This window comes from Streptomyces atratus (genome assembly GCF_014648655.1).
Taxonomy (GTDB): domain Bacteria; phylum Actinomycetota; class Actinomycetes; order Streptomycetales; family Streptomycetaceae; genus Streptomyces; species Streptomyces atratus.
In genome coordinates, this window is the sequence record NZ_BMRN01000017.1 from 1 (window position 1) to 57,671 (window position 57,671).

Here is a 57,671-nt window from a genome sequence, read left to right on the forward strand (position 1 = left end):
CAGCGAGGCCGACCACGCCGAACTGCCCCTGCCCGACGATCTGCACCCGGACCCCGCCACCCACCGGCGCATCGGCGAACGCTTCGCCCACCTCGCCTTCGGCGGCGGCCCTTTCACCATGGAGAACCACTGACCGGCTGTCGGACAGGAAGGCCGAGCCAGTGCGCCCCGCAGGCATTCAGAGTGCCGTGTGGATGCCGCAAGCCCCTGGTCCAGTCTGCGATCGGGTGTGGTTGTACAAGCGGGCGACGGCCAGGATGGGGTCAAGGAGGCCGTCGCCGCACTGTGGGCGGTGTCTGAGAGGCGTGCAGCTGGAGTACTGCGCCGCTGCAGGGAGGCCGAGCCGATCCCGAGCGGAAACCCCAACGTGCACCACGCCATGAAAGAACACGGTCTGTCAATCCCCTCGAACTGTGGAGATCTTCTAAGCGGCCGGCCCCAGAGCGGAGTTGGCGCGGTGGTCGTGTTCGCAGGGGAACAGCCTCCACAGGTCCGGCCTGGCACTGATCCGCACGTCGGCGGTGCGCACGTACCTGATCTTGATCCACGCACGGGAGCGGACGCCGCGTGAAGCTCGGCGAGCAGGAGGCGGTGCGGCTGGGCGATGACGTCGCCCTCATACCACCGGCCCAGTCCGCGCCAGCAGGTCCGTCCGGATCGGAACCTCTGCTCCAGCGGCAGCAGTTGCCCGCTGATGTCGTTGGAGAGCACGCACAGGATGCCCTGCGGACGCAGCCGATCGAGCACCGGCTTCGGGCCAGACGCCCTCTCAGGCCAGGCCTGCAGCCGAGGCTCGATCAGCTCCCACAACTCGTCGTCCACGATCCGCGGCCGGTTCCCGACACCCCATGAACGGCGGAATCGTCACACCGGTCACACCTCACCAGCGCACCTCGACATGACCGTGTGACGAGGTCAAGGCGGCGGGACGATCGGCCTTTGCGTGCCCATGGCCAAGGAAGACAGTCCTGGTGCGGTGGCCGTCAAGGGAGCGGAAAGAGCCAGAACGAAGTGGTGGGGTAGCGGGGAACTTGGCTGTACGCCGACAATGCGGTCACCCTTCACCGTCCGGGGGCCACCGGGCTCCCGGGCCGAACCGAGAGGACCGACCATCACCATGCGCAAGCCTCTCCTCGCCACCCTCACCGCCGTGGTGCTCGGCGCCGCCGCCTTGGTAGGCACCACGGGCACGGCAGCCGCAGCACCCGACCGCGCGAACGGGGCGACTCCCACTGCCGCGACGGCCGCCGTGCACCCCGACCGTACGCCCGCCTCGGTGACAGCCACCTCCTTCGCCGGCACCGTGGCGCTCAGCAACTGCTCAGGCTCCCTGGTCCGCATGCCGAACTCGCAGGCGACGGACCCGGGGCTGGTCATGACGAACGGCCACTGCCTCGAAACTGGCTTCCCGAGCGCGGGTCAGGTCATCACCAACCAATCCTCCACCCGCAGCTTCACGCTGCTCAACGCCTCGGCCGGCACCGCCGGAACACTCAGGGCGAACAAAGTCGTCTACGCGACGATGACCGACACGGACGTCACGCTCTACCAACTGACCAAGACCTACGCCCAGATACAGCAGTCCACGGGAATCGCACCGCTGACGCTGTCCGCGGCCCACCCGGTGCAGGGGCACGCGATCGACGTGGTCTCCGGCTACTGGAAGCGGGTCTACTCCTGCTTCGTCGACGGATTCGCGTACCGCCTCAAGGAGGGCCAGTGGACATGGAAGGACGCCGTCCGCTACACCCCGGAGTGCCAGGTCATCGGGGGCACCTCGGGCTCCCCGGTCATCGACACGACGACCGGGCAGGTCACGGCGATCAACAACACCATCAACGAGAGCGGTGAAAGCTGCACCCTCGACAACCCCTGCGAGGTGAGCGAGCAGGGGGCCGTCACCATTCGCAAGGGGATCGGGTACGCCCAGGAGACCTACGGCATTCCCGCCTGCTTCACGACCGGCAACAAGCTCAACCTGTCGGCCACGGGCTGCACGCTTCCGAAGCCGACAGCGGTATCGGCACGCTGAGTTGACGCCTGAGGGGCAAGGGAAGCTCGTCCACACCCCCGCACTCCGGGGCCCCTCGCCTCGAACGGCCCCCACAACTCATCTGGCACCAAACGCTCAACGATCCCCACGACCGACTACCGAACGCCCCAAATGAGATGACGTCTTAATGGCCCTGCGGGTGTTCTCCTCAGAACCATGGCCAACACGATTCCTGCCCCTCAACCCGTGCGGGGAATGTCTCAGGATCGACACGGGCGGCCAAGTGTGTGCAACCCATGCGTACCGCTGAAGTTCGACCACACGCCTGAAGGGCCAGGCCGAAGGGCGCTCCGGTCGCTCATTGAGGTTTTCGGGGTGGGGTCGGTGTTGTGAGCGTCAGTCCGGTCCCAGCCAGGCATCCGTCGACCCGTTTTGCGCTGCCGGGCTCGCGTCAGCGGGAGGGTTCGATTCCCCAGGCGGCGGCTCGGGCGGCGGCGGCCGCGCGGTTGGGGAGGTCGAGCTTGGCGAGGATGTGCTCGACGTGGGTCCCTACGGTGCGCGGCGTGATGTACAGCCGCTCCGCGATCTCCCGGTTGGTGCGGCCGGCGGTCAGTTCGGCCAGCACCTGGAGCTCCCGTGGCGAGAGTCCGCCAGGCCGCCGCGCGTCCGAGTGCCGCGCGTCCGCGGCGGGGTCGGCCGCGGCAATCTCCTCGGGCGGCAGGCCTGCGCGGGGGTCGACGGCCGCGGCGAGGGCCTCGGTGAGCAGGGTGACCGCGGCGCGCGCCGGATCGGGCGTGCGCCGCGGCCGGCGGGTGCTGACGTTCAGCATGCCGACGTACCGGCCGTCGGCGGCGAAAAGGCACTGGGCCACGCCGTCCTCGATGCCGAGGGGACACAGCACCTCCTGGAAGCCCGGGGATGCCGCCAGGAGCTGCCAGGGGACGTCCCTGAGCCAGAGACCGCCTCGGGCCGGGCTGCGGAGCACGGCGAACACCGGGTCGTGGTGGAGGCGGGTCTCGATGTAGGCCGTGGCGTCGTCCGGGTAGCTCCCGGCCAGGGTGGTGTGGCGCCGGCGCAGCGGATCCCACCGGGCCAAGGAGGCGTGGTCGTACTCCAACACCTCCGCCAGCGCCGCCAGGACCGTGTCGACGCCGGTCGCGCCGCTCGTGGCGCTCCTGGCGGCCTCACGGACGCAGACGGCCGCGTCCAGGATGTCCGCCTTGCTCCGCTCCGCTGTCATCCTACAAGGATGATCATGTGCCCGGAATACGTCAATCGCGAAGGGTGTCGTGCACGACCTGCCCGTCCACGACGGTGAGGACGACGGGCATCTCCGGGATGTCGTGGGGGTCGGCGGTGAGCAGGTCCCCGTCGAGCACGCAGAGGTCGGCGACCTTGCCCGGCTCCAGGGAGCCCTTCCAGTCGTCGGCGAAGTCCTGCCAGGCCGCATCGATCGTGTACGTACGGATCGCCTCGGCCAGGCCGATGCACTGCTCGGGGCCACTGACCCGGCCGGCGGCCTTCGACTCGCGCAGCATCATGGTGGCGACGCCCTGGCGCCAGTCCGGGGACGTGACGGGGGCGTCGGACCCGCTCGCGACCCGCACGCCGGCGTCGATGGCATCGCGGTAGGGCCATGCGTACGCGGCCCGCTCGGCGCCGACGAACTCCTCCTCCATGTCGGCGACGGTCCACTTGATGGTGGGGTTCATGTTGACGCCGAAGCCGTGCGCGGCCAGCACCTTCATGCTGTGCGCGGTGAGGAAGTCGCCGTGGATGACGTAGTGGCGGGCGTCGGGCCGCGGATGCTCGGCCATGGCTGCGGCGAAGGCGTCCGCGACGGTGTCGCAGGCCCGGTCGCCGGTGACGTGGACGCCCAACTGGTGCCCGGCGGCGTGGGCGTGCCGGATCATGGCGTCGATCTCGGCGGTCCGCTCGGTGTCGGTCTCGCCGCCGACGCAGAGGGAGCCGCAGCCGCCGCCTATGTACGGCTCGTGCATCCAGGACGTCTTGTTGGGGACGATGCCGTCGGCGAAGATCTTGACCCCGAGGATCGCGAGGCGGCGCGGATCGGCGTCGCCGGGCTTGCCGAGTGCGGTGAGGGTGCGGGCGAACTCCTCGGCGGTGCTGGCCATACCGGTGGGCAGGAGCAGGACGCCGAGGCGGGCGGTCAGTTCGCCGTCGGCCAGCAGCCGGCGGTAGACGTCGAGGGTTTCCGCACCCAGCGCGCCCCGCATGATGCCGTCGCCGCCGGGGCCGAGTCCGGGCTCCGTGTAGCTGGTCACGCCGAGCCGGGCGAGCGTGGCGAGGTTCGACCTGATCGCGTCGGTCCGCTCCTGCCTGCTGAGCGGCGGCAGCGCGTTCTGGACGAGGGCCTGGGCCCCCTCGTGGAGCAGCCCGGTCGGCTCCCCGGCTTCGTCCACGACGATGGCCCCGCCGGGCGGCGCGACGGTGTCCCGGTCTACCCCGATGAGCTCCAGTGCCTTGGAGTTGACCCAGGTGGCGTGCCCGGAGAAGGAGTAAAGGACGACGGGGTGGTCCGGGCTCACGGCGTCGAGGTCACGCCGCGAGGGCAGCCGCGACGGATCGGAGACGCACTCGTCGAGGTAACCGGTGTCCCAGCCGTGCCCCGTGATCCACTGCCCGCCCGGAACCCGCCCGACCGCCTCCCGTACCGCCTCGGCCACATCCGTGAGGGAGGCCACGGCGGGATGGCCGAGGTCGAGGGAGAGCGGCGGCGTCGCCATGCCGAAGGCGCATCCGTGCAGATGGGAATCGTTGATACCGGGAAGCAGCGTCGCCCCCCGCAGGTCGACGACGCGGGTGCCGGGTCCGACGAGCGGCGCGACGTCGTCCCGCCCGCCGACGGCGCTGATGACCCCGCCGGTCACCGCCAGCGCCGAGGCGACGGAGAACTCCGCATCGACCGTGACCACCCGCCCGCCGAGAAACACCAGATCCGCATACGTGTCCACAGAAGTTCCTCTCGAAAACCGGGCGCACCACTGCTACCCGCGAACGATCTCCTGAGGACTATGGCCACGCCCCCACCCCCCGCACATCGGTCATCCCACCGATACACGCTCTCGCGGTGGCAGGCTGACGCCTCGTGCACCGCCTGGCGCCACCCGTGCGCCGACCGTGGGGCACGGGGCCACCGCCCGGCTAGCCCACCCGCCCTTCCGGGGGCATCGGCGCCACCGTCAGCCCCGAAACCCCCGTGGCGCCGCATTGACCCAGGTCGACAACAGCATATTTCCGCAGGTCAGGGCGGTCACCCTAGATCCCGGCACAGAGAAGCCACCTCACAGGGTTGCACGAGGCGCCATTATGGTTCCACAACTCCCGCACTCCCCCTGCCACTTCATCCTTCGAACGGGAGGACTCCATGCCTTCTTCTGTCATGCCCAAGTCCAGGTGAGGTGACGGTCACCCGTCGTCGGCCGCCGTCTCCACCGCCGTTCTGCGCAAGTCCTACGGCCGACCACTAGAACTCAAGCCTCGCCCGGGGTTTCGTGCCGGCGGCTGCAGGTGGCTACCGCTCCCGGCGGACTATGGCGGGGGCGTGTGCGGCGGTCCCGGTGGGGCTGCCACTGTCATGCGGGGTGCCCAGTCCTGCGTTACTCGCTCAGCCCCACGACGCCCCAGCCCCGCCGGGTGGCCTCGGTCAAGACGCACCCCCAGTCCTCCATCAGGTCGGTGAACTCGTCGAAGTGCCCGACCCGTGCACCGGGTACGGCTGCGTGCTCGGTGAAGGCCCCGCGCAGACCGCCGAGCCGGGGCCGTACCTGTTCCCAGGTCGCGGCCAGCTCCCGCACGCTGTCAGGCGACCGCGCGAGCAGCACGCCGTAGAAGAGGGTGGGGTCGTCGGTGAAGAAGCCCGGGTCCGTGTGCGGTGCCTCACCGTCCGGCCCATCCCAGATCAGCCCGCACAGCAAGGTGTCCAGCCCGGTCCGGACCTCCGGGTCGGCATGTTCGCGGACTCGTTCCCAGCGGTGCCCCGCCCAGAAGTGCGCCTTGAACGAGCCGCAGGTGCCACGGAATTCGTAGATGTCGAAGAACGCGCCGTCGGGTCCGCCGGGCTGCTCCCATTCGCCCTCTACGGCGGACTCTTCGCGGCGCCACAGCCCTGTCTCATCGGCGTACCAGGCGTCCCTCAGCCGTTCCAGCCGCTCCCGGGGGTGAACCTCGCCCAGCCATGACCAGTCGGCGATCATCACACTTATGTCCAGTCCCATGGCAGTGAGCGTACTGACGGCCGCCTGCTTTCCACGGGGCCGGCTGTACCCAGCCGTTGCGCCGGAGTGCGGCCGCACAACGTCCCGTCACGCGAGCCGGGTCCTGTCCCGCACACTCTTCAGTGGAACCGGACCAGGACCGGGACACGGATCTCCTCGGCGTCCCGTATGACCATGTACTCGATGATGACCGGCTCGCCCGGGACTTCGAGGGAGTGCCGAACCTCGAAGTCGTCCATCGCATCGCCGGGCGGCTGCCTGCCGAGATCGATCGCGCCACCGACCTCGATGGCCAGGGCGCGCAGGAAGTTCGCGGTCTTCCCGCGGAGACCGACGGGCATGCCGAGTACGGTCCGTGCCGGGATCTCCTCGGTCCAGACGGTCCAGCTCACTGAACTCCGTCCACGAGCAGATCGTCAACGGGTACGAGAGAGCGGCCGGTTGCGGCATTGGCCCGGCTCTGGTCGGCAGCGGGGGCACGGTGGAGCATGGCTACCTTCCACCACTGGTGCATCACAGCCAGTCCCGCACTCTCCTCGGCAGCCAGGACCTCGGTGTAGAAACGGGCACGCTCGGAACCGGTCAACGCGTCACCTGGGCGTTCCACGGCGCGGTGCGCCGCATGTTCCCGGAGTCGGCTCCGTCGGCCTTCCCGTCGGTGCTCGCATCGGCGCTCGGGCAGGGCGCGACAGCCGCGGCGGCCGGCGTGCCGGCCGTCCCGGCGTCGTCGGTCGGCTGCGGGAGCGGCCGGCGGACGCAACGGGCGGTGGTATGAGCGTCTGGGCGGCGCTCGCGGCCCGGCGCGGGGAGCTGACCGTCGGGGACGTTTCGGTGTTCGTCGCTGCCGTAGCAGGGGTGCAGACCGCGCTGTCCGGCCTGGTGAAGTCCCTGACCGACATGCACCACCTGCTCCTGATGATGCGCCAACTTCTCGCGATCGTCGGGGCCGGCGAGGACTCGGACGACTCCCCGGCAGACGCGCTTCCGCTCCCGTCACTGAGCTGCGGCATCGAGTTCCGGCACCTATGGTTCCGCTACGACGAGGAGCACCCCTGGGTGCTGCGCGGTGTGAACCTGTTCCTGCCGCACAGCCAGGCCGTGGCTCTGGTGGGGGCCAACGGGGCGGGCAAGAGCACTCTGGTGAAACTTCTGTTGACTGAGTGTTTGGTTCGCTGGTTCCTGTCTGGTTCCGGTTGGTCAGGTGCCGCGCCAGTTGGGGTGACGTCGCCGGTGAGGCGGCGGGCCATGAGGTCGATCACCGCGAGGTGGATCACGGCCTCGGAGCGGTGCGGGTGTCGTTCGTAGTCAGGTGTCGTGCCAGGTACCCAGGACGTGCTTACCGCGCGTGCCCTACGAGCTGTCACCTGAGACAGCCGAAAGGTCCGCAAGCGCCTACCGCTGGACGACGCCCCCTTCTTGCTGTTTGCGATATCGGAGCGCTCAGGTCAGCGGGCTACCGTTCCCAAGAAGTGATTTGACGGCTGTTGGTGGGACCTTGCACTGGTTAGCGGGTTATGTCGTGAATTTGTAACGGCGTCGGGTGGGGAGCAACGCGCGGGGCAGCCGGCTCATCTGGATGGTCAGCGAGGCGCACCGGGCGCCTTCGCGAAGGGGTGGGTCTCACCAAGTGGGGGATCCGCGGGAGGGAAGTCCATGACCAGGACGAAGAAGACCGGGGTAAAGACGCGGGGCGGCCGCATGGCTGTGATCGGTGCGCTGGGTCTGGCCTCAGTCACCCTGGCCGCCGCGCCGGCGTTCGCCAAAGGTGCTGTGGACATCACGGCGCCGCACACGGCGCATGTCGGCAAGACCATCACGGTCAAGGCGCACGGCGGCGATGACAGCGCCGGCTACCTGCATCAGCTGTGCCTGGAGGTGAACGGCTTCGGCGAAGGGTGGCACCAGGAGAATTGCAGCGCCGCGGTCAAGGGCGACGCGCGGGTCACTGCACACGGCACGTCCGCGCGCCGCGGCAACCTGGAATTCCGTGCGGTGCTGTACGGCCTGACCAGCCCGCACGACCAGAATCCCGTGCGCTTGCACGCCTCTGACGTGGTGACGGTGCACGTCCGCTGAACCAGCAGCGCGGCCGTCAAGGACGCTCCTGCCTCCGCCTGCGCCGGCAGGGGGCAGGTTGTCCCGCGGTTCCTCACACCGGCTGCCGGTCTCGCTGTGTTCGCCACCGCCGGCTTCGTTCATTCGTTGCGTCAGCAGTTGTCGATGAGTTTGGACAGCGCTTGCCGATCTGCGGCGCGTCCGTTGTTCAGCAGTTTTGACGGCAGCCGAGACTGAGTGGGTCGGCCCGCCCTGTAGCCCGGCTCCGGTAGTCACCAGTAGTACTTCGTTACCTCTACCGATCTTGCCCGGTAGGGGCCCCTCCTCGACGATCTGCGACTCGACGTCGTGCTGTACTTCGCCGTGGCGAAGGGGGCGACGACCGAGGTTACGGTGGCACAGGCGGCCGGAAGGCGACGGACGCGGAGGCGACCACTCTCGACGGGGTGATGAGCACCCGGCGCGGAACGTGGCCGGCCTTCCGCTCTCTGCTGCCGACCGGACGTGGGACCTCGCGCTGCCGGACACCGAGACGACCCGGGCCCTCTTCACGGAGGGGAAGATAAAGTCCTTCTGGGCCTCACCTTCTCGGGTCGCCAGCCGGACTGGCCCGCTTCCTGAACTCCCGAGGCGCGCTCAGGCCCTCCGCAGCTCCGCGGCCTCGTCGCGGGCCCGGGTCGCGGCCGGGTGGTCGCCGGCCTGGGTGTGCGCGGTGGCCAGGGTATCGAGGGCAACGGCGAGCCAGGTGTGGGAGCCGATCTGTCGCCAGAGCCTGATCGCGGCTTCGGCGCGTCCGCGGGCGAGCGCCGGGCGGCCGGACGCGAGTTGCGCCTCCGCGAGGGCGTACAGCGTGGCCGCCTCTCCCCAGAGGTTGCCGAACTCCCGGTACGTCCACAGACTCTGCGCGAGCAGACGGCGCCCTTTCCGATGCTCGCCCTGGCGGACCAGGACGTCCCCGAGCCAGCAGGCGGCGTGAGTGGCGGTGAGGCGGTCGCCGAGGTCCGCACTGATCGCGACCGCCTGCCGGTAGGCGTCGGCAGCGGCCGGGTAGGCGCCGAGCGCGCGGTGGCTCTGGCCCAGACAGCGCAGGGCCTGGGCCTCCCCGGGCCGGTAGCCCGCGACCCTGCTGGCCCGCAGGCACTCCGTGAATCGCTCCACGGCGGCCTCGACACGGCCTTGCTCGAGGTCGATGACGCCAAGGCCGTTGGTGGCGTACACGAGACAGTTGACGTTGCCCGCCTGCCTGGCCAACTCGGCGGCCTTCTCAAAGTGGAGCACGGCCGAGGAGTACTGGCCGAGGAGCCGGTGCACGTACGCCAACCCGGCGGTCGCCCCCGCCCGGTAGGTCGGCCCCTGTCCTTCGGCGAGCAGCAGCGCCTGCTCGAAGTGGTTCAGCGCCTCCGGATACCGGTCGAGGATGGTGGTGAGTTCGCCGAGGCAGCGGTGGAGCTTCGCGGCGCTGTGCCGGTCGCCGCTGCTCAACGCCGCCTTGAGCGCCCGGTTCTGCAGCCGCTCCCAGTCGTCGAAGTGGCCGCCGACCTGGAACAGGGTCGTGAGGGCGGTGGCCAGCCCGGCGGCGGGTGCGGCTTCCGTCCTGTCCAGCGCCTGCTCCGCCACGTCGATGAGGAACTGACGCTCGTCGGTGAACCAGGCCAGCGGGTCGGCGAGCAGATGACCGGTGTCCGCCGGGGAGACCCGCCAGGAAACCAGCTCCGTCTGCGAAATGCCCTGGAAGTCGACGCTGAGGGTGTCCGCGGCGAGGTCGGCGAGGTGGAGGCTGGCCGCGAGCAGGCGGGTGAGTGCGGCCGTGCGGTCCCGGTGTCGGACGGCACGATCCGCGCGCTCCCGACCGAACAGCCTTACCAAGTCGTGCAGTTGATAGCGGATTCCAGTGGCGCCGACCGATCCGGCCTGCACCAGGTGCACCTCGACCAGATCATCGAGAACGGCCTCCGCCTCGGACAGGTCCACGTCCAGCAGCGCGGCCAGCGCCCAGGCGGCGAAGTCGGGGCCGGGCAGCAGGGCGAGCATCCGCAGCGCGTGCTGGGTCGGCGCGGCCATCTGCTGGTAGGTGAGTTCGAGGCTGGCCCGTACGGCGATGTGGCCGACGGCCAGCTCGTCGAGCTTGCGCTCCTCGTCGGCGAGGGCGCGGGCCACGTTGGCCAGGGGCCAGTACGGTCGTGCGGCCAGTCGCGCGCCGGCCACCCACACCGCGAGCGGAAGGCCACCGCAGGTCTCCACGATGGAGCGGGCCGAGTCGGGCTCCGCGTCGGTCCGGTCCGGGCCCAGCATCTCGCGCAGCAGGGCGAGCCCGGTCGGGGAGTCCAGCACGTCCAGGGGGAGCCGACGGCAGCCCAGCTCCGCCATCGTCGTGCGGCTGGTGACGACGGCGGCGCACCGCACGCCGCTCGGCAGCAGGTCGCGCACCTGCTGGGACCCGGCCGCGTTGTCCAGGACGACGAGCACCTGCCGTTGGGCCAGCAGGGAGCGGTAGAGATGGATGCGTTCGGTCAGTTCCGCGGGCACCGTCCCGCCGCGGACGCCGAGCGCGCGGAGGAAGGTGCCCAGGACCGTGAACGGATCGGCCGGCTCGTCGCCGAAGCCGCGCAGGTCCGCATGCAGCTGACCGTCCGGGAAGCGGGAGGCGAGCCGGTGGCCCGTGCGTACGGCGAAGGCCGTCTTGCCGACCCCGGCGGGGCCGGTGACCAGCAAGGTGAGCGGCCCCGGGCCGTCCCCGTCGAGGAGCCGGCAGGCCTCGTCCACCTCGGCGTCGCGGCCGACGAACAGGGAGAGGTCCGCCGGCAGGAGCCGGGGGACGAGCTGTCGACCCGTCACGGGGTTCACGGCAGCGCCGCTGTCGTCTTCCGCTTCCTCGTCGGCGGACGGCGCGTCGACGAGGGCGGCGGCCGGATCGGGATCGCCGGACAGATCCGGATCCCCGGCCAGGATCCGCCCGTACAGCCGCCGCAACGCCGCGCCGGGGTCGACCCCCAGCTCGTCGGCGAGTCGCCGCCGGGCGCGCTCGTACTCCTCCAACGCCTCAGCCTGCCGCCCGCACCGGCACAGGGCGAGGACCAGTTGCCCGATCACCCGCTCGTCGAGCGGATGTGCCTCGGCCCGGGCCACCAGTTCGCTCACCATCCGATCATGCTGTGCCCGGCGTAATCGGACGTCGACCAGCTCCAGTTGGGCGGCCAACCGCTCGCCGTCGAGGAGCTGGCGCTGCGCGTTGAACCACGGGGTGTCCACTCCGGCGAAAGCGCTGCCCCGCCACAGCCCCAGCGCCTCCCGCCACAGCGCCTCCGCCTGCTCGTCCCCAGCCGCCCGTCGGGCCCGGTCCGACAGGTCCCGGAAGCGGTGCGCGTCCACCAGCGAGGGATCGGCCGTGAGCCGGTAGCCACCGCCCCGCTCGCGTGCGATGGTCGTGCCGTCACCGGCCAGTACGGTGCGCAGCCGGGAGATGTAGCCGTACAGTCTCCGGCGGCCGTGCGACGGTTCGACGTCCCCCCACACCCGGTCCACCAGCGCATCGAGCGACACGGCGCGGTCCGCGTCGACGAGCAGCGCCGCCAGCACGCGCTGTTGCATCGCGTGCCCGACATCGACCGGGACCCCGTCGCGCCGAACCTCGATGCTCCCCAGGATCTCGAAGCGCGTGTCCATCACACCCCCTCGTCATGCCCGCACCCGCACGTACGCCACACCCTGAGCGCCACCAACCAGTGATTCAAGGCGCATTCAAGCTTTTCCGAAGGCTTCCCGATGCCCGTCCCGGCACGGTGAATGCGCCGGCACAGAGGTGGCCCATTCACCGAGGGAGAAAAGCATGGCAAGACGCATCGTCCAGGCGCTTCCGGTCTCCGCATCGGCCGTCGGAGCGCTGATCACCGCCCCCGCCCAGTCCAACGCGGCGGCCTCCGCCTGTCCGTCTCCGCCCACGTGGACGGGGTCTGCGGATACCAGGGAACCGTGAAGAGCGGCACGCCGCTGCGGACCGGACCCTCGAGCACCTGCAGCGGCCGCTACATCAGTGGGGCCGTGGCGGTGAGCTGCTGGTACGCGAACAGCGCCGGCAACATCTGGTACGCCACCCCGCACTACGGGACGCTCCAGGATGGCTGGACCTATGGCGGCAACTTCACCGAACTGAGCATGACCCTCGACGACGAGAACTACTGAGACGGTTGGTGATTCGCATGATGCGCAACGTTTCCCGGTTCGCGGTGGCCGCCGTCGGCGCGGCCGCGACGGTCCTCTGGTTCGCCACGTCGGCGCAGGCCGATGCGGTGGTGGACAACGGATACGCCAGGGGCGGATTCATCGGCTACGGCGACAAGATCTGGGTCGAGCACTACGAGGGCCGCACCAGTTCCGTCGAGTGGTACACGGACTACGGGCGCTCGGGCTCGTGCAGCGTGACCGTCCCGGATGTCAGCAAGACCTGCAACTACGACATGCGTGAGGACGGCACCATCACCCTCTGGATCTGCACGACGGGCCCGGGGATCGGTTCGGACGAGTGCAGCATCGCTGTGACCGACCGGATCAACAGCTGAGCCCAGCGGTCGGACGCCGGCGAGGGGCCCCGGTGTCACGGGGGGCACCGGGGCTGCCCAATGCGGGGTGCGATCGAAGACGACCCATGTCTGTGGCTGGAAGACGTCTCGGGTCAGGCCGCGCTCGCCCGGGTGGCCGAGCGGAATGCCGAGACAGCGCAAGCCCCGCCCGGTTGGGCCGCTATGGACCTGCGCGCCCGAAACAGCGAGGCCGGCAGGGTCGGGGACTGGCGCGGTGGCTGTCGCTCCGTTTCCAGTCCCCGACGCTATCAGGGCGCTTCTTCTGCATCACCTCGCCGACCAGATGAAGATGCCCACTTACGAGAAGACGTTACGTTTGAGGCCGTTCGGCGGTGCGCCGCACACGAAAGACCCGATGTGTCCCGCCGCCGTGACACTGTCGCGGGACGCACCGGAGCTGTGCGAGGAGGTCAGGCGCCGCGCTCGACCGGACCGATGAGGGTACCTGTGGCCACCTTGAGCTTGCCCTGGGCGAAGGACGTGCCGGGGATCTCCCCGTCCGGAGCCTGGAGCGTGAACGACGCCTCCCCCGCGGAGGTGCTGCGGCCGCTGCTGGGGACCTGGATATCGAAGTGCACCGGGTGACCCGGACCGAAGGTCACCACGGTTGCCTGGTTGCCGTAGTGGCCGGCGGCGACCCCGATATCCGAACCGCGGTCCGAGAAGCGCACGTTGGTGGGCGAACCGGCCAGCTTGCACGGGTCGTACCCGCGCGGCGCGATCAGCGTCACGCGGTAGTGGTGGTGCCCTGCGCTGGCGGGCGCCTCGGTGATCTTCGCGGTGTGGTTGGCCGGCCGGCAGGCCGAAGGGGCGACGCTGCCGGCCGTTGCGGGCGAAGCCTGCGCGACTCCCGCACCAGCAGCACCCGTCAGCACAGTGGCGGCGACGGTGACGGCGAACTTCCAGTTCATACGCATCCTGAACACTCCTTGCCTTGCTCAATGGTCCTGCGGGTGCTCTCCATCAGAACCATGGTCAACACAATTCCTGCCCCTCAACCCTCGCGGAGAATGTCTCAGGATTGACACGGCCGTGCGGCCAGGTGCGTGCAACCCATACATACTGTTGAAGTTCGACTGCGATGGCGAGTTCAACTCGTACTCGCACGTCTTCCCTCACGCGGTCGCGGTGGTTGAAGACGTTGGACACCGTGCCCGCCGAGGCAGCCCTGCGCGGCCAGGCGGCCTCTCCCTGGTCGGCGTGGACTCCCACCACGACCCTCCCCGCGCCAACCTCGCTCATCTGCGCCGCCGCCGCATCGAGGCGGTCATCCCGGAAAAGGAGGACCAGGCAGCGAACCGCAAGAAGACGGGCCGCCGCAGCGGACGGCCCGTCTCCCACGACGCCGAGCTCCACCGCGATCGCAACACTGTGGAGCGCCGCATCAACAAGATCAAGGCGTGGCGCGGGCCGGCCACTCGCTACGACAAGACCCTCGAGAGCTACCTCGCCGGACTCCACCCGCGCGACGCGATCATCTCGCTGCGCAGCCTCCGGCCTCCCACCTGATCAAGACCGGCAACAGGCCCTAACGACCTTTCGAACAGGATGAGTCACCCGTTTCTGCCCAGTAACAGCCACTGGGCAGAAACGAGCAGCGGCACGCCTCACAGGAGCCGGTGCATCCAGCCGTACCGGTCCTCGACCGCCCCCTCGTGCAGTGCGGTGAGCCGCTCTCGGATGCGCTGTGCAACCGGGCCGGACTCGTTCCCGTTGACGAGGAACTCCCCGGCGGCGTGCTTGACCGTCCCGACAGGAGTGATCAGTGCCGCGGTACCGCAGGCGAACACCTCGGTGAGTTCGCCGGATGTCGCCGTCTTCTGCCACTCGTCGATGGAGATGCGCCGCTCATCCACGCCGTAACCGAGGTCACGGGCCAGTGTCAGGATGGAGTCGCGGGTGACTCCGGGCAGCAGCGAACCGCTCAACTGGGGAGTCACAAGCCGCGCATGGGGGCCTGAGCCGAAGACGAAGAAGAGATTCATCGCCCCCATCTCCTCCACCCAGCGACGCTCCACCGCGTCGAGCCAGACGACTTGGTCGCATCCGTGCTCCGCCGCCAGCTGCTGCGGGGCCAGCGTCCCGGCGTAGTTGGCCGCGCACTTCACCGCACCCGTCCCGCTGGGCGCCGCTCTGACGTAGTCCTCGGACAGCCAAACGCTCACCGGTTTGGCGCCACCGGCGAAGTAGGAGCCGGCGGGCATGGCCACGAGCACGTACAGGTACTCCGTCGCCGCGGCAACCGTCAGCTCCGTGGAGGTGGCGATCATGAGCGGCCGCAGGTACAGCGACCGTCCTGCGCCCTCGGGCACCCATCGTTCGTCCTGGGCCACCAGCTCCCGCAGTGAGTCCAGGAACAGCTCCTCGGGCAGTTCCGGCATCGCCAGACGCCGTGCCGACCCACGGAAGCGGCGCGCGTTGACGTCCGGGCGGAAGGATGCCACGGAGCCATCGGGCTGCCGGTATGCCTTGAGGCCCTCGAAGACGGACTGACCGTAGTGCAGGACGGACGCGGTGGGGGCGAGCGCCAGCGGCTCGTACGGGCGAACGACTGCGCTGTGCCAGCCGCGGTCCCGCGTGTGCTCGATGGTCACCATATGGTCGGTGACATACTTGCCGAAGCCCGGGTTGTCGAGCACCTCCGCGACGCGCTGGGGGCTTGTCGGATTCGGGTTCCCTGTCCGGTCAAAGGGCAACGTCGTGAGCATGGGGGAAACCTCCACGGTCATACTCGTGCTCGCCCCTCGGTGCGTCTGGTGGCGACGAGCGGCAGATGCTTCATGCCGGCGATGAAGTTCGAGTGCAGGTGCTGCGGCTCGCCCGTCGGCTCGAAACCGGAGAACTGATCGAGGAGTTCCTGGAACAGCTCGTGAAGCGCGATCCTGGCGACCGCGTGGCCGACGCAGTAGTGCGGTCCGACGCCGAACGCCAGGTGATTGCGGGGATCACGCCGGATATCGAACTCGTAGGGATCGGGAAACACACTGCTGTCACGGTTCGCCGAGCCGATCCAGGCAGCCACGGGCTCACCCTGGCGGATGGTCACACCGCTCAGTTCGACGTCTGTCTTGGCGTAGCGAAGGAAGTGGCTGGCTGGAGAAGACCACCGCAGCGCCTCGTTGATGCCGCTCTCGAAGAGCTCGGGGTGAGCCGCCCAGTCGGCGTACTTGTCGTCCTTCGCCAGCTCCCCCATGGCCGCATTCGGAACGTGCGGTGTCGTGACATTCGCACCGAGGAGCAGGCTGTAGCAATTGGAGACGATCTCACTCGGACGCAGCTTGCGGCCGTCGTCCATCTCCATGGTGCGCAGGACGTCGATCAGATCGCCGTTCCCCTCACCCTTGCGTCGGCTCATTGACTGCTCGAAGGCGGCGAAGAGTTCACGATGTGCACGCTGGAGGGTCGCCTCACCGCCCTCCGGCATGATGAATTCCGGGTCGTCCGGGGCGATTGCCTGGCTCGTCAGATAGGTCAGCTGCGGCCAGTCGTCACGGTCGAGGCCCATCAGAGTTCCGGTGACTGCCATCGGCAGCGCCCCGACGACCTCGGCGAAGTCGAAAGCCTCGCCGTCCGGCACGCCGTCGAGCAGGCGCTTCACCTCATCGTGGATCTGCGGGCGGTGCCTCTCCAGAACCTTGCTGTTGAGCGCACGCTGCACCGGGGAGCGCATCTTCGTGTGCCGAGGCGGGTCCGTCGCCGGGAGCTGTTTGCGACTTGCGGGATCCTTCTTGCCGAGAAGGTTCAGCAGGGTCCCATGCTCGGAAGTGAAGACGCGATGGTCCTTCAGCACCCTCGCCACGTCGTCGTACGTGGTTGCCGACCAGTAGCCGAGACGCTCGTCGACCTGCTGCCAGTGCACCGGCTCCCGTTCGCGCATGGCGTGCCAGATGGCGTGCGGATCGCCCTCGCCGTGCACGGCGGGGTCGACGAGGTCGACCTTCTCCAGGTCGACGGGCTCCTGTTCGGCCGGCCGCGTCAGTTTCATCGGTCATCCCTTTCTGAATCGGGTTCGCGGTGCCATGGCATACGGGAGGCGGGGACGGCGCTCACGTGGCCGCCTGCTCGTTCTCCGCCGCGTTTTCGGCAGGCGCTGCCGCCGTGGTCGTCTCGACGAGCTCTGCGAGCCCGGCCACCGTGGGATTCTCAAAAAACAGCCGGGTCGCCGGCACGTCGACCGCCAGAGCCTTGCGGATCTGGCTGAGCAGGTCGGTGGCGATCAGCGAGTTGCCACCCAGTTCGAAAAAGTCGTCGTGCACGCCGACCTGCTCGACACCGAGCGCGTCGGCGACCAGGTCGGCCAGCAGGCCCTCGACGGGGGTGCGAGGCGCCTCGTACTCGGAGTCCACCTCCCGAGGGACCAGGTCCGGCGCGGGCAGGGCGGCCCGGTCGATCTTGCCGTTGCGGGTGAGGGGGAAGCGACCCATAACCACGATCGCGGCGGGGTTCATGTGCCGCGGGAGCCGCTCTCGCAGGGCGACGCGCAGGTCGGGCACCAGGGTCTCGTCATCCCCTTCCGGTACGACGTACGCGACAAGAGCCTTCTCACCCCCTGGGCCGTCCTGACGGATGATCACCACCGCTTCCTTGACGCCCGGCTGACCGGCCAACGCGGCGACGATCTCACCGAGTTCCACCCGGTAACCGCCCACCTTGACTTGGTCATCGGAGCGCCCGCGGAATTCCAGGGCGCCGTCGGCACCCACGCGCACCACGTCTCCGACGCTGTACATACGCTCCCCGCACCGGCTCAGGTCGGGAAGGAACTGCTGTGCCGTCTTCCGGGCATCTCCCAGATAGCCGCGGGCGAGCCCCTCACCGGCCGTGTACAACTGGCCCCACTCGCCGTCGGGGACGGGCCGCAGCTTCTCGTCGAGGACATAGACGCGTGTGCCTGTGATCGCCCGACCGATCGGGACGGTTTCCCCGACCGGTTCCTGCACGTTGTGGCAGGTCGTGAAGCAGGTGTTCTCCGTGGGCCCGTACCCGTTGACGAGTCGCACGTGCGGGTGGGCCTGCCGGACCCTGTTGATGTGAGCGGGCGACAGAACGTCCCCGCCGGCGAGGAGCTGCCGCAGTCCGACGAGGTCGTCGAGGTGGCCATCGACCATGCGGTGGAAGAGGCCGGTGGTGAGCCAGAGGGTGGTCACCCCCTCACGCTTGATGCACTCCGCGAGGTCGGGCAGGGACAGCGTTCCGGGCTCGTGGATGACCAGGCGGCCGCCGTTGAGCAACGCTCCCCAGATCTCGAAGGTCGCCGGGTCGAAGGTGAGGGCGCACAGCTGCAGGAATGTCTCGTCGGGACCGAAGTCGGCGTAGTCGCCGTCCCGGACGAGTCGGCACACGCCCTGGTGCGTCACACTGACGCCCTTGGGCTGTCCGGTCGAGCCGGAGGTGTAGCACACGTACGCCAGGCTGTCGGCCGCGGCACGCGGTGCGGGCAGGTCGGCGTCGATCGGCGTCGGTTCCGCAGGGTCGTCGACGTTCACCACGGTGGCGTCGACCTCGGGTATCCGGTCGATCAGCGGCCCGTGGGTGAGCAGCACCTGCGCGTCGGCCCGGCCCAGCATGTAGCAGAAACGCTCCTGCGGCTCGGTCGGATGCACCGGCAGATAGGCACCGCCGGCCTTCAGGATGGCGACCAGCGCGATCACCATCTCGAAGGAGCGCTCGAAGCAGACGCCGACGACACTCTCCTCGCCCACGCCGAGGCCACGCAGTCGGCGCGCCAACCGGTCCGCGCGCTCGTCGAGTTCGGCGTACGTCAGGCCTTCGCCGCGGAACCGCAGGGCCGTCGCGTCAGCGCGGCGGCGGACCTGTTCCGCGAACTGTTCGGTGATCGTGTCGTTCAGCCGGGTGGTCGCGTTGTCCTTCGTCGCTCGCCCCCGGTCGGCCTGGTCCAGCTGCGCTGCCAGCGAAGTCGGAGTCATGGTCGACCAGTTGACTTCAACGTAGTCGAGGCACTCGGCCCGTCCTGCGGGGCCGAACGCAGTGTCCCACCCGGCCGGCACGTCGGCGAACTCGGGCCACAGCGCGTGCTGGTTCTCGGCGTTGACGACGACGCGGTACGTGCCGTCCTGATCTTCCAAAAGGTTGCTCATTGTCCGTCCTCTGAAAGTCTCTGCGGGCCACTGCGTGCCCCCTGCCTCAGTTGGGGCCTTGAGGAGAGGTCGTAGGCGCTGACCGGCGGTCCCGCGTCGGGCCTGCGACAGATTTGCCGGCGCTCCAGGTCGCTCTTGGTGAACACCACGAGCCACTGTGCATGGCCAACTGGAATGTCTTGCCCGGTCAGTACGTGAATGAGGTAGAAGTCGTCGTCGTTGCCCCGCGTGTCGAAACGGATCTCCGAACCGGGATTGGCGTCGCCCGGCGCTCAGAGGATGGCGAACAGGCCGGAAAGTGGCGGAGGTACGCGGTCGGGAGTGAGGGCCTCGACGAGGACACGGCCGTAGTGGATCTTGCGTCCCTTCTTCGTGCCGAAAAAGCGCCGCAGCTGCTGCTGTGCGGTGCGGTTCCGCTGTGCGGGCTGGCGCAGGAAGGTCTCCAGCGGGCGCAGGTCGCCCTCCACCCGGATGAGCTCCTTCACCAGATCCACGCCAAGGGCGCGGATGAGCTCGTCCTCCAGGTCCACCGCGCAGACGAAGAAGTCCTGCTGGTCAGCACCGGCCCGCTCCCAGCCGCGGACATAGTAGTCACGCTCCCGCTCATCGCACAGTCCCGTCAGACGCAGGCCCAAGCCGGGTGGTCCGAAGAACTGGGCGAAACGGCCGACGCTCATCGCACCGCCCATGGCCAGGACGCAGACTCCCTCGGCCGCCAGGTCCCGGCCGTGGCTCGCGGCCAGCGCGTTGACCGCGTTCACGTCGCTCGGCCCTTCGAGCAGGACGGCTGTCCGGACGGGCAACTGTTCGGCCAGCTCGGACGCCAACCCGCGCGCCAGATCGCCGCCGGGGCCACCGGCCGCCCACGCCGTGACCGCCTCACGGAACGACGTCATGTCAGCCATGGAACTCCTTCGCTGTGGAAAGCGACGATTCGACGTTCCGAGCGGTCGCCAAGTAGGCAGGCTCACTCAACGAGCCGCGGCTACCCGCCGATCCCGCGTGATCGTACGCCCCGCGGACAGCCGAGGTCGTGAAACGGGAACCTGTCACCACAGCACCCTTTCTTCCGCCTCAGTCGCCTCCGTGCGCACGAATGGTTCCTTCCTGTCCCGGCAACGCCGTGGATTGTTGATCTGCTCGGCACGGGCCGACGCACGACCAAACACTTTCATAGACCGGCCAGTTCGTCCTGGAGATCGTCGAGTCCGAGTGGGCCGAGCGACAACGCGGCCGTGTGCCAGGACTTCATGTCCAGCTCCTCACCGCGAGCCGCGTGCGCCGCCCTGGCCGCGGCCCGGCCGTCCAACCAGGCCCGCTCACCGAGCTTGTAGGAGATCGCCTGCCCGGGCAGTCCGAGGTATCGCCCGATCTCGCTGTCCACGAACTCGGCCGTCTGTCCACTGTGGATGGCAAGGAACTCCTTTGCCAGCTCGGGAGTCCATGCCTGGCCCGCGCCGACGGGGGCGTCCTCCGGGATGTCGAGCGCCAGGTGCATGCCGATGTCGATGAGGACCCGGATGGCGCGCAGCATCTGCCAGTCGAGAAAGCCGAGGCGATCGCCGGGGGTGGGCAGGTAGCCGAGCTCGTCCATCAGCCGCTCCGCGTACATGGCCCAGCCCTCGGTGCAGGCGTCGATGCCGCCGAGGGTGGTCTGGTACGTCGACAACTGGTCGGCGAGGTGCCGCCACTGGGCAAGTTGCAGGTGGTGGCCGGGCACGCCCTCGTGGTACCAGACGCTGCGCAGGCTCCACAGCGGGAACCGCGTGCGTCCCTGGGTCGGCAGCCACGTCCGGCCGGGGCGCGAGAAGTCCACGCTCGGCGGGGTGTAGTACGCCGCTGCGCCACTGCCCGCCGGCGCGATCGCGGCCTCCACCACCCGCACCGGCGGCGCCAGCTCGAAGTACTTCCCGTCGAGGTCGTCGAGCGCTTCGTCCATCCACCCCTGCAGCCGCATCCGGATCTCTTCCACCCCCTCGACCGTCTCGCCGTGTTGGTCGAGGTGGCGCATCGCCTCGCGCACCGTGGCCCCGGGCCGCACGCGCTCCGCCTCGGTACGCATCTCGGTCCGGATCCTGCGGTACTCCCCCCAGCCCCACGCGTAGGTCTCTCGCAGATCGAGTTCGGCGCCCGTCCAGAACCGGGCCCAGGTGCGGTACCGGTCGGCGCCCACGCCGTCGGGCCTGGCCTGGACCTTGGGGAGATAGTCACCGCGCAGCCAGTCCCGCAACTCAGCCACTGCGGCGCCGGCCACGCTCGCCGACTTGTCCAGTTGGGACCGCAGCGGCGGCGGCACGTCGGCGTTCGCGCAGAAGCCTGCGTACCAGCCCCGACCGCCGCTGTCGCGGGCCCATGCGTCGAGCTGGTCGGCGACGACGCGGACCTGTGTCGGCGCCGCGACGAAACAGTCCTTCTCCAGCGCCCTCGTCAGGGCTTCCCGGTGGCCGCCGAGCGTCTCGGGCACGCGGCTCATCCGCTTCGCGACCGAGGCCCAGTCGTCCGCGGTGTCCGTCGACATCATCTGGAAGATGTCCTGGACGCGTTGCTGCAGGCCGTAGACGTTGACGATCTCACGCAGGTACTCGTCGTCGGTGCTGATGGCCAGGTCCGCCTCGAGACGCTCGCGCAGCAGCCTCCCGCATCGACGTTCCACGTTGCTCAAGGGACCTGTGGTCCGCTCGGCTCGGTCGAGGTCGAGGAGGGTCGCGCGGGACAGGTCGTCCAGCGCGGCGCGACCTTCCGGCGACAAGTCGGGCATCTCGTCCTGCCCCACCGGTACACCCAAGTAGGTGGCTGTATCCGGGTCCAGGCGGGCGAGCCCTTCGACGTAGGCGTCAGCCACATCACGCACCACGCGGAATCCGGCTGGTATGTCGTCGCGAATGGTCCCCACCTCACCATGCGTCAATCAGTCACTGGCTCCGTTCGGGCCACGGCGTCACACCCCGGACCTTGCGGCGGGCCCCCTGGCTGCGGCAGATGGAACGCTGTGCACTCAACTGCCGACGAACGGATCATGGCGTAGAGGACATGGCCTCGTCAATCATCACGTGGACGCTGACGTGGCCGCGTCGCCGCGGCCATCGACCATCCGCTTGCCGCTGGCCTCGACCCGCCACACGCCACCTCGACGGGCCGAACTTCCTTGCGTTTCTGCGGAATTAGCCGATTGTTCGGTGCGGAAGAGACGTCCTCACCGGTTTCGGTGCACCGCGATTCACTCGGGCGACAGGGACATCGACGGCGCGAAGTCCACCTCATGTGGCCCACAGTGATGGTGTGTCACATGACGACCGTGGTGCGAGGCGACTGCCGCCGAGCTGCCAACCACTGGTGCCGGCCCACTCGTTCGGGGCGCCCACGGGCACCGTGATCCGCACCCGCCGACAGCGGGCGCGGATCAGTCCGGGCCGGACGCCCTTGCCGTGCGGTGGCGGCAGTGGTCAGCGAGGCAGGAGCACGCCGGTGTCCGCGTCGCGGGCGGTGGCGTAGACGCGGGTTGCGAGCGCCACGTCATGGACGCCCATGCCGAACGGGTTGATGACCGTCCGGTCGGTGGCGGTGATCGTGCGGGAATAGGTGCCGGACAGGAGCGTGGCAAGGTCCGCGTCCACCTGACGGGCGCCCGGGGCCGTGGTGCCCGGGGCCGTGGCGCGGCCTGCTTGGGCCAGGCGGCCCAGGAGTCGGGTGTCGTCCTCGCTGACCAGGTGCCAGTCGTCGACGAACAGGTGCTCGGCGCCCAGGAGTACGTCTTCGGCGGCGTCGTCCAGTGACACGTTGAGGAAGACGGAGCCCCCCGGCAGCCAGGCCAGCGGGACGTAGGAGGTCGTGGTCGTCGTGGTGGCCAGAGTGACCGGGGCCGACCGGACCGCCAGCTCTGGTTCGGCGACGGTCTCGACCTCGATCTCCGGCAGCGATTCACGCAGCTCCTCGGCGAAGGCCGCTGCCCGGGAAGGCGACAGGTCGTAGGCGATCACCGACTTCACCGCACCCCGGGCCGCCAACAGGTCCAGGTGCGTACGCGCCTGACGACCGCACCCCAGCAGGGCCATCCGGTCAACCGTGGACAGCGGGCGGACCGCGCGCAACGCTGCCAAGGAGACCGCCGCGGTGCGCAGGGCGCTGATGTGCGCTCCCTCCATGATGCACACCGGTGCGGCGGTTTCCCGGTCGTACAACAGGATCAGGCCGGCGGCACGGGGCAGGCCGCGGTCCAGGTTGCCGAGGCAGGCGTTGATGATCTTGCATCCGTACGTGCCCTCGTGCCGGGCGGGCAGGATGAGGCTGCGGGCCGCGGTTCCGTCCGGGGCGGTCCAGCGCAACGCCGTCTCGGGCGCCACTGCGGACCGGCCCGCACGAACACCCAGGAACGCCTCGGTGACCACTTCGAGCGGGTCGATCCGCGCACACAACGACGCGACGGTGGCACCGTCGAGGTACCGCAGAGGCGTGGACAAGTCCTGCATGAATACATCCTTTCTCGGTACGGAACAAGGAGATTGCGACCTTGAAGTGCTCAGTCGACTTCGCTTACGGTCGTCCGCATGACCGATCCGCAGCCCCGTCCCAAGCGGCCGCCGCGTTGGCTCCTGCGCCGCCCGGATCCAAACGCACCGGCCCGCCTGTTCCTGTTCCCCTATTCGGGCTGCGGCGCCTCGATGTACCAGGCGTGGCCGCGCCGCATCGGCGCGATCGACGTCTGCCTGATCCAGCCGCCCGCGCGGCAGAACCGGATCGCCGACCCGCACTACGGGACCTACGAGAACATGGCGCAGGGGCTCGTCGAGTACCTGCGGCCGTACTTGGACAGGCCGTTCGCATTCTTCGGGCACTGCGGTGGAGCGCTCCCGGGTGTCGAGGTGACCCGGCAACTCGCTGCGGCCGGACTTCCGTTGCCCTCAAGGGTTTTCGTCTCGGCGCAGGTGGCGCCGCACGACGGACCGTATGGGCGGCTCCTTGAACTGGACAGGTACGGGCTGCGCACCGAGCTGGAACATATCATCACCAATCTTGGTGGCGAGCCGAGCGGGCCGCTCATCGAGACGGGGCTCGAGGTACTCGTCAACGACATCGAGGCCAACAAGCGCTACTCGCCAGGACACATCACCATTCCCGCGGGTGTCACCGCGATCGGATGGAGCGAGGACCCCGAGATCCCCATGAAGCTCATGGGCGGCTGGCAGAACACCTCGGCCGACTGCCGCTTCGTCGAACTGAGCGGCGGACACTTCGAGTTCCTCTCCGCGCCGGAGGCACTGCTCGCCGAGTTCCGCCGGGACTTCGGCGAAGCAGCCGAAGTCCCGGCGGAACAGGGCGAGTCGATCAGCTGAACAGGCACAGCGGCTAGTTGGGATCGACTTCCCGCAAAGTAGTCAGGTGGGGGCGGAGTTCGTGGTCGCAGCCGGTACGGCGTGCCCGTGGTCGGGAGGATGAGGGCAGGCTCGCCCAGCGGGCGTGGCGGTCCGCGTAGTGCGGGCTCAGCGGGTGCCCGGACTGGCCGGCGGGCAGTTCGGCGGTGACGAGGTCACCTGCCGTGACCACGACCCGCCCGGCCGCGCCGAACCCCGGGACGGCGGTGCGGACGCTGTGCAGCATCCCGGCCTGCGGGCGTGGGCGGAGGCCGAGCACGGCGTTCGCCCACGGCGCGAGCGCGGCGAAGGGGTGTCCGAGGCCGACCCGGTTCAAGCGACCCCATTTCGCCGGGCGTTCGCGCACCACCGCCCTGACGCAATCCGCGACGAAGCCGTCGACGTCGGTGGTCCCGGCGGGCAGCAGCGCACAGTCACGGGCGTGCAGGATCGCGAGCAGCGGTCGGTCGAGGTCACGGAACGGGAAGCGGAACGCGGGTTCGTGCTCGCGGCAGACGGCGAGATACGGGGCGAGGACGCGCTGGGCGAGGGCTTCGCGCAGTCGCACGAGGACGCCGAAGGCGCGGGAGTCGGTCGCGGCCGTGCCGTCCCACTCCCTGAGCAGGGATCGGACGGGGTCCGTGGGCCGGAGCGCGGCGATCGCGAGGTCCCGGTAGGGCAGGTACAGCTCGGCGGTGACGTCGTGCTGGAGTGCGTGCATGCCGGCCGCGTCGTGCCGTTCGGCCGCACTGAGGACGGTACGGATACGGCGGGCTCGATGGCCGGGGTCGAGGTCGAGGCCGATTCGGAACTCGTCCTCGGGCAGGGCGGCTTCGTTGGCGGAGACGAGGATCCCGTCGGCGGGGTCCACGACCCGCGGGCGTTCCGGGCCGGTGAGGTGGCCGTCGGCCGGTTCGGTGCGCGAGGTGCCGGCCGGACGACGGGGCAGCAGACCCGTCGCCAGGTGCGCCATCCGCTTCCGGTCCGTGACGAGGACGTTGAGGGCGACGCCGTGTGCGTCGTCGAGGACCGCGACGGCCTCATCGAGGTTCCTGGCGTGGGCGAGGCGGTGGAACCGGAGGTCGGCGGCACGGGGGTCGTGGCCCGTCCAGCGGATGGCGACCTTCTCGCCGCACAGCGGGCTTTCCGACACAGGCATCGTGCCGTCGGTGGTGATGTCCACGGTGACCGGTTGCCCGCCGCGGACGCGGATACGTTCCGTCCTGGTGTGCAGGCCGTCCTGGCCGGCGGGAACGAGGTCGAGCACGTCGGCAGTGAGGTTTGTGACGCCCCAGGCGATCCGCCCGTTGGTGCCGGTGAGCACGACCGGCAGACCGGGGCTGGCGAGACCGCGCAATCGAGTGCCGGGCCAGGCGAGGTCGACCTCGTAGAGGACGTTGGGCAGGCCGAGCGCCAGGTGAAGGTCGCAGGCGAGCAGCGGCTCGTCCCCTTTGGCGATCCAGCAGTTGGAGCCGGCGACGGCGCGGTCGAGAGCGATGAGGTCGGCCGCGCCCGCCTCGCCACGATGGCGGGCCAGGTCGGCGGGCCGGGCCGAAGTCGCGTCGCCGGGCAGGAAGAAGTCGGCGACGGATGCGGGCAGAGCACGGCGCACGACCGCCTCCGCCCGCTTGGCCTGCTCGTTCCAGGACAGCGAGTGGAACAGCAGGAGCGAGGTGAGCACGCTGTCCTCCACCCGCCACGGCTGCGGTCGGTAGGACAGGAACCGGCACTCGAACGGAGTCGCTTGCGCGAAGGCGGCGTTGACTCCGTCGGCGAACGCGGTCAACAGCTCGCGCTCCGGCTCGGCAAGCTGCTCGGTCGCGGTACGGGCGGCCTCGGCGAGCCCGAGCCGACGGTACTCCGTGTCCGACGCCACGGCGGCGCGGCCCCACACCTCCGCGAGTCGGCCGCTTCCGGTGCGGCGCATGAGGTCCAGTTGGAAGCCGCGGTCACGGCCCATCGCGTGGCCGAGCGCGCAGACCGCGTCGTGGTAGGTCTGCGCGGTGATCCGGGTGACGCCGTCGTCACCGCTCCCGACCCGCACCGGTGCGGTCAGCGTGGGCACCTCGACATCATCGGGACAGCGTGGCGCCGAGTCCTTGAGGGCGCGCAGCATCCGTAGCTCGACCGCGACCCGGCCACGGTTGCGGTGCACGTAGCCGGCGATTCCGGCCGCACCCGCGGCGACCACGGCCGCCGACACCCACGGCCACGCGAGCAGACCACCCGCGAGTACCACGGTGGCCACGCTCGCGGCGCCCACCACCCGCGCCGTGGGCAGCAGCCACAGGCGGCGCATGCGTGGACGGTGAGCCGGGCAAGCCGTCACGAGGTCTCCAGGAGGGCTGCCGCGGTGGCCCGTACGGCGGTCGTGATCGCGGTGAGCAGTTCGGTGGCCAGCTCCTTCGACGTGGTCGCAGGCTTGTAGCGCAGCTCGAACAGCAGCTCACCGCCGACGGGCGCGATCCCGACGACGAAGTCGGACGCGGTGGCCACGACCCGGGCGCCGAGCACGTCGCGTTCGGACTGGTACGGCGCGAAGACGAGGCCGTCCTCGGGTGTGACGGCGGCGGTCTCCTCCTGTGCGACGAGCATCGCCTCGAACACCGGGCCCGCGTCCGGGTGCCGCTCGCGGATCTCGGCGAGGACCTCCTCGAACGGCAACTCCTGGTTGTCGAGCGCGGCGACGCAGACCTCGCGGGCCTGCCGGCTGACCGCGACCGGATCGGCGTCGTCCAACTGCATGCGCAGCACGACTGTGTTGGCGACGAGCCCCACGACCTCGTCCAGACCCGGCTCGACGCGGTTGGCGAGCATGGTGGCGACGCGGATGTCGTCCTGGCCGCTCCACGCGCGCAGCGTCGCCGCGTACGCGCCCAGCACGAGCATGAAGTCGGTCATGCCGTGCTTGCGCGCAGCCGCACGGACTGTGCGCATGTCGTCGGCCGGGAGCGTCGCCCTGGTCGACGCCGACCGCAGGCGCTGCACGAACGACGCCGTGCCCAGCTCGGCGAAGCGGCTGTCGGGCTCGTCGGCGAGTGCGGGCCACGGCGGGGTGAGCCGGTCGAGCCAGAACTCCCGCTGCCGCGCCGCCTCCCCGGTGGCGAGCCAGTCGGCCCGGTCCTTAGCGAGCCGGCCGCTGCCGCGTGGGACCTGCCGGGGCGCGGGTGCGCCGTCGGCGGCCAGCTCACGGTAGATCCGGGCGGCGTCGGACAGCAGTAGCGTGAGCGACCATCCGTCGCACACGATGTGGTGGATGTTCAGGTAGATCACATGCCGGTCGACGGCGAGCCGGTGCACGACGACGCGCATGAGTGGCGCCTGGTCGAGCGGCAGCGGCTCCCGCGCGGCGGCGGCCATGAGCTTCTCGCAGCGGCGGGCCGGGTGCTCGTCGGCGGTGAGGTCCTCGACGTCGACGGTGATCGTGACGTGTGGTTCGACCACCTGGACAGGGCCGTCGCCGGTGTCCTCGATCCGGGTGCGCAGCGCCTCGTGCCGAGTAGCAAGCTCGGCGAAGGTCCGCTCGAGGAGGGCGCGGTCGAGCGGGCCGTCGGCGCGCAGCGCGCCCGCCATGCCGAACAACCCGACGCCGGGAAGCTGGTTGGCGATCTCCCACATCTGGCGTTGTGCGAGGGAGAGCGGATGGCGGGTCACCGTCTCGGGCGGGGTCGGGACCACGGCCGACGGCGCCGGCGCGGCGGCGCCGTCGAGGGCGTTCGCCAGGCCCGCGATCGTGGGCGCCGCCATGAAGGCCCGCATCGACAGGGTGCCGTGGCGGGCGCGGAGCCGGCTTACCACCTGCATGGCGGTGAGCGAGTCACCGCCCGCGTCGAAGAACGACGTTGTCGCGTCGATGTCCGTGATGCCCAGGACCTCGGTCCACACCTCGCGGACACTCGTCTCCAGCGGTGAGCCCGACGGCGCCGGAGCCGGGGCGACCGGAGCCACGGCGTCCGGAACGGCCGCCGGAGCCGCTGCGACCGCAGCGGCCGCCGGAGCCGGTGGCCGACCGGACCCCATCAGCCGGGCCAGGTCGGCAATGCCGGGCAGCGGGGTGTCGCGGAAGGGGCGCTCGGGGGCGGCGACGATCGCGGCGAGCGCCCTGCGGTGGACCTCCGCTGCCAGCACCAGCGTGGTCTCCGGCAGCGCCGAAGCGTCGTACTCCATCAACAACCGCAGCTCGTGAGCGCGGACGTCGACGGTGAAGGCCGAGCTGTAGGCGTAGTGGGTGGACTCGAGCTCGTCCACGTCGAGCAGCTCCAGGCTGCCGTCGCGGACCATCCGGCGGGTGTTGTGGTAGTCGGTGAAGTTGAAGCTGGAGTCGAACATCGGCACCGCACCGTACGCGGCCTGGATCGCGGCGTTCGGGTACCAGCGGTGCCGCATCATCGCCTGTTCCTCCTCGTGCGCGCGCACCGCCAGCTCCGCCCACGTCTGACCGGCCAGCGCGACCCGCAGGGGCAGCTGGTTGAGGAACAGGCCGAGAACGCGGTCGGAGTCCTGGGTCTCCGGCCGACAGGCGACCACCGAGCTGCTGGCCACGTCGTCGGCGCCGGTCAGCCACGACACGACCCGCAGATGCGACGCGCACAGCAGCGCCTTCACCGGCACGCCAAGCCGTGCGGCGGTGGCACGCAGGGCGTCGAGCTGTCCCGTGAAGTCCGCATGGAACTGGCGCATCACGGGCGCACCCGACCGCTCGGGGGCGATCAGCCGAGCCTGCGCGGCCGTACGTGCCGTCCAGAACTCCCGGTGCCCCTCGTCGGCCGCGGCGTGCTGTTCCAGCGCCACGTAGTCGCCGAACGTGGTGCGCGGGCGCGGCAGTGGCGGCGCCGTGCCCGCGGCGAGCAGCGCGCGGTACTGGGCCTGCAGATCCTCGAAGAAGATGTTCACCGACCAGCCGTCGAGGATGGCGTGGTGGTGAGTGAAGATCAGCTGGTAGTCCGCCGCGGACGTCGTGAGCACGACGAGCCGGAACAGCGGCGGCGCGGACAGGTCGAAGTCCGTGGCGGTCTCGCGCGCCACGACCTGCCGGATCCGCTCCTGCTGCTCGTCGGCGCCGAGCCGGGTGAGGTCCTCGAACTCGATCGGCACGGTGATGCCGGTATGCACCCGCTGCACCGGGCCCAGCTCGTTGGCGAGGTCGAAGCTGGTGCGCAGCACGGGATGCGCGTCGGTGACGGCCTGCGCGGCCGCGCGGAACGCGGCCGGATCCATCACGCCACGCACCCGGTAGCTCAGCATGATGTGGTAGATGCGGGCGCCGGGCGCCATCTCCTGGTGGTAGATCATCCCGGACTGCAGGGCGGTCATCGGGAACGCGTCGACGACATCCGGCGGGAAGGTGCTTTCCGTCGGCAGCAACGTGAACGGTTCGTGGCCGACGGCGGTTCCACCGGCCTCGTCGGCCCGCAGCGCGAGTGCGGTGACCGTCCGCGCAGCGTAGACGTCCTGCACGGTCAGGCCCAGGCCCCGGTCCTTCGCGAGGCCCACCAGGCGGATGGCGCGCATGGAGTCGCCGCCGCCGTCGAAGAAGTCGGTGGTGGTGGTGACGACGGGGTCGGCGAGTACTTCACGGAACACGTCCAGCAGCACGGCCTCACGCACGCCGGTCGGGACGGCACCACCTTCGGACACCGTCGCGGTCGCTGTGGCCGCGGCTGCGACCACGGCCGCGCGGTCGAGCTTTCCGTTCGTGGTCAGGGGAAGTGCGTCCACCGCCACGACCGTGCGCGGCACCATGTAGCGGGGCAGCGTCGAGCGCACCGCCGCCAGCAGCTCCGCCGGCTCGGGCGTGGCATCGGTGGCCGGGACGACGACGGCCACGAGGTGCGCGCCGCTGTCGTCCGTGGTGACGGCCGCTCCGGCCGCGGCGACGCCGGGCTGGGTGGACAGGGCCCGCTCGATCTCGGCCAGCTCCACCCGGAAGCCGTTGACCTGCACCTGCCGGTCGCGACGGCCGAGGTAGGCCAGCGTGGTGCCGTTGCGCCGCGCGAGATCGCCGGAGCGGTACATGCGGGCACCCGGTACGTGGCTGAAGGGGTCCGGCAGGAACCGCAGTGCGGTCTCCCGGGGCCGGCCGAGGTAGCCGTCGCTCACCTGCGGGCCGCCGACGTAGATCTCACCGACGCACCGGTCGGCGACCGGAGTGCCGTCGTCGTGCAGCACATGCAGCGCGGTGCCGGGCAGCGGCGTCCCGATGTCCGACTCGGCGGTCCGTGCGTCGTCGGGGCGCAGCCACCGCCACGACGCGTGCACCGTCGTCTCGGTGATCCCGTACATGTTCACGAGCTGGGTCCGGTCCCCGACCGCCTCGTACCAGCGCTCGACCAACCGCCGGTCCAGTGCCTCGCCCGCGAACAGCACATACCGGATGTGCTCGGTGGAGTCGGGCCGCGCGGCGAGCGCGGGGAGCATCACGGTCAGCGCGGACGGCGTCTGGCTGAGCACGGTCACCCGCTCGCGGGCACACAGCTCGGCGAACTCCTCCGGCTCCCAGGTGGTCAGCTGCGGGACCACGACGAGCCGCCCGCCGTGCAGCAGGCAGCCGAACATCTCGTACATGGACACGTCGAACGAGCAGGCGTGGAAGAGGGTCCACACGTCGTCCGGGCCGAGGCCGTACCCACCCGCGGTCGCGTCGAGCAGGCTGAGCACGTTGTGATGCGTGACGCGCACGCCTTTGGGCCGGCCGGTGGAGCCGGACGTGTAGATCACGTAGGCGGCGGCGTGCGCGGGCACGGGGACGAGGGGCGCCCTGCCCGAGGCGAGCTCGGCGAGGGTGGCGCGCTCCCTGGGCACCGTGTCGTCCTCGGTGATGGTGAGCCGGGCGCCCGAGTCGGTCAGTACGTCGCTCACGCGCGCCGTGGGCCAGGACTCGTGGAGCACGAGGCACGCGCCGCCCGAGGCCATCACGCCGAGGATGGCGACGACGAGATCCAGCCCGCGCGGCAACGAGATGGCGACGACGTCCCCGGCCTGGACACCGCGGGCGCGCAACCCGCCCGCGGTCTCCTCGACCCGGGCCTGGAGGTCCGTGTAGGACAGAGCGCCGTCCGGTGCGGTGACGGCCACCGCGTCCGAGCGTGTGCGGGCCGTCTCCGCGAGGCGCCCGGTCAGCGACTCGTCGGCGCGCGGCACTCGGTCGGGCTCGGCGACCGCACCGGGTGCGGCCGTCCCGAACGAACCGACGGCGAGCGCCGTGACCGGGACGGCCGGGTCGGCGACGGCGGCCGTCAGCACGGAGACGGCGGTGGCGGCGATGGCGGCGACGTCCGCATCGGCCACGGCACCCCGGTCGGCCTCGATGTCCACGGTGAGGGTGTCGCCGTTGTCGCGGACCAGGAAATTCAGGCTGTACTTGGCGCCGACCTGCTCCACTTCGACATGCTCGATCGCCAGCCCGGGGAACACCGGCGCGGGCAGCTTGGCGCCGAGGTCGGTGAGAATGACGTTGAACGGCACGCCGGAGCCCGCGACGTCGGCCGGTACGGGTGCGTTGCGGACGGCGCCCAGCACGGCCGTCCTGGTCCGCCGGACGAGGTCGGCGAACGGGGCGCTGCTGACGTCGAGCCGTACCGGCACCATGTCGAGCAGCAGGCCGACGACCCGTTCGAGGCCGGCGCGATCGCGGCGGGAGGTCGGCATGCCGACCACGAGGTCGTCGCGCCCGGTGTAGCGGGACAGTGCGACCGCGACCGCGGTGGAGACGACGGTGAAGAGGCCGGATCGGGTCTTCTCGGCAAGCCGCCGCAGGGCGGTGGTGGTGTCGGCCGGTACGACAACGTGATGTGCGTGGCCGCGCTCTGCGGCCGCGCCGTCGAGTGGCGGGGGCAGCGGGAGCGCGCCCAGTGACGCGTCGTCAAGCCGTTCGCGCCAGTAGCGGCGGGTGGCGGACAGGTCGGCGTGGGCGAGGCGTTCGGTCTCCCAGCGGGCGTAGCCGACCATGTCGACGGTCGCGCCGGCAGCCGGTGGCTCCTGTCCCGCGACCCGGCTTCCGTAGCAGCTCGCCAGGTCGTCGAGCATCGGGCCGAACGACGGGCCGTCGGCGATCACGTGATGGAGCACGAAGAAGAAGACGTGATCCTCTGCCGCCAACCGGAACAGGTGCATCGCCACCGGTGGTGCCGTGTCCAGGGCCAGGGGCCGGTCGGCGAGCCGGGCGCACTCGGCCACGCACTCGTCCAGACCGGCTGCCTCGGTCACCGTCAGCGGGGGCTCCACCGTCGGCAGGATTCGCTGCTGCGGCTCTCCGCCCGTCACCGGGAATACGGTGCGCAGCGACGGGTGCCGCTCGTGGATGTCCCGCAGCGCCGTGACGAACGCGTCGGTGTCGAGCGGGCCGCGCAGTCGCAGCGCCCCGCACAGGTTGTACGTGCCGTCCTCGGCGAAGTACGTGGTGGCCCACAGCGACCGCTGCGGGGCGGTCAGCGGCCCGGTGTCCCCCGCGGACACCGGGGGCCACGTCAGCCGCTCGCGCCGGCCGACCAGGTCGACCAGTTCGTCGCGGTGCCGCTTCATCTCCGCCAGCAGCTCGGGCGGCAGCGCGTCGCCCCGGACGCGGTAGCGGATGCGGTCGTCGGCGAGAGTGAGCGCCACGCCGAGATCATCCAGGCGTCGCAACAGGTCCTGCGCGGTCACAGCTCTCCCTCGAAGACCGGCTCGGCGGCCGGCCGGCCGGCACGGAGGCGATCCAGTTCGGCGGCGACCTCGGCGACCGTCCCCAACTCGAAGAAGTCCTCCAGCTCCAGCTCGACGCCGGTCAGCTCGGTGAGCCGGTAGAGCACCTGCACGGCGAGCATCGAGTGGCCGCCCAGCTCGAAGAAGTCCTCGTCGACGGCCACCGTGTCCACCTCCAGCAGTTCACGCCAGACCGCGGCGACCTGATCCTGAGTCGACACCTTCATCACCTTTCACCAAGGGCCAGTACGGCGTGGGGGTTCGCCGCGCCGGCACGCAGCACGTCGGCCAGCGCCCGCGCCCAACCCGTGACCGTCGCGCTGTCGAGCACCTCCGGCCAGAACAGGACCTCCAGGCGCAGCCGGTCACTCTCGCCGGAGACGTCGATCATCAGGTCCAGGTCCATCACGGGGTCCGCCAGCTCGCGCGGCACGACCTCCAGGTCCGCCAGCGACACCCCGGTACGCCACGCGCCCTGGTGGGTGATCTTGACCTGGAACAGCGGGAACCGGCCGGCCTTGCGCGGCGGGTTCACCGCCGCGACAAGCTTGTGGAACGGCAGCCGGTCGTGCTCCTGCGCGCCGAGTACCTGCCGCCTGGCCAGGTCGAGCAGCTCACCGAACGTCGGTGCGGCACCCGGCGCGAGCCGGACCGGCAGCTGGTTGACGAACGTGCCGATCAGCTCCTCGCTGCCGGGCCACGAGCGGTTGACCGAGTCGACGCCGAGCACCAGGTCGGTGGCCGAGGTCGCGTCCCGCAGCACCACGTACGAGGCGGCGAGCACCGCCATGAACGGGGTCGCGCCGCGGGCACGGGCGGCCTCGGCGACGGCCCTGGTCTCCGCCGGCGTGAGATGGGTGACCACGTGGTCGGTGACGAACGCCGGCTTGGCCGGCCGCGGGCGGTCAAGTGGCAGGTCGATCGCCGGTGGCGCGCCGTCCAGTTGCTCGGTCCAGTACCGCGCGCACTCCTCGGCCTCCGCGCCCGCCAGCCACTCCCGCTCCGCGGCCACGTACCCGGAGAACGACGTGCGTGGCAACGGCACGTCGGTGGCGCCGGCGAGCCACCGCTCGTAGTGCTCGGCGATATCGCGCTTGAGCACCTCCAGGGACCAGCCGTCGGCGACCAGGTGGTGCATGGCGAACGTGAGCACGTGGTGGTCGTCGGCGACACGCGCCAGCCGCACCGTCGTCAGCGGCGGTTCGGGCGTGCGGGCGGAGATCTCGAAGTCGCCCAGAGTGCCCGTCTCCAGAACCATCTCGGCCTTGGGCCACACGACGGCCTTGGGGACTCCGCGCTCCTGGGTGAAGACGGTGCGCAGCGGCTCGTGCCGGGCGGCGACCGCGGCCAGTGCGTGCCGAAGCGCGTCTAGGTCGAGCCGCCCGCGCAGGTCGAGCGACAGGATCAGCAGGTTGGGCGCCTTCTTGCGGTGCAGCTGCTCGAAGAACCACAGCCGCTCCTGGCCGGAGGACAGCGCGCCGACCGCCCGCGGTTCCTCCTCCGTGACAGCGGGTTCCGCGGCCTCGATCGCGGCGAGGAGGCCACGCGGGGTCGGCCGGGACAAGAACGCCCGCAGGGACGTGCCTTCCGCGTCGAACCGGGCGCGTGCCGTGGAGACCAGCGTCATCGCCAGCAGCGAGTCGCCGCCCGAGGTGAAGAAGTCGTCGTCCGGGCCGGCCGAGGCCGCGCCCAGCGTCTCGGCGACCACGGCGCACACCGCGTCCAGGGTGGTGGCCTCGGCCGGGGCCGGCGCCACGTCCTCGGTGCGCATGCCCTCCAGTGCCCGGTGGTCGACCTTTCCGGAGGTGTTGACCGGCAACCGGTCGAGCACGGTCACCTCGTGCGGCACGAGGTACTGCGGGGCGGCGGCACGCATGGCCAGGAGCACGTCGGCCTGCGCGTTCAACGTCACGAACGCCCGCAGCCGGCCTGCCGTGTGCACGCAGGCAGCCGACCGCACCTCGGGCACCCGCAGCAGCTCGGCCTCCACGTCACCCAGCTCGACACGGTGGCCGCGGATCTTCACCTGCCGGTCGCGGCGGCCGTGGAAGTCGATCGTGCCGTCGGCGGCGCGGCTCGCGCGGTCGGCGGTGCGGTAGAGCCGCGCGCCCGGTGTGCCGGACAGCGCGTCCGGGACGAACGCGAGCGCGGTGCGCACCGGGTCGCCGATGTAGCCACGGCCGACGCCGTCACCGCCGACCAGCAGCTCACCCTCGGTGCCGGTCGGCACCTCTCGGCCATCCGCGTCCACCACGTACAGGCGGGTGTTGAGGATCTCCCTGCCGATCGACGGCCACGGCCGAGCGGCGCTCTGCGCCGCGGTCACCACGTGGTGGGTGACGTCGTCGGAGCACTCGGTCGGGCCGTACGCGTTGACGATCGGAATGTCCGGGCAGTGCTCGTACCAGCGTCGTGCGACCGCGCCGGGCAGCGCCTCCCCGGTGGCGACGAGGTAACGCAGCGACGAGAGCCCGGCCCGCAGGTCGTCGTCGAGCTGCGCGGTGAGCACGGCGAGGAACGACGGGACGATCTCCAGCACGGTCACCCCGTGCCGACGGACCCACGCCACCAGCTCGGCGGGCTCGGCGATGTTGCGTGGCGAAGCGACCGCGACCCGGGCGCCGACGGTGAGCGCGGTGAGCGTCTGCCACACCGAGATGTCGAACGACAGCGGCGCGGTGAGGCCGATGGCGTCGGCCGGCCCGAGGTCGAGGTCCGCGAGCTTGGCCGCGATGTGGTTGTCCATGCCGCCGTCGGCGACCATCGCGCCCTTGGGGGTGCCGGTCGACCCGGACGTGAAGATCACGTACGCGAGCCCGTCCCTCGGCCGGTCCGGCACCGGTGCCGGTTCCCCGGGTCCTGCCGCGTCGACGAGCACCTTCGGCACCGGGTCCAGCCCCTTGGCAACCTGGGCGGCGAACTCCTCGTGCCCCGGAGCGACAAGCAGGGCCCGCACGCCGGCTGCGGCGCACATCTGGTGCGCACGCCGAACCGGCACACTCGGCTCCACCGGGACGAACGCGGCGCCGGCGAGCAGCACGCCGAGCACCATCGCGACGTAGCCGGGGCCGCGGTCGGCGACCAGCGCCACCACGGTCTCGCGGCCGGCGCCGGTGGCCCGCAACGCTGCCGCGTGCCCGCGGGCCACCGTGTCCAGCTCGGCGTAGGTGGTGGTCACGCCGTCGGCCACCACGGCGGGCGCGCCGGGATTCTCCTTGTGGCACGAGGCGAACCGCGACAGCACGGGACTCACGACCGACTCGGTCATGACCAGCTCCTCTCCACCCCGTTGCTCACGGGAACCAGCTCGGCCAGTGGGGCGATGTCGGCCGGGACCAGCGCGCGAACCGCGGCGTGCACCCGGCGGGCGAGCTCCGCGATGCCCGCCGCGTCGAACCTGTTCGTCCGGTAGCGGTAGGACACCCTGTAGCCGCCGTCCCACTCCTCGATGTCGACGAGCAGCGGGTACGGGGCGGCGACGGCGTCCAGGTCGGTCGGCTCGACTTCCAGACCGGCCAGCTCGACCGGTTTGCCGGGCGGCTGCATCACGAGCATCACGTCGAACGGGGACCCGTCCCCGCCCGGCGTCGGTGTCAGCAGCGGTACCAGCTCCTGGAACGGCACGTTCGCGCACCGGTAGGCACGCAGCGCGCCCGCGCGGACGGCGGCCAGCGCGTCGGCCACCGAGTCGGCCGGGGACAGGTCCACGGCCAGGACCGAGACGTTCAGGAGCGGGCCGACGACCTGCCGCCACTCGGGCCGGTCGCGCTGGGCAATGAGCGTGCCGAGCATGACCAGCTCCCGCTCGGCCGACCCGCTGTGGGTGAGCGCGGCCAGTGCGGTCGCGAACACCATGTAGGGAGTGACGCCGGTGCGGCCGGCCAGGTCGCGCACCGAGGCGGCGAGGCCGGCGTCGAGCCAGTCGGTGTGCTTGGCCGCCTCCTCCTCGGCCGATGCGGGTGGCACGGCCCGGTCCGGCAGCGGGGACCTCGCCGCCTGGCGACCCGTGACGTCCTGCCACAGTGCGGCCAGCTCGCCGCGGTCGTGGTTGTCCCACCATGACCGTTCGTCGTGGCAGTAGTCCGCGAACCCGTAGCCCGCCTCCGGGGGCGTCAGCCGGTTGTAGCGGTCGGCGAGGTCGCTCAGGAACACCGTGAGGGACCAGCCGTCGCACACGATGTGGTCGATGTTGACGAACAGGCCCCAGTCACGTTCCCCGAGCCGCGCCAGCAACGCGCGGAACGGCAGCTCCCGGCGCAGGTCCGCGACCACCGCCGCCTCGTCGGCGACCAGTTGGTCGAACACCTCGTCGCCCAGCTCGGCCACCGGGCCGCGCAGGTCCAGACGGGTGAGCTCGAACTCCTCGGCCGGGCGCGCGGTCCAGGTCAGCTCGCCGCCGTCGGTGGCAAACCTGGCCAGCAGCACGGGATGCGCGGCCAGCGTCGCGCGGAGCGCCGTCTCCAACACCTGCTCGTCCAGCTCGCCGCGCAGGCGCAGCACACCGGGCATGTTGTACGTCGGCCGGCCGGGGTCGATCTCGCGCAGGAACCAGAACCGTTGCTGCGCGGCGCTCGCGGGCACCGGTTGTGTCGGGTCGGCGGGTGTCCGCTGCGGTGCGCGGTTCGCGGTCGCCGGGTCGGCTGCGCGCACGGAGGCGACGAAGTCGCGCAGGCGCGGGTTGGTGAACACGACGTCGACCACCAGCTGTACGCCGAGCAGCGCGTTGACACGGTCGATCATGGCGAGCGCGAGCAGGGAGTGGCCACCCAGCTGGAAGAAGCTGTCGTCCCAGCCGACCGTGTCCTGTTCCAGCAGGTCCGCCCAGAGCGACCGGACGGTCGCGGCGAGGGGGTCGTCCAGTTCGGTTGTCGCCCTCGTGGTCACCGGTGCCGTGAACTCCAGCGACCGGTAGTCGACCTTCCCGTTCTTGGACCGGGGCAGGCGGCCGAGCTCGGCGATGATCGTCGGGATCATGTGCCGGGGCAGCAGATCGGCGAGCACGGCGCGGAACCGCTCGTCCTCGTCGAGGCCGAGCACCGTCGCCGGCCCGTCCGGCGCGCCGGGACGGGCCAGGTAGCCGACGAGCGAGGCACCCGCCGGTCCATGGTGGACCTTCACCGCAGCCTCGACGACGCCGGGGCAGTGTCGCAGCGCGGCCTCGACCTCGCCGACCTCGATCCGCTGGCCGCGGATCTTGATCTGGGTGTCGGCACGGCCGAGGAACTCCAGGTCGCCGTCCGCGTTCACGCGGCCGAGGTCGCCGGTTCGGTAGAGCCGTCCGCCAGGCACGGCCGCGTACGGGTCCGGCACGAACATCTCGGCGGTGCGCCTCGGGTTGCCCCGGTAGCCGCGGCCGACCACTCCCCCGCCGACGTGCAGGAGGCCGACCACGCCGGGCGGCACGGGCTGAAGGTTCTCGTCCAAGACGTGCACGGTGGTGTTGGCGAGCGGCCGGCCGGCCGAGGTGGTCATCGGCGCGTCCGGTCCGGTCGCGCACAGCCCCGCGGTGACGTCGTCGGTGCACTCGGCCGGCCCGTAGGCGTTGTGCACGGGGATGCCGGGCAACTCCCGCACCCAGCGCCGCAGCACGTCGTGGGTCAGTGTCTCGCCCGTGGACAGCATCACGCGCAACGCACCCGGTGCCGCGGCGAGGCCGGCGTCGAGCAACGCCACGATGTTGGACGGCACCAGCTCCAGCATGGTCACGCCACCGTCCGCGACGGCCTTCAGCAGGCTCGCGGGCGACTGCGAGTCCGGCTCGGGCACGATCCGCACCCGGCCACCGGTCATCAGCTGGGTCAGCAGCTGCCACACGGAGATGTCGAACGACACGGGCGCGGTCTGGGCCACGCAGTCGTGCTCGGTGAGCCCGAAGTGCTCGACCATCTGCCACATGTGGTTCGTGACGCCGTAGTTCGTGGAGACGGCCGCCTTCGGCACTCCGGTGGAGCCGGAGGTGTGGATGATCGTCGACGCGGCGTGGTCGTGGCAGAGCCGCGGCGGCCGCGTGGTGCTGCTGCCCGAGGCAAGCTCGGCGAGGTCGAACACCTGACGGTCACCGAACAGGTGACGGCCCGACGGGGTGGCGATGATCGCGGCCGGCTCGACCGCTTCGACCATCGCCTCGGCGCGGCGGGGCGCCTCGCGCGGGCTGATGGGCACGTAGGCGCCGTCGGCCTTGTGCAGGCCGAGCAGCGCGACAAGGTAGTCGGCCGACCGGTCCGCGCTCATCACGACGGTGCGGTCGGTGCACACGCCGGCCGCCCGCAGCTTCTCGGCCACGTGGTTGGCACGGGCGTCCAGCTCGGCGTAGGTCAACCGCACCCGGCCGTCGTCGACCGCAACGCTGTCGGGCGTGCGGTCGACCCATCGCTCGAACGAGTCGAGGTAGTTCTCCGGCCGCGGCACATCGGGGCCGATGGCACGCTCGACGAGCACCGCGGCCTCGTCCGGGGTCAGCAGCGGCAGCGGGGTGGTCTGTCCCGCGCCGATCGCGGCGAGCAGCGTCGGCAACGTGCGCACCACCAGCTCGGCCTGCTCGCGGGAGACCGTGGCGGAGTCGTACTGGAGCTGGAAGTCCAGCACGTCGTCCCGTACCGCCACGTTCAGGCCGAGGCCGGACTGCGTGGTGTGGTCGGGGACCGGGTAGCCGTGCAGGGTGGCGGCGCCCGCTCGCAGCTCGGCCTTCTCATCACCCATCACGACGGCCGCCGCGCCGGGCAGCGCCGTGGTGTAGCAGCTGAACATGGCCTGGAAGATCGTGGCCGTCGCGGTGTCGCGGTCGGGGTTGACCAGCCGCACGATGTCGGACAACGGCTGGTCCGCGTGATCCAGCACGTCAAGGACGTGACGGTGCGTGCCGACGGCAAAATCGGTGAACGGCACCTCGGCGCGGTAGGTCGAGCGGACGGGTACCACGTTGACGAGGTAGCCGACCCACTCGGCGAGTGCCCGGTCGGTGCGTCCCGCGGTGGGGACGCCGACGATCAGGTCGGTCTGGCCGGACAGGCGGTGCAGCAGCACCTGGTAGGCGGCGAGCAGCAGGTTGTGCAGGGTCAGCCCGTGCTCGCGGGCGAACGCGGTCAGCGGTGCGGCGGGCACGGAGAACGCGAGCGACTCGCGGGGCGCGCCGGGATCGGGCGTGCCGAGGCCGGGGAGGGTGAGCGTGGGCAGCTCGCCGACCAGTTCGGCGCGCCAGAAGTCGCTGTGATCTCGTGCCGGGGCCGGGGCGGACGCCGGACGTGGTGCGGGTGGCTCGCCGGCCAGTTCGGCGCCCAGATCGGCCATGACGATCGCGAAGGACGACACGTCGCACACGATGTGGTGCAGTGACAACACGAAGAGCCAATCGGCGTCCCGCCGCAGCAGTGCGGCCCGCAGCGGCCTGCCGGTGGCGAGGTCGAACGGACGGGTCGCGAAGTCGCGGTACCAATCGGCTTCCTGCTGCGGATGCCACGTACGCGCGTCGACGGCCTCGATGTCCACGGTGGACGTGTCGCGCAGCTCGGCATGCGGAGCACTGTCGCGGGTGGTGATCGCCAGGCGCAGGCTCGGGTGGCGGGCGGCCATGGCCCTGAGCGCGGTGCGGAACGCGTCGGGATCGACGGTCCCGGTGACGCGGAACGCGCGTGTCACGTTGTAGTCGCCGCCGGGCGCGGCGCGGTGCAGGAACCACAGGGCGCGCTGGGAGGCGTTCAGCTCGTAGCCGTTGCCGGTGCCACCGATGGGGGTGGCCGGGAGGGTCGCGGTGGCAGCTTCGGCGAGATCGGCGAGATCGGCGATCGATTCCGCCCGCAGCACCGCCGTCGGCGCCAGCTCGACACCGAGCGCGTCCTCCAGGGCCTGGCGTATCCGCACGGCGGTGAGTGAGTCGGCTCCCAGGTCGGCGAGCGACGAGTCGGCCGACGGTGGCTCGGGCAGGCCGAGCAAGTCCCCGATGTGGGCGCACAGCGCCGCCGTCAGCGAGTCGGTGGCCAGGCGCTCCGTGAGCGACGACGTGCGGCCGGTGAGGGTGTCGTCGAGCAGCACGGGCAGTTCGCCGTCGAGGTGGCGCCGCCGTGCGGCGTACCGCTGGACCTTGCCGCTGGAGGTCTTGGTGATCGTGCCGGGCGGCACGATCAGGACCGTGCGTGCGGTGACGCCGTGGATGCGGGACAGCGTGGCCCGCACCCGCCCGGCGATCTCGCGGTACCGCGCGGGCAGCGTCCGCGCGTGTACTTCCTGGCACACCACGACCGCCTCGTCGCCGTCGTCCGCGACGCCGAACACCGCGCAGCGGCCGGGCCTGACGTCCGGGTCGCAGGTTCCGGCGTCCGCCTCCAGGTCCTCCGGGTAGATGTTGCGGCCGCGCTGGACGATCAGGTCCTTGCTCCGGCCCACGACGAACAGCTCGTCACCGTCACAAAAGCCGAGGTCGCCGGTGCGCAGGAAGGCCCCGAAGGCTGCCCCGCCCCAGTACCCCGCCCCGTTGCTGCCCCCCGAGACGGCGATCTCGCCGACCTGCCCGGCGCCGAGTTCGGTGCCGCTCTCGCGGTCGAGCACCCGCACGTCGGCGTGGTCGGGCATCCGGTAGGCGGTCAGCTCCCGACCGTCGTCGAACGTCCGGGAGACAGCGGGTGCGCCGGTCGTCACGAGCAGCGTCGCCTCGGCGAGGCCATAGCAGGGCAGGTGCGCCTCGTGCCGGAATCCGGTGTCGCGGAAGGCTTTTGTGAACGCCCGCAGGGTGCGCGGGTAGACCTGGGCCGCACCGTTGAACGCCACGCGCCAGCCGGACAGGTCGAGCCCGGCCTTCTCCTCGTCGGTGACCTTGCGGACGCACAGGTCGTACGCGAAGTTGGGGCCGCCGCTGATGTCCGCGCGCTCGTCGCTGATCACCTGGAGCCAGCTCGCGGGGCTCCGCAGGAACGACAACGGGTCGAGGATGACGCCCTTGGCACCGGCGTACAGCGGTTGCAGCATCGCGCCGATGAGGCCCATGTCGTGGTGCAGCGGCAGCCAGCTGACGATCGTGGAGTCCTGCGTGACGCCGAACGACCGCTGGATGGCGTTCTCGTTGTGCACGAGCGCACCGTGGGTCACGACGACGCCGCGCGGCGTACTGGTGGAGCCCGAGGTGTACTGAAGGAACGCGACGTCGTCGGCGACCGCGACCGGCAGTCCCGCGCCGTCGTCGGCGGCGGCCTCGATCCGGTCGGCAAGCAGCCAGTCGTGTGCCGCGGCGAATCCGCGCAGTTCCGGGTCCTCGCTCGCGGCGACCAGGTCCCGCACGAAGGACGGCGACACGACGAGCGAGACGTCACAGTCCCGCGCCACGTTCAGCACCCGCCGTCGCGCGCCCTCGTCCATCGGCAGCGGCACGGGCACGGCGATCACGCCTGCGGCGAGGCAACCGAGGAACGCGGGTGCGAACTCCGGTGCCGTCGGGAACAGCAGCAGCACCCGCGCGCCGGGCCGCACCTTCGCCGTGAGCGCACGGGCCACGGCGAGCGACCGGGCGCTCAGCGCCGCATAGGACAGATCCACTCGCGGGCCACCACCGACGGGGGCGACCGACAGCGCCACCTTCTCGGGCGAGCGTTGTGCGTGCTCGGCGAGCCGTGCGACCAGCCCACCGGGAATGAACCCGGTCATTGCTCTTCCTTCCAGTCGAAGCGGACGGCCGCCTCACTCGCGCCGAACATGAGTCGTGGGTCGAGCAGGCGCGTGCCCGCCGGGTCGACCGCGAAGTCCACCGTGGAGTCGAGCAGCCTGCGCAACGCGATACGGATCTCCACGCGCGCGAGCGGCGCGCCCAGGCAGTAGTGGATGCCGTGGCCGAAGGCGATGTGCGGGTTGGTCGAGCGCTCGATGTCGAAGACGTCCGGGCCGTCGAAGACCCGCGGGTCCCGGTTGGCGGCCGCGATCCACACGGACACCGTCTGGCCGGCGGGTATCTCGTGCCCGCCGACCACGACGTCCCGCGTGGTCTTGCGCTCCACTCTCGTGGTCTCCGACCGGTACCGCATGACCTCGTCGATGGCCGAGTTGAGCAGTTCGGGCCGGGTCTGCAGCATGGCCAGCGACTGCGGGTGCCGCGCGAGGACGATGATCGCGTTCACGAGCGTGAGGGTCGCAGCCTGCCCGGTGGACATCAGCAGGGCGACCAGGCCGGCGATCTCGTCGTCACCGAGGCGCTCACCGTCCACTTCGGCCGCGATGAGCCCGCTCGTCAGGTCGTCGGCCGGTGCGGCTCGCCGCTTGGCGATGAACCGGTGCAGGAACGCCTCGGCGATCTGGGTCTTGGTGAGCACCGCCTGCAGGCCGTTCTGCTCGGCGCCCGGGTCGGCGAGCGCGAGCAGGGCCTGCGACCACTCCTGGAACAGCCGGAGCCCGTTGCCGGGAATGCCGACCATCCGCGCGATGACGGTGGCCACGACCGGTGAGGCGAACTCCCGCACGAAAGACACCTCGGCGTTGCGCCGGATGCCGGTGAGGAACGTCTCGACCGTCTCGTGGATCATCGGCTCGAGCCCGGCGACATAGCGTGGCGTGAAGACCTGGCTCACCAGTGCCCGTAGCTGCCGGTGCCGAGGTGGGTCCATCCACGTCAGGTTGCCCTCGCGGTACAGGCGCATCGGCGAGTCGTCGGGCACCGGCCGCACCACGGCGTTGGAGAACGCGCCATGGTTGGCGAGCACCTCCTTGACCTCCCGATAGCCGAAGACGTGCCAGCCTCCGCCGCCCGGGGCCCGCTCGATCGGGTCGCGGGCACGCAGCCAGTCGGCCAGCGCCGTCTCGTCGGCGGGCGGTGGTGTCCACACGCTCGTCGTCACGCACATGCTCCCTTGGTAGCGACCGGTGTCAGGTGTTCGGCGACCCAGTCGTCCGCGTAGACCGTGTCGGCGTACGGTTCGCCGTTGTCGGCGCACAGGAACGCCACCACGGGCTCCCGGCCGCTGTGCCCGTCGAAGTGGTGGGTGATCGCGGCGTATACGCAGCCGGTGGAGCCGCCCGCGTAGATGCCGTGGTCGCGCAGCAGGGCCCGGCAGCCGGCCACCTCGTCCCTCTCGGACAGCACGACCACCTTGCTGATCCACGCGGCGTCGACCAGCGGCGGGCGGATGCTGGAGCCGATACCCGGAATGAGCCGGCGGGCCGGCGGGGCGCCGAAGATCGCCGAGCCCTCGACATCGACGGCCACCACGGTGGCGTCCGGCTGCTCCACGCCGAGCCTGTGCGAAAGGCCGTTGATCGTCGCGCCGGTGCCGACGCCCACGAACAGGTAATCGACACGGCCGACATCGGCGAGCAGCTCCCCCGCTGTCAGCTCGTAGTGGCCGCGCGCCCCGTCCGGGTTGGTGTACTGATCCGGCCAGTACACGTCCGGCAGCTCCGCGCGCAGCTCGGCGACCCGCGTGAGCCTGCTGAGCAGGTAGCCGCCCGTGCCGTCCGGCTCGGTGACCTTCTCCACCCGCGCGCACAACCGCCGCAGCGTCCGCTCGGTGGCCGCGTTGACGTTCGGGTCGAGGACCGGCACGAACGGCACGTTCAGCGCGTTGAGGAACGATGCGAGGGAGAGCGCGAAGTTTCCGGAGGACGATTCGACCACCGTGGTGTTCCTGGTGATCTCGCCGCGTCGCACGGCCTCTCGGAGGATCCAGATCGCCGCGCGGTCCTTGGCGCTTCCGGTGCGGTTCTCCGACTCCATCTTGGCGTAGAGCCGGATACCCGGGTAGGGCAGACGCACCACACGGGTCTTCGGCAGGTCGCGCAGCAGCGCGTCCACACGGTCGAGCAACGGCTTGTCGATCCGGACTTCCCGCTGCTGTGTTTCCGTGTTCTCCCGGCCGCTGCGCTCAGCAGGCGCAGACACGGAACCCCATGTCGTGGCAGCTGTAATCGGGCAGGTTGTAGATCCGCACCCACGCCAGGCAGCCACGGGGGTCGCAGTTGTTGTAGAAGGAACCGCCGCGGATCACGCCCAGCTCGATCGTGCCCACCCGCGTCTTGATGACCCGCCGCGGCTTGCTCTCGTCGAACGGGTAGTGATGGAAGCCGTTGGACATGATCTCCCACACGTTGCCCACGATGTCCTCGACGCCGTACGGGCCGGCCGCCTTCGGGTAGGCGCCGACGGGTGTGGTGTCACCGACGCCCATGCTGTGGTTGCAGTGCTCGGAGGTCGGCTCCTCGTTGCCCCACGGGTAGGCACGGCCGTCGGTGCCGCGCGCGGCCTTCTCCCACTCGGCCTCGTTGGGCAGCCGGGTGCCGGACCACTCACAGTAGGCGAGGCAGTCGTCGTAGCTGACATGGGTGACCGGATGATCGTCCTTGCCCTCGACGGTGGAGTCCGCACCGCGCGGCGTGCGCCAGGTCGCGCCGTCGATCGCCTTCCACAGGTAGTCCTGGTCCGGGACGACGACGGCCGGGTCACCGATCCACACCCAGCTCTTGCCCACCTTCTCGGCGGTGGTCACGTAGCCCGTCGCCTCGACGAACTTCCGGAACTCCCGCACGGTGACCGGGCTCTTGGCTATGCGGAACTCGGGCACGTCGATCTGGTGCTCGGGCGCGGCCGCCCGCAGCTTGCCGTCGTCCCGGCGCTCGTTGGAACCCATGGTGAACGGTCCACCGGGGATGGTGGCCCAGTAGTCCGCGGGGAATGCCTCGGCGGGCATGACTTCGGCCGTCACCTCGGTCACGGATTCTCCTTACTTCGTTGTGGATGCGGCCGGGACGTACCGGCCGTCGAGGTAGTAGCGCCACACAGTGGACAGCGGCGCGCTGCCACAGCGCACCACTCGGTCATGGAAGGCCTTCAGGTCGGCGGCCGAGTCACTGACGCCGGCCAGCTCGCGCCACCGCCGGATGCGCAGTTTGCCGAGCGTGTACATGGCGCCGGCCGGCTGAGCGGCCACGGCCAGCACCTCGCGGCCGGCGCGCTCCGGCGACCACGCACACAACGTGGCGGCCTCGGCGGCGGCAGCGCCGAACTTGCTCCGTCCCGAGTGGACGGAGAGGAAGACGAGCAGGCGGGTGGCAGCCTCCAGGGCGAACCGCAGGGCGGCCACCTCCACGAGCGGGCGGCCCTCGGCAAGGCCGCGCTCGATCGCCAACTCCTCGGTGTAGTGGGCCCATCCCTCGGTGACCCCGGGGAACCACGGCACACACCGGCGGATCGCGCCCGCGTGCTCAGAAGTGGTCTCGTGGTGCAGGTAGTGTCCGGGGAAGACCTCGTGCACGGCGATCATCTCGAGCATCGGCTCGTTGAGGTAGTCGCGCAGCGCGGCGGGGTCGCGCGGCTCCGGGACGTGCAGCACGTGTGGCTGCGGTGCTCTCTCGAGTGGACCGCCGACGTCGAAGACGACCGCCGCTGAGGTCGACGCGTCGCGGACGGGACGGATGTCGAGCCCCTGCCTGCTGGTCATGGTGACGACGTCCTGCTCGACCCAGAACCCCTGGAGCCGATCGATGATCCGCGACAGCGTACTTACCACCGAACCCGCTGGGACCCGTGCGCTCAGCAGGTCGTACGCCTCCTGCCGGGTGCGCACCCCCAGTCGTGCGGACAGTGCGTCGAGACGGGCGACCAGGCTCTCAACTTCGGCCTCCACCTCCGCGAGCAGCTCAGCCACCGGGGTGTCGACCCCCTCGGCCGCCTCGAGGTAGGCGGCGAGCAGGTCAGGACCGAGGACCGCCCGAGCCGGCTGGGTGGCCGCGACCGCGCCCGCGAAGCCGACGAACGCGGCGCTCGCCCGGCCGGCCAGCTCCATGAGGGAGCTGTCGGCCGACTCCGGCCGCTCAGCGACGAGTTGATCGACCAGGTCCCGAACGGACACCGCGCGGGCCCTGGCGTTCTCGACGCCACTGATCCGCTCGCCCGCCGGCAGAGTACGGCCGAGCGTCTTCGCCGTGGCCGCGAGAAAGTCCGGCAGCTGCGCGAGATGATGCGACAACGCCGCGACACGTTCGTCGAGCGATGCGTACTCGCCGCGCAGGTAGATGTGCACGCCGGTCTCGGCGAGCCATTCGTCGGGCCCGCGGTGGGACCGGCCCAGCTCGGCGATGCGGAACCGCTCATCAGTGAGCACCCGCATCGCCGTACCGAGGTCCGCCCGCACCTCCGGGTCCGCGTCCTCGGGCAAGGCGTCGAGCTGCCCGGAGACCGCGGCCAGCAAACCGTCCACATCGGACAGAGAGTCGGGCGCGACCTCAGGCAGCTGTCCGTCGAAGTCGTGACGGCCCGCCCGCCTGGCGACCTGCGGATAGCGGTCGAAAACATAGTCGACGACAGCGGAAACCGAACTCAGAGCACCGGACGTCATGTCACTTCCTGTCGCGCCGCTCCAGGGAGGCGACAATGGCGAATAGTTCAGAGATCAACGAGCTGACGGCGCGCGGAAACACACACGAATTGCGCGTTCGCGGAATGTGAGACGAGTCCGTCCGGCCAGGACGCCTTTCGGCGCCCGCACCGGGCTCGGTCCTCTAAGCCGTTTCGGCGCCCGGATTGGGCTCGATCACGTCGCCGTCCTCGCCGTAGATCACGTCGTCGTCGAGGCTGGCCAGCATGTCGCGGAGCTCCTCCGGCGACATGGCCTTGAGTTCATCGGCGTCCACAAGCTGTGAGAGAACCATTCGACTTCCCTGTGCGATAGGAGATCCGGCATTTTCGATGGCCTCGCGCACGCTCTTCGGGCGCATGTCGGTCCAGACCCGTGCGATGTGATCGAGGCACTCCTTGCGCGAGCGGGGACCGCCCACCGCCGTCCAGCCCGCCGGCAGATCACGTGACGCCGGCCAAATCGAGTACTGGTCCTCGCCGTTGATCACGACTAGGTATTCGGCGTTCTCGTCGTCGAACATCAGATCTGAGATCCCCCATACAGTCGTTCCCGACCGGAGCAACGCAGGATGCACCATTGGCAAGTTTCGCTGCTGGAACTTCGACCGCCAACTCCCCGAGCGATCTGGGCAAACCAACTTCCCCGCAGCTCAACGGGGCTCAAGCTAGATCGCGCGCCAGAGCCTGTCAAGGCTTTCCGTCGGCCCACCCGGCTAACGGACGGAGTATCCAAGGCACTTGATCGATGACGCATATGCGCTGGCCAGCGGGTGCAGAGGACCACTGAGGACAACAAAGCGATCAGCACGGGATCATGAATATTCGTCAGACCACCCGGCGACAGGTAACAGCGGCCGGGACCAACGGCTGTCTCCGTGACCGGCACGCCCCGGGCGGCCGGTGAACTAGCCCATACGAATGCGGTGTTGACCAAAGACGAGACCGGTGACGCGAAGTCGTTCCCATTGAGCTCACTCAATCAGCCACAATCCAGACGCTCACGAGTCCGGCAGAAGATCGCCACTCCCCAACCCGCCGATGAGCAGGTAGGGTCCGACGATGTCAGGGTGGAGGCGAGGGGGCACGCTTGCGGAGCATTGACATCCATGCAGTGGTGTACCCAGGCTTTGCGCCGTTGTCCGAAGTGAACACCTCAGACCGCGCGACCGGCGCCGCGCTCCACCTCGACATCAGTCGGCCCGGGCCCGTCCGGTCAGACACCACGCCTGACCGGACGCCGACCGATCGCGAGCAGTGACACGCGCGCGGGCGACCTCGGTCTTCCCTGCCCGCATGCGTCCGGCCGGCGCGGAAGACGATTAGGAGATGTCAGTGACGACGACGGCCCAACCGGTCTCTGTGGACGTGCGGACCAAGCTGAGCCCCGAGGAGTTCCACGCCGAATACATGGGACGCCGGCCGGTGGTGATGCGCGGCGCGGTCGCCGACATGCCCGCGGTGTCCACCTGGTCGGCCGCCCATCTCGCCGAGGTGGCGCCCGACCAGCAGGTGCGCGTCAAGGTCGGCACCGTTTCCGCGGGTCGCACCGCCGTCGTTCGCCTCGCCGACTACGCCCGCGAAGTCGCGGAGTGGGAGACCGGGGTCGCCGGGGACGACGACCCCGGCGACCCACCCGGCTACCTGCACGACGTGCCACTGCTGTCGATGATTCCGGCGCTGCGCCGCGACCTGGAGCCGTTCCCCGTCGAGTACTTCCCGCGGTTCTTCCGCGACCAGTGGTGGTCGTTCACGCAGTTCTTCGTCGGGCCCTCGCGCGCGCAGACCCCACTGCACTTCGACACACTGCTCACCCACAACCTGTTCTTCCAGATGCAGGGGTCGAAGCGGTTCGTCATGGTGGCCGACGCCGAGCGCGACAAGTGCTACACCTACAACTGGCGGTGGGCCGCGGTCGATCCGGAGGCGCCCGACCTCGAACGCTACCCGCTCTTCCGTGACGCGACGGTGCTGACCTGCGACGTCGAGGCAGGTGACATCTTCTACATGCCACCGGGCACACTGCACAAAGTCACCTCGCCCAGCGCGTCGATCTCGTTCAACATCGACTGGCACGACCGCGCCAGCGCACTGCGCGGCATCGCCGCGGTGCGCGAAGGCATGCCGCTGACGAACCTGCGGTACAACCTGCTGTTCGCGCTCGGGGTCGTCGCCGGCGCGCCGCGTGGCCTGCTGATGCCGGGGCTGCGCTCGTACTACTCCTACATCTCCTAGCGAAGGCCGGGCCGCGCTCTTACTACTCCCCCTTTAGGGAAAGGACTTCCTTGAGCATCTTCGAGCAGCACGAGTCGGGCGTGCGGTCCTACAGCAGGCGCTGGCCGGTCGTCTTCTCCCGCGCCACCGGAAGCCGGCTGCACACCGAGGACGGCCGGCGTTGGCTCGACTACTTCGCCGGGGCCGGCTCGCTGAACTACGGGCACAACAATCCGGTGCTCAAACGAGCGCTGCTCGACTACGTCGAGAACGACGGCATCACCAACGCGCTCGACATGTTCACCAGCGCACGGCGCGACCTGCTCGAGACGCTCGTCGAGGTGGTGCTGCGGCCGCGGAGCATGGACCACAAGGTGGTCTTTCCGGGCCCGGGGGGCGCCAACGCCGTCGAGGCGGCCCTGAAGCTGGCCCGCACGGTCACCGGCCGCAGCGGGGTCGTGCACTTCACCAACTCCTTCCACGGCGCGACGCTCGGCGCGCTCGCGGTCACGGGCAATCCCTTGCATCGCCGTTCCGCCGGCGTGCCGCTCACCGGCGCGACCCCGATGCCGTTCGACGGCCACGACGAGCACCCCCACCCGGAGCACCTGGCACGGCTCCTGGCCGGCCCGGGCAGCGGCCTCGACCTGCCGGCCGCGGTGATCGTGGAGACCGTGCAGGCCGAGGGCGGGATGAACGTGGCGAGCACCGAGTGGCTGCGTGCGCTCGCGGAACTGTGCCGGCAGCACGAGATCCTGCTGATCGTCGACGATGTACAGGTGGGCTGCGGGCGGACCGGCCCGTTCTTCAGCTTCGAGGACGCGGGCATCGTGCCGGACCTGATCTGCCTGTCGAAGTCCATCGGCGGGTACGGGCTGCCACTCGCGCTCCTCCTGGTCCGGCCGGATCTCGACGTGTGGCCGCCGGGCGCCCACAGCGGCACGTTCCGCGGTGTGAACCCGGCGTTCGTCACCGCGACGGAGGCGCTGCGCACCTACTGGCGGGACGACACACTGGAGAAGTCGACGCGCGCCAGGGGCGAGTGGGTCGGGACCGCGCTGCAGGGCATCGTCAATGCCCACCCCGGCGCAGGCCTGTCCACCCGCGGCCGTGGTCTCGTCCACGGGCTCGTGGTCGGCGCGGAGTTGGCCGACGCGGTGTCCGACGAGGCGTTCGCGCAGGGCCTGCTGGTGGAGACCTCCGGTCCTCGGGACGAGGTCGTCAAGCTGCTGCCGCCGCTGACGGTCTCCGACGCGGAGCTGGCCGAAGGGCTCGCGATCCTCGAGGAGTCCGTGCGCGTGGTGCTCGAACGGGCCGCATGAGCGCGATCCCGGCCGTTCCGATGTCAAGTCCGCCAGTGATCCCAGATGGAGAGTTGTTTGTGACCTCGCAGAACGTCGACCTCATGACGCAACCGGGGGAGGTCGTACGCATCCTGCCCGTGGACCCTTCGCTGCCCGGGCGGACGCCACGGCTCCACGGCGACGGTCCTGACCATGTCCGAGTGCCGGCGCAGGCCACAACACCGCTGGGAGAACGCTGATGGCGCAGGGGAAGGACAGCGGCAGGCGGCGCGCCCTGGCTGAAGCGCTTGCGCCGTTCTCGATAAGGGAGTTCCGCGTCCTGTGGACAGGGCAGGCCGTGTCGGCCGCCGGTGGCGGGATGACCAAGGTTGCGCTGCTCTTCGCCGTGCTGGCGGTGGACGGCTCGGTCACCGACATCGGGCTCGTGATGACCGCGCAGGTCACGATGCAGGTCCTCTTCACGCTGGCCGGGGGGGTGTGGGCGGACCGGCTGCCCCGCCAGTTCCTGATGCTGGCGTCCGACCTGATCCGCGCAGCCGCGCAGCTGGTGCTTGCCACGCTCCTGCTGACCGGCCACGCCGAGGTGTGGCATCTGATCGTCGGCTCCGCGGTCTTCGGTGCTGCCCAGGCATTCTTCGGTCCGGCGTCCAGCGGACTGATGGCGGAGATCGTGCCGCCGGAACAACTCCAGCGCAGCAACGCGCTGTTGTCCTTCTGCAACAGCGCCTTCACGGTACTGAGCCCGGCGCTGGCCGGTGTCGTGATCGCGCTGTGGGGGCCGGGCCTTGTGCTGGCCATCGACGCTGTCACGTTCATCGTGAGCGCGGTGTCCCTCGGGATGCTGCGGCTCGCCCCTCGCACCGTCCCCGCGCCCGAGTCGTTCCTGGGCGACCTGCGCACCGGTTGGCGCGAGTTCGTCATACGACCGTGGCTGTGGCTCAACCTGATCGCACACATGCTGCAAAACCTCGCCGTCGCGGCGTACTACGTGCTCGGCCCGGCGATCGCGGACAAGTCTCTGGGCGGGCCGTCCGCCTGGGGCGCCATTGTCGCGGGCTGGGCGGCCGGCGCCATCGCGGGCGGGTTCATCGCCCTGAAGCTGGAGCCGCGCCGGCCGTTGATCGTCGGCAACCTCGCACTGATCCTGACCGCGCTGCCGCTGCTGGCACTCGCGGTGCCCACCCCCCTGTGGACCGTGGTGGGCACGGCGTTCCTGAGCGGGGCGGCGACCATGTTCCTCGACGCGCTGTGGCAGGCGTCGATGCAGCAGATGATCCCCGCCGAGGTTCTGTCGCGGGTCGATTCCTACGACTGGATGCTCTCCACGCTGGCCGCCCCGCTCGGCCTCGCCCTGGTGGGCCCGCTGGCCGCCCAGACCGGTAACGCCCAGACCCTGCTGATCGCCGCCGCGATGATCGTCATCCCGTGCGGCCTCACGCCGCTCGTGCCCGGCATCCGCGCGGTCCGGCGCAGTCCCGACGGGGTCATCACCGGCCCGCCCGTCAAGCAACCTGCCCAAGTGTGAGACGACGACCGAGGGAACCATGGCCGACGAACAAAGCAGGTGGATCCGCCGTTACCGGGCCGCGCCCGAGGCGGCGGTCCAGTTGGTGTGCCTCCCGCACGCCGGTGGCTCCGCGAGCTATTACCGGCCGATGGCGATGGCACTGTTCCCCGCGGTCGAGGTGCTGGCGGTGCAATATCCCGGCAGACAGGATCGCGTCAACGAGCCGTACATCGGCGATTTCGCGGAGCTGACCGAGCGCACGCTCGCCGCGGTGCGGCCCGAACTGGATCGGCCGGTGGCGTTGTTCGGGCACAGCATGGGAGCGCTGCTGGCGTTCGAGGTGGCCAAGCGCCTGGAGGCCGAGGGGATCGAGCCGCTGGCGCTGTTCGCGTCGGGCGGGCGGCCGCCCGGCCGGCCGGTCCGACACGCGCACACGGCAACCGACGAGGAGCTGATCTCGGAGATCGCCGCCCTTGCCGGCACTGACAAGCGGCTGCTGGACAGCGAGGACATGCGAGTGCTTTTCCTGCCCGCGCTGCGCGGGGACTACCGGATGATGGGGACCTACCGATTCGATGGCCCCCGAGTGGCGTGCCCGGTCGTGTCCCTGACCGGCGACAACGACGACCTTGTCTCGGTCGATGACGCGGCCGCGTGGGCGGGCCACACCACCGGCCGGTTCGACCTGCATGTCTTTTCCGGCGGGCACTTCTACCTCGCCGACCAGTGGGCCGGTGTGGGCGAGGTGCTCGCGAAAAGCCTCGGGGCACACGTGCCGACGGGGACGGGGTGACGGTCAGGAACCGGCCTCGGAGGATCGCGTGGTCCCGCGGGCGCGTGCCGCGAGGCTGTCCGCCGGCTCCGGGCCACCGCCGAAGGACCGCGGCCCGGTAGAACGCTGTGCTCCAGGCGGGAGGCGGTGGACAGGCCGCCCGCGGATGACGGCGGATGCCGAGGTGTCGAAGCTCGCGGTCATGCGGGCCGTTGCCGGCTTCGCCTCCGAGGCACACCCGGCGCGGTTCGTCCGCGCCCATTCAAAAGCCGAGTTCGCCTGCCTGCCCGAGCGGTCCGGCCACACCAAGCGCCTGCGAGTGTTGGCGGACACGCTGACCGACCGGTTCGTCCGCGCCCTGGCCCGGGACACGGACCCGTGGCACGACGACGTGTGGCTCGTGGACTCCACGCCGGTGGCACGCGCCCACTCACGGCTCACCGTCAAGCGCTCCGAACCGGCCCCCTGGGCCGGATACGGCGGGTCATGGCTCGGTCGGCGCACCGCGGTCTCCGCGGTGGACCGCCCCCTCCTGGCAGAGGTGCCGCTGTCGGGTGACGCGGGCGATTCCACGGGCTCGGGCCCCGATACATGCCGTCGATGTCCGCATCGACTCGTGGTGCACCGCGACCGGCAGTCCGACCTCAGCGGTCGACCTGCCACGCGGGCTTCGCGACGATCTCCAGCACAGCGCAACCGAAGGCGAACCCGGCGGAGTCACCGAGCATGACGACCCGGTCCCCAACCGCCGCGGCACCCGTCTCCAGCAGGTGGGTGAGCCCGACGACCGGGTCGCCGCCGCTGAGGTGGCCGACCGTGCGTCCCAGGTCCCAGGTCGTGCGCTCGTCATCGATCTCGAACTCGGCGCAGAAGTCGCGGTCGACCATGAACCGCCCGTTGTACGGCAGGAGCCAGTGCCTGATGTCGCCGGCCCCGACCTCGGCGTCGGCGAGCGCGGCCCGCACGCAGTCGTGTTTGGCTTCGGTCATCGTCCGCATCATCGACACGACCCGTTTACGCTGCGCCTTGCGGAACTCCTGGCGGTCTTCGAACTGACCGGGGTCGAGTGCGGTCAGCCCGCTGAACCTGCCGTCGCCGATGATCTCGGTGGCGAGGAGCCGGGCGACGCCCTCCTCACGGCCCAGCACCATCGCGGTCGCGCCATCGGCGGGTACGCAGCCCTGGTCGTCGCGGTAGCGGTCGCCCTCCCCCACGTATTTGTCCGCCGAGGTCAGCACGGCCACACTGCCGGCGGACACATACATCGCGCCGACCTCCAGCGACGCGATCGCGCCGTTGCAGCCCTGCCGCACCCCGAGGGCGCGAGCCCGGCCGTCGTGGGCCATGCCCTGGACGTAGGAGGCCGGCTCGGCGACACCCTCCGGGCCCTGCTCGTCCACGTAGGCGTGGATGAACACACCGATGTCGGCCGGGTCGACGGCGGACCGGGCGATCGCGACTCGTGCGGCGTCGACGGCCATGTCAGCGGCGTATCTGGAGCCCGCGACCGAGATCGACTCGTAGCCGTGCGCGTCACGGATGGCCGGATCGTACCGGCCGGCCGCCACCGCGGCCTCCACCAACTCCCGTTCCCCCAGGGCCATGGCACAGGACCTGACGTAGACGTCGCCCCATTGCACGAGGCAACCTCCCTGAGCGGTAATGGTGTTGGGGGTGAACGAGTCCGACTCTAACGATGTCCGCTCAGCTTTGGCAACGGATAGGCCTGAGGTCAGGCCGTGCGGCCGGCGCTGGCCCAACCCGCCTGGTCGCACCACACCGACCGCGGGTCGACGTGGTCGCGCGGCAGTGCGGACAATCACGTCGGTGCGGCCGCCGGCCGGCTGGTCGCCCCTCCTCTCTCCGGTGCGGATGATTCGCAAGTGTGCCTTCACGAACCGGCGGCGCTGTGGATACGATCCCCCGGCGGACCCGGGCCGAACGGGACAGGAGTTGATCACACTCTGTCCGATGTGGGCGTCCGAGGGAGACCTGGGCCGGAGAGGAGCACCGTAGGTGACAGCCGTCGAGCTGCCGAGCGTGAGTACCGTGGACGTCGTGGGGATCGGGTTCGGTCCAGCCAACCTCGCTGTGGCGATCGCCATCGAGGAGTCCGACGCACCGATCACCATGGCCTTCCACGAGCGACAGGCGGGTTTTGGTTGGCACACCGGGATGCTGATCGAGGGCGCCACCATGCAGGTGTCCTTTCTCAAGGACCTCGCGACGATGCGCAACCCCAACAGCCGCTACACGTTTCTCACCTACTTGCACGCCCACGGCAGGATGCCGGCGTTCATCAACAGCAAGATGCTGTACCCGTACCGAATCGAGTTCCACGACTACCTACGGTGGGCCGCAGCGCAGCTCGACACGCACGTCTCCTACGGCTCGACGGTCGTGGGCATCCGCCCGGTCCAGGGCGTGGACGGCCACGTCGACCTCCTCGAGATCGTCACGGAGGGCGCGGACGGCGGCAGGCGTGTCCAGCGGGCGCGCAACGTCGTGCTCGGCACGGGCATAGCACCCAACCTGCCGCCGGGTGTCACCTCTTCGGCCCGGATCCGGCACAGCTCGGAGCTGCTCACCCGCGACTTCGGAACGCCGCGCCACGGGCGGTACCTGGTCGTGGGGGCCGGGCAGAGCGCCGCGGAGTGCGCCGACTATCTCCACCGCACCTACAGCGACGCAGCGGTGCACACCGTCTTCACGCGCTACGGCTACAGCGTCTCTGACGACAGCCCCTTCACCAACTCCATCTTCGACCCGGCCGCAGTCGACGACTTCTACCGCGCGCCGGAACAGACCAAGGAGACGCTGCTCGCGTACCACGCCAACACCAACTACTCGGTGGTCGACCTGGACTTGAGCCAGGATCTGTTCCGGCGGGTCTACCTGGAGGAGGTCCAGGGCCGCCCGCGGCTGCACGTCCACCGCGCTTCGCGGGTACGTGCCTGCACGGAGACCGTCGACGGCGTCGAGGTGGAGGTGGAATCACTGGTCACCGGCGAGGTGACCCGGTTGGTGGTGGACGGCGTCGTCTACGCCACCGGCCACCGGCCCACCGACCCCCTGCCGCTGCTCGGCGACTTGGCCGACGAGTGCAAGAAGGACGAGGCGGGCGGCCTGTATGTGGACCGCGACTACCGTGTCCGCACCTCGGAGATGCTGCGCTGCGGCATCTATCTGCACGGCGCCGGCACCGAAAGCAGCCACGGCCTGGGCGCGGGCCTGCTGTCCAACACCGCGGTCCGCGCGGGCGAGATAGCGCGATCGATACTCGGCCAGTCGGCCTGAGACGGAGAGACAGTGTTCGTACCACCGATGTACCGGATCACTGATGCGGGCCTGGTGCACGAGGTCATCCGGCAGCACCCCCTGGCCATGCTGGTGAGCAACGGGCCGACCACCCCGTACACCACCCATCTGCCGATCATCCACGAGCCGGGAGCCGAGCAGCCGGATTCGTTGACCGGGTTCTCGCTGTTCGGCCACCTCAACCGGGCCAACCCGCACTGGCGCGCGCTGGCGGGCGGAGCCCCCGCGACCCTCATGTTCACGGGTCCCACCAGCTACGTCACGCCGGCCCTGTACGACACTCCGGTCGCCGCACCCACCTGGAACTTCGTTACCGTCGAGCTGACCGGTGACCTGGTGCCACTGACCGACCGCGAGGAGACGCTGGAGGTCGTCCGGCGCACGGCCGAGCTGTTCGAGCAGCGGTTCGGCCGGGGCTGGGAGTCCGAGCCGTCGGTGGAGTACTTCCGGAGCATCGTGGACGGGGTCGGCGCCTTCCGGTTCGACGTGGTCACCGGGCAGGCGATGTTCAAGCTCAGCCAGGAGAAGGAGCCCGCGATCCGCGACCGGGTCGCGAACAGCATGCTCGCCGACGGCGACAGGACCCGTCGCGAACTGGGAGTCCACATGCAACAGATCGGGCGGCCGCAGAAGGCGGGACGGCCTGCGCTGTGGGGTGGCGCCGCAAAACCGGAGTGCCTGCTGCACGGCCTGGCCCGCACGGCAGCCGAGCGGTCCGACGAGCTCGCCCTGGCCGACGGGCCGACACAGCTGACCTATGCGGAGCTGTGGGCGTGGACCGCCGACCTCGCCGCGACGCTCACCGGTCACGGCGTCGGACCCGGCAGCCGGGTCGCGGTCACCGGCGAGCGCAGCGCGCGGACCGTGGCGGCCCTTCTCGCCACCATCGCGGTCGGCGCCACTTACGTGCCGCTGGACTCGTCATACCCGGCGAGCCGGCTCACGTTCATGCTGCAGGACAGCGGCGCCGGCATTCTGCTGCACGACGGCCCCCGGCCGTCGTTCGCCGGTGACATCCCGACCCATGCCATCGAGGGCCCGTCCGCGGGCGACGTCTCCGGCTTCCAGCCGGTCGCCTGCCGGCCGGACCTGCCGGTGTACGTCATCTACACCTCGGGGTCGACCGGGCAGCCCAAGGGCGTGACGATCCAGCACAGTTGCCTGGACAACATGGTGACGTGGCAGCGCACCGACTCCGTGCGTCCCGGCCTGCGGACCGCGCAGTTCGCGCCGCTCAACTTCGACGTG

Annotated in this window: 38 protein-coding genes and 2 pseudogenes (1 of these 40 running past the window's edge); 15 read left to right on the plus strand and 25 right to left on the minus strand. The window is 70.4% G+C overall.

The genetic code is table 11. The features are described from left to right. Nucleotides 1–133: pseudogene (locus IEZ15_RS24985) on the plus strand (lipase); the annotation flags it as partial. A gap of 476 nt (nt 134–609) precedes the next feature. On the opposite strand, the pseudogene IEZ15_RS47160 reads toward IEZ15_RS24985, so the two are convergent. Continuing rightward, nucleotides 610–822 (minus strand): annotated as a pseudogene (locus tag IEZ15_RS47160) (transposase); the annotation flags it as partial. Between the two features lie 295 nt (nt 823–1,117). Between IEZ15_RS47160 and IEZ15_RS24990 the strand changes: the two are divergent. Further along, on the plus strand, nt 1,118–2,032 hold the full coding sequence (locus IEZ15_RS24990) for a S1 family peptidase (RefSeq protein ID WP_114242535.1): 915 nt from the start codon (nt 1,118–1,120) through the stop codon (nt 2,030–2,032). Nucleotides 2,033–2,444: 412 nt separating this feature from the next. Here the strand turns inward: IEZ15_RS24990 and IEZ15_RS24995 are convergent, their stop codons facing one another. From IEZ15_RS24995 to IEZ15_RS25015, 5 genes are all read right to left on the minus strand, one after another. After that, nucleotides 2,445–3,233 carry a helix-turn-helix transcriptional regulator gene (locus IEZ15_RS24995; RefSeq protein ID WP_189279450.1) on the minus strand — a complete coding sequence of 263 codons (789 nt, stop codon included), beginning with the start codon at nt 3,231–3,233 and terminating at the stop codon, nt 2,445–2,447. Between the two features lie 31 nt (nt 3,234–3,264). Continuing rightward, entirely contained in the window at nt 3,265–4,968 is a 1,704-nt protein-coding gene (locus tag IEZ15_RS25000) for an amidohydrolase (protein WP_189279451.1), read from the minus strand. A 645-nt stretch (nt 4,969–5,613) separates the two neighbouring features. Next, nucleotides 5,614–6,231: a hypothetical protein gene (locus tag IEZ15_RS25005; RefSeq protein ID WP_189279452.1), complete on the minus strand. Its 618-nt coding sequence runs from the start codon at nt 6,229–6,231 to the stop codon at nt 5,614–5,616. A 119-nt stretch (nt 6,232–6,350) separates the two neighbouring features. Further along, nucleotides 6,351–6,623 (minus strand): hypothetical protein, encoded by a 273-nt coding sequence (locus tag IEZ15_RS25010; protein WP_189279453.1) that lies wholly within the window; start codon nt 6,621–6,623, stop codon nt 6,351–6,353. Beyond that, nucleotides 6,620–6,817, minus strand: coding sequence for a hypothetical protein (locus IEZ15_RS25015; RefSeq protein ID WP_189279454.1), 198 nt, complete (start codon nt 6,815–6,817; stop codon nt 6,620–6,622). Before IEZ15_RS25015 ends, IEZ15_RS25010 begins: the two co-directional genes overlap by 4 nt. A 185-nt stretch (nt 6,818–7,002) precedes the next feature. On the opposite strand from IEZ15_RS25015, the gene IEZ15_RS47165 reads away from it, so the two are divergent. Both IEZ15_RS47165 and IEZ15_RS25025 read left to right on the plus strand, forming a co-directional pair. Then, nucleotides 7,003–7,536: an ATP-binding cassette domain-containing protein gene (locus IEZ15_RS47165; protein ID WP_373302615.1), complete on the plus strand. Its 534-nt coding sequence runs from the start codon at nt 7,003–7,005 to the stop codon at nt 7,534–7,536. Nucleotides 7,537–7,884: 348 nt separating this feature from the next. Further along, entirely contained in the window at nt 7,885–8,307 is a 423-nt protein-coding gene (locus IEZ15_RS25025; RefSeq protein ID WP_114242540.1) for a hypothetical protein, read from the plus strand. Between the two features lie 615 nt (nt 8,308–8,922). Here the strand turns inward: IEZ15_RS25025 and IEZ15_RS25030 are convergent. Continuing rightward, nucleotides 8,923–11,949, minus strand: coding sequence for an AfsR/SARP family transcriptional regulator (locus IEZ15_RS25030; RefSeq protein ID WP_189279455.1), 3,027 nt, complete (start codon nt 11,947–11,949; stop codon nt 8,923–8,925). A 163-nt stretch (nt 11,950–12,112) separates the two neighbouring features. Here IEZ15_RS25030 and IEZ15_RS25035 point away from each other — a divergent pair, with 163 nt between their 5' ends. From IEZ15_RS25035 to IEZ15_RS25045, 3 genes are read left to right on the plus strand one after another with little or no spacing between them, the layout of a single operon-like run. Then, entirely contained in the window at nt 12,113–12,259 is a 147-nt protein-coding gene (locus tag IEZ15_RS25035) for a hypothetical protein (protein WP_189279456.1), read from the plus strand. Continuing rightward, the gene (locus tag IEZ15_RS25040; protein WP_189279457.1) at nt 12,256–12,465 is read left to right on the plus strand and encodes a hypothetical protein; all 210 of its coding nucleotides are present in this window, start codon (nt 12,256–12,258) and stop codon (nt 12,463–12,465) included. The genes IEZ15_RS25035 and IEZ15_RS25040 overlap by 4 nt, the downstream gene beginning before the upstream one ends. Before the next feature lie 17 nt (nt 12,466–12,482). Continuing rightward, nucleotides 12,483–12,842, plus strand: coding sequence for a hypothetical protein (locus IEZ15_RS25045; RefSeq protein WP_114242543.1), 360 nt, complete (start codon nt 12,483–12,485; stop codon nt 12,840–12,842). Nucleotides 12,843–13,273: 431 nt separating this feature from the next. Here IEZ15_RS25045 and IEZ15_RS25050 read toward each other — a convergent pair whose 3' ends face one another. Further along, a complete protein-coding gene (locus IEZ15_RS25050) occupies nt 13,274–13,780 on the minus strand; it encodes a DUF4232 domain-containing protein (RefSeq protein WP_189279458.1) in 507 nt (168 codons plus the stop codon). A gap of 283 nt (nt 13,781–14,063) precedes the next feature. On the opposite strand from IEZ15_RS25050, the gene IEZ15_RS25055 reads away from it, so the two are divergent. After that, nucleotides 14,064–14,372, plus strand: a complete 309-nt coding sequence (locus IEZ15_RS25055) for a hypothetical protein (protein WP_373302616.1) — start codon at nt 14,064–14,066, stop codon at nt 14,370–14,372. 98 nt (nt 14,373–14,470) lie between these two features. Here the strand turns inward: IEZ15_RS25055 and IEZ15_RS25060 are convergent, their stop codons facing one another. The 6 genes from IEZ15_RS25060 to IEZ15_RS25085 all read right to left on the minus strand — a co-directional run bounded on the left by IEZ15_RS25060 (nt 14,471) and on the right by IEZ15_RS25085 (nt 23,427). Continuing rightward, nucleotides 14,471–15,571: a branched-chain amino acid aminotransferase gene (locus IEZ15_RS25060; protein ID WP_189279459.1), complete on the minus strand. Its 1,101-nt coding sequence runs from the start codon at nt 15,569–15,571 to the stop codon at nt 14,471–14,473. A 17-nt stretch (nt 15,572–15,588) separates the two neighbouring features. Further along, nucleotides 15,589–16,848 (minus strand): cytochrome P450, encoded by a 1,260-nt coding sequence (locus IEZ15_RS25065; RefSeq protein WP_189279460.1) that lies wholly within the window; start codon nt 16,846–16,848, stop codon nt 15,589–15,591. Nucleotides 16,849–16,909: 61 nt separating this feature from the next. Beyond that, nucleotides 16,910–18,961 (minus strand): amino acid adenylation domain-containing protein, encoded by a 2,052-nt coding sequence (locus tag IEZ15_RS25070; protein WP_189279461.1) that lies wholly within the window; start codon nt 18,959–18,961, stop codon nt 16,910–16,912. Between the two features lie 272 nt (nt 18,962–19,233). After that, complete coding sequence (locus IEZ15_RS25075) at nt 19,234–19,866, minus strand: TOPRIM nucleotidyl transferase/hydrolase domain-containing protein (RefSeq protein ID WP_189279462.1); 633 nt, start codon at nt 19,864–19,866, stop codon at nt 19,234–19,236. Nucleotides 19,867–20,132: 266 nt separating this feature from the next. Next, nucleotides 20,133–21,812, minus strand: a complete 1,680-nt coding sequence (locus IEZ15_RS25080) for a DUF885 domain-containing protein (protein ID WP_229846100.1) — start codon at nt 21,810–21,812, stop codon at nt 20,133–20,135. A 592-nt stretch (nt 21,813–22,404) separates the two neighbouring features. Continuing rightward, a complete protein-coding gene (locus tag IEZ15_RS25085; RefSeq protein ID WP_189279463.1) occupies nt 22,405–23,427 on the minus strand; it encodes an ornithine cyclodeaminase in 1,023 nt (340 codons plus the stop codon). A 78-nt stretch (nt 23,428–23,505) separates the two neighbouring features. Between IEZ15_RS25085 and IEZ15_RS25090 the strand changes: the two genes are divergently transcribed. Continuing rightward, nucleotides 23,506–24,291 (plus strand): thioesterase II family protein, encoded by a 786-nt coding sequence (locus tag IEZ15_RS25090; RefSeq protein WP_189279464.1) that lies wholly within the window; start codon nt 23,506–23,508, stop codon nt 24,289–24,291. 13 nt (nt 24,292–24,304) lie between these two features. On the opposite strand, the gene IEZ15_RS25095 is transcribed toward IEZ15_RS25090, so the two are convergent. The 10 genes from IEZ15_RS25095 to IEZ15_RS46780 all read right to left on the minus strand — a co-directional run bounded on the left by IEZ15_RS25095 (nt 24,305) and on the right by IEZ15_RS46780 (nt 47,832). Next, nucleotides 24,305–26,608: a penicillin acylase family protein gene (locus IEZ15_RS25095; RefSeq protein WP_189279465.1), complete on the minus strand. Its 2,304-nt coding sequence runs from the start codon at nt 26,606–26,608 to the stop codon at nt 24,305–24,307. Nucleotides 26,609–26,634: 26 nt separating this feature from the next. Further along, a complete protein-coding gene (locus tag IEZ15_RS25100) occupies nt 26,635–32,949 on the minus strand; it encodes a non-ribosomal peptide synthetase (protein WP_189279466.1) in 6,315 nt (2,104 codons plus the stop codon). Next, nucleotides 32,946–33,209, minus strand: a complete 264-nt coding sequence (locus IEZ15_RS25105; protein WP_157986982.1) for a phosphopantetheine-binding protein — start codon at nt 33,207–33,209, stop codon at nt 32,946–32,948. Before IEZ15_RS25105 ends, IEZ15_RS25100 begins: the two co-directional genes overlap by 4 nt. 5 nt (nt 33,210–33,214) lie before the next feature. Continuing rightward, complete coding sequence (locus IEZ15_RS25110) at nt 33,215–36,256, minus strand: non-ribosomal peptide synthetase (RefSeq protein WP_189279467.1); 3,042 nt, start codon at nt 36,254–36,256, stop codon at nt 33,215–33,217. Then, nucleotides 36,253–42,618, minus strand: coding sequence for a non-ribosomal peptide synthetase (locus IEZ15_RS25115; RefSeq protein ID WP_189279468.1), 6,366 nt, complete (start codon nt 42,616–42,618; stop codon nt 36,253–36,255). Before IEZ15_RS25115 ends, IEZ15_RS25110 begins: the two co-directional genes overlap by 4 nt. Then, nucleotides 42,615–43,799, minus strand: a complete 1,185-nt coding sequence (locus tag IEZ15_RS25120; RefSeq protein WP_189279469.1) for a cytochrome P450 — start codon at nt 43,797–43,799, stop codon at nt 42,615–42,617. The genes IEZ15_RS25115 and IEZ15_RS25120 overlap by 4 nt, the downstream gene beginning before the upstream one ends. After that, entirely contained in the window at nt 43,796–44,839 is a 1,044-nt protein-coding gene (locus tag IEZ15_RS25125) for a pyridoxal-phosphate dependent enzyme (protein ID WP_229846101.1), read from the minus strand. The genes IEZ15_RS25120 and IEZ15_RS25125 overlap by 4 nt, the downstream gene beginning before the upstream one ends. Beyond that, nucleotides 44,823–45,668: a formylglycine-generating enzyme family protein gene (locus IEZ15_RS25130; protein ID WP_114242560.1), complete on the minus strand. Its 846-nt coding sequence runs from the start codon at nt 45,666–45,668 to the stop codon at nt 44,823–44,825. The genes IEZ15_RS25125 and IEZ15_RS25130 overlap by 17 nt, the downstream gene beginning before the upstream one ends. A gap of 9 nt (nt 45,669–45,677) precedes the next feature. Then, complete coding sequence (locus IEZ15_RS25135; RefSeq protein WP_189279470.1) at nt 45,678–47,291, minus strand: DUF885 family protein; 1,614 nt, start codon at nt 47,289–47,291, stop codon at nt 45,678–45,680. 163 nt (nt 47,292–47,454) lie between these two features. Continuing rightward, entirely contained in the window at nt 47,455–47,832 is a 378-nt protein-coding gene (locus IEZ15_RS46780; RefSeq protein ID WP_308427439.1) for an MbtH family protein, read from the minus strand. Between the two features lie 805 nt (nt 47,833–48,637). On the opposite strand from IEZ15_RS46780, the gene IEZ15_RS25145 reads away from it, so the two are divergent. The 4 genes from IEZ15_RS25145 to IEZ15_RS25160 all read left to right on the plus strand — a co-directional run bounded on the left by IEZ15_RS25145 (nt 48,638) and on the right by IEZ15_RS25160 (nt 53,126). Next, on the plus strand, nt 48,638–49,543 hold the full coding sequence (locus IEZ15_RS25145; protein ID WP_114242563.1) for a cupin-like domain-containing protein: 906 nt from the start codon (nt 48,638–48,640) through the stop codon (nt 49,541–49,543). Between the two features lie 50 nt (nt 49,544–49,593). Next, the gene (gene ectB, locus IEZ15_RS25150; protein WP_114242564.1) at nt 49,594–50,844 is read left to right on the plus strand and encodes a diaminobutyrate--2-oxoglutarate transaminase; all 1,251 of its coding nucleotides are present in this window, start codon (nt 49,594–49,596) and stop codon (nt 50,842–50,844) included. Nucleotides 50,845–51,064: 220 nt separating this feature from the next. Then, nucleotides 51,065–52,351 carry an MFS transporter gene (locus IEZ15_RS25155; RefSeq protein WP_114242565.1) on the plus strand — a complete coding sequence of 429 codons (1,287 nt, stop codon included), beginning with the start codon at nt 51,065–51,067 and terminating at the stop codon, nt 52,349–52,351. A gap of 19 nt (nt 52,352–52,370) precedes the next feature. Beyond that, on the plus strand, nt 52,371–53,126 hold the full coding sequence (locus IEZ15_RS25160) for a thioesterase II family protein (protein WP_189279471.1): 756 nt from the start codon (nt 52,371–52,373) through the stop codon (nt 53,124–53,126). Between the two features lie 623 nt (nt 53,127–53,749). Here the strand turns inward: IEZ15_RS25160 and IEZ15_RS25165 are convergent. Beyond that, nucleotides 53,750–54,745: a ketoacyl-ACP synthase III family protein gene (locus IEZ15_RS25165; protein ID WP_189279472.1), complete on the minus strand. Its 996-nt coding sequence runs from the start codon at nt 54,743–54,745 to the stop codon at nt 53,750–53,752. Nucleotides 54,746–55,121: 376 nt separating this feature from the next. Here IEZ15_RS25165 and IEZ15_RS25170 point away from each other — a divergent pair, with 376 nt between their 5' ends. Together IEZ15_RS25170 and IEZ15_RS25175 are read left to right on the plus strand one after the other, a co-directional pair. Next, complete coding sequence (locus IEZ15_RS25170; protein ID WP_189279473.1) at nt 55,122–56,402, plus strand: lysine N(6)-hydroxylase/L-ornithine N(5)-oxygenase family protein; 1,281 nt, start codon at nt 55,122–55,124, stop codon at nt 56,400–56,402. Nucleotides 56,403–56,414: 12 nt separating this feature from the next. Beyond that, nucleotides 56,415–57,671: the 5' portion of an AMP-binding protein gene (locus IEZ15_RS25175; protein WP_189279474.1), read on the plus strand. It continues 927 nt past the right edge of the window; only the first 1,257 of its 2,184 coding nucleotides appear in the window; it begins with the start codon at nt 56,415–56,417; its stop codon lies off the right edge, out of view.

Coding starts and splice junctions, on each gene's coding strand:
- IEZ15_RS24990 (WP_114242535.1), top strand. CDS start 1,118: ATGCGCAAGCCTCTCCTCGCCACCCTCACCGCCGTGGTGCTCGGCGCC.
- IEZ15_RS24995 (WP_189279450.1), bottom strand. CDS start 3,233: ATGACAGCGGAGCGGAGCAAGGCGGACATCCTGGACGCGGCCGTCTGC.
- IEZ15_RS25005 (WP_189279452.1), bottom strand. CDS start 6,231: ATGGGACTGGACATAAGTGTGATGATCGCCGACTGGTCATGGCTGGGC.
- IEZ15_RS47165 (WP_373302615.1), top strand. CDS start 7,003: ATGAGCGTCTGGGCGGCGCTCGCGGCCCGGCGCGGGGAGCTGACCGTC.
- IEZ15_RS25025 (WP_114242540.1), top strand. CDS start 7,885: ATGACCAGGACGAAGAAGACCGGGGTAAAGACGCGGGGCGGCCGCATG.
- IEZ15_RS25030 (WP_189279455.1), bottom strand. CDS start 11,949: ATGGACACGCGCTTCGAGATCCTGGGGAGCATCGAGGTTCGGCGCGAC.
- IEZ15_RS25035 (WP_189279456.1), top strand. CDS start 12,113: ATGGCAAGACGCATCGTCCAGGCGCTTCCGGTCTCCGCATCGGCCGTC.
- IEZ15_RS25045 (WP_114242543.1), top strand. CDS start 12,483: ATGATGCGCAACGTTTCCCGGTTCGCGGTGGCCGCCGTCGGCGCGGCC.
- IEZ15_RS25050 (WP_189279458.1), bottom strand. CDS start 13,780: ATGCGTATGAACTGGAAGTTCGCCGTCACCGTCGCCGCCACTGTGCTG.
- IEZ15_RS25060 (WP_189279459.1), bottom strand. CDS start 15,571: ATGCTCACGACGTTGCCCTTTGACCGGACAGGGAACCCGAATCCGACA.
- IEZ15_RS25065 (WP_189279460.1), bottom strand. CDS start 16,848: ATGAAACTGACGCGGCCGGCCGAACAGGAGCCCGTCGACCTGGAGAAG.
- IEZ15_RS25070 (WP_189279461.1), bottom strand. CDS start 18,961: ATGAGCAACCTTTTGGAAGATCAGGACGGCACGTACCGCGTCGTCGTC.
- IEZ15_RS25075 (WP_189279462.1), bottom strand. CDS start 19,866: ATGGCTGACATGACGTCGTTCCGTGAGGCGGTCACGGCGTGGGCGGCC.
- IEZ15_RS25085 (WP_189279463.1), bottom strand. CDS start 23,427: ATGCAGGACTTGTCCACGCCTCTGCGGTACCTCGACGGTGCCACCGTC.
- IEZ15_RS25090 (WP_189279464.1), top strand. CDS start 23,506: ATGACCGATCCGCAGCCCCGTCCCAAGCGGCCGCCGCGTTGGCTCCTG.
- IEZ15_RS25095 (WP_189279465.1), bottom strand. CDS start 26,608: ATGCGCCGCCTGTGGCTGCTGCCCACGGCGCGGGTGGTGGGCGCCGCG.
- IEZ15_RS25110 (WP_189279467.1), bottom strand. CDS start 36,256: ATGACCGAGTCGGTCGTGAGTCCCGTGCTGTCGCGGTTCGCCTCGTGC.
- IEZ15_RS25115 (WP_189279468.1), bottom strand. CDS start 42,618: ATGACCGGGTTCATTCCCGGTGGGCTGGTCGCACGGCTCGCCGAGCAC.
- IEZ15_RS25135 (WP_189279470.1), bottom strand. CDS start 47,291: ATGACGTCCGGTGCTCTGAGTTCGGTTTCCGCTGTCGTCGACTATGTT.
- IEZ15_RS46780 (WP_308427439.1), bottom strand. CDS start 47,832: ATGTTCGACGACGAGAACGCCGAATACCTAGTCGTGATCAACGGCGAG.
- IEZ15_RS25145 (WP_114242563.1), top strand. CDS start 48,638: ATGTCAGTGACGACGACGGCCCAACCGGTCTCTGTGGACGTGCGGACC.
- IEZ15_RS25155 (WP_114242565.1), top strand. CDS start 51,065: ATGGCGCAGGGGAAGGACAGCGGCAGGCGGCGCGCCCTGGCTGAAGCG.
- IEZ15_RS25160 (WP_189279471.1), top strand. CDS start 52,371: ATGGCCGACGAACAAAGCAGGTGGATCCGCCGTTACCGGGCCGCGCCC.